Origin of the sequence: Bradyrhizobium sp. CCBAU 53421 (assembly GCF_015291625.1) — a bacterium.
Lineage (GTDB): Bacteria > Pseudomonadota > Alphaproteobacteria > Rhizobiales > Xanthobacteraceae > Bradyrhizobium.
On the sequence record NZ_CP030047.1, the window covers coordinates 8,125,793 to 8,183,463 of the forward strand.

At 60.2% G+C, this 57,671-nt stretch carries 51 protein-coding genes and 3 pseudogenes (2 of these 54 running past the window's edge); 6 read left to right on the plus strand and 48 right to left on the minus strand.

What is annotated here, in order from left to right:
* A protein-coding gene (locus tag XH92_RS37715; protein WP_168855142.1) for a hypothetical protein crosses the window boundary here: on the plus strand, positions 1-90 show its final stretch. The gene continues 501 nt to the left of window position 1, outside the view; only the last 90 of its 591 coding nucleotides appear in the window; its start codon lies off the left edge, out of view; the stop codon is at positions 88-90.
* A gap of 9 nt (positions 91-99) precedes the next feature.
* Here XH92_RS37715 and XH92_RS37720 read toward each other — a convergent pair.
* From XH92_RS37720 to XH92_RS43470, 41 genes and pseudogenes are all read right to left on the minus strand, one after another.
* Positions 100-481 (minus strand): annotated as a pseudogene (locus XH92_RS37720) (Rieske (2Fe-2S) protein).
* An 819-nt stretch (positions 482-1,300) separates the two neighbouring features.
* Positions 1,301-2,125 (minus strand): host specificity protein, encoded by an 825-nt coding sequence (locus tag XH92_RS37725; protein ID WP_246787986.1) that lies wholly within the window; start codon positions 2,123-2,125, stop codon positions 1,301-1,303.
* A gap of 398 nt (positions 2,126-2,523) precedes the next feature.
* Positions 2,524-3,466 (minus strand): IS630 family transposase gene (locus XH92_RS37730; RefSeq protein WP_194456571.1). Its coding sequence is split into 2 segments (ribosomal slippage): positions 2,524-3,129 and positions 3,131-3,466, totalling 942 coding nucleotides; the frame shifts between segments, so codons are not numbered across the junction.
* A gap of 411 nt (positions 3,467-3,877) precedes the next feature.
* Positions 3,878-5,059: an IS91 family transposase gene (locus tag XH92_RS37735; RefSeq protein ID WP_246788628.1), complete on the minus strand. Its 1,182-nt coding sequence runs from the start codon at positions 5,057-5,059 to the stop codon at positions 3,878-3,880.
* Positions 5,060-5,065: 6 nt separating this feature from the next.
* Positions 5,066-5,926, minus strand: coding sequence for a site-specific integrase (locus tag XH92_RS37740; RefSeq protein WP_194456573.1), 861 nt, complete (start codon positions 5,924-5,926; stop codon positions 5,066-5,068).
* A gap of 705 nt (positions 5,927-6,631) precedes the next feature.
* A complete protein-coding gene (gene fdxB, locus XH92_RS37745; RefSeq protein WP_194456574.1) occupies positions 6,632-6,925 on the minus strand; it encodes a ferredoxin III, nif-specific in 294 nt (97 codons plus the stop codon).
* Positions 6,926-6,938: 13 nt separating this feature from the next.
* On the minus strand, positions 6,939-7,139 hold the full coding sequence (locus XH92_RS37750) for a CCE_0567 family metalloprotein (protein WP_194456575.1): 201 nt from the start codon (positions 7,137-7,139) through the stop codon (positions 6,939-6,941).
* 8 nt (positions 7,140-7,147) lie between these two features.
* Positions 7,148-7,618 carry a NifX-associated nitrogen fixation protein gene (locus XH92_RS37755; RefSeq protein WP_194456576.1) on the minus strand — a complete coding sequence of 157 codons (471 nt, stop codon included), beginning with the start codon at positions 7,616-7,618 and terminating at the stop codon, positions 7,148-7,150.
* A gap of 6 nt (positions 7,619-7,624) precedes the next feature.
* Positions 7,625-8,020 (minus strand): nitrogen fixation protein NifX, encoded by a 396-nt coding sequence (gene nifX, locus XH92_RS37760; RefSeq protein ID WP_194456577.1) that lies wholly within the window; start codon positions 8,018-8,020, stop codon positions 7,625-7,627.
* Entirely contained in the window at positions 8,017-9,417 is a 1,401-nt protein-coding gene (nifN, locus tag XH92_RS37765; protein WP_194456578.1) for a nitrogenase iron-molybdenum cofactor biosynthesis protein NifN, read from the minus strand. The genes nifX and nifN overlap by 4 nt, the downstream gene beginning before the upstream one ends.
* 9 nt (positions 9,418-9,426) lie before the next feature.
* Positions 9,427-11,073: a nitrogenase iron-molybdenum cofactor biosynthesis protein NifE gene (gene nifE, locus XH92_RS37770; protein ID WP_194456579.1), complete on the minus strand. Its 1,647-nt coding sequence runs from the start codon at positions 11,071-11,073 to the stop codon at positions 9,427-9,429.
* Between the two features lie 96 nt (positions 11,074-11,169).
* Positions 11,170-12,726 carry a nitrogenase molybdenum-iron protein subunit beta gene (gene nifK / locus XH92_RS37775; protein WP_194456580.1) on the minus strand — a complete coding sequence of 519 codons (1,557 nt, stop codon included), beginning with the start codon at positions 12,724-12,726 and terminating at the stop codon, positions 11,170-11,172.
* 87 nt (positions 12,727-12,813) lie between these two features.
* Positions 12,814-14,316 carry a nitrogenase molybdenum-iron protein alpha chain gene (gene nifD / locus XH92_RS37780; RefSeq protein ID WP_139481299.1) on the minus strand — a complete coding sequence of 501 codons (1,503 nt, stop codon included), beginning with the start codon at positions 14,314-14,316 and terminating at the stop codon, positions 12,814-12,816.
* Positions 14,317-14,792: 476 nt separating this feature from the next.
* A complete protein-coding gene (locus tag XH92_RS37785; protein WP_194456581.1) occupies positions 14,793-16,040 on the minus strand; it encodes a cysteine desulfurase in 1,248 nt (415 codons plus the stop codon).
* Positions 16,037-17,359 (minus strand): Fe-S cluster assembly protein SufD, encoded by a 1,323-nt coding sequence (gene sufD, locus XH92_RS37790; RefSeq protein ID WP_194456582.1) that lies wholly within the window; start codon positions 17,357-17,359, stop codon positions 16,037-16,039. Before sufD ends, XH92_RS37785 begins: the two co-directional genes overlap by 4 nt.
* 19 nt (positions 17,360-17,378) lie before the next feature.
* On the minus strand, positions 17,379-18,131 hold the full coding sequence (gene sufC / locus XH92_RS37795; RefSeq protein ID WP_194456583.1) for a Fe-S cluster assembly ATPase SufC: 753 nt from the start codon (positions 18,129-18,131) through the stop codon (positions 17,379-17,381).
* 70 nt (positions 18,132-18,201) lie between these two features.
* Positions 18,202-19,698, minus strand: coding sequence for a Fe-S cluster assembly protein SufB (sufB, locus tag XH92_RS37800; RefSeq protein WP_194456584.1), 1,497 nt, complete (start codon positions 19,696-19,698; stop codon positions 18,202-18,204).
* A 225-nt stretch (positions 19,699-19,923) separates the two neighbouring features.
* Entirely contained in the window at positions 19,924-20,118 is a 195-nt protein-coding gene (locus XH92_RS37805; RefSeq protein ID WP_168855154.1) for a 4Fe-4S binding protein, read from the minus strand.
* Positions 20,119-20,670: 552 nt separating this feature from the next.
* Positions 20,671-21,783: an alanine dehydrogenase gene (gene ald, locus XH92_RS37810; RefSeq protein WP_194456585.1), complete on the minus strand. Its 1,113-nt coding sequence runs from the start codon at positions 21,781-21,783 to the stop codon at positions 20,671-20,673.
* 206 nt (positions 21,784-21,989) lie between these two features.
* On the minus strand, positions 21,990-23,036 hold the full coding sequence (hypE, locus tag XH92_RS37815; protein ID WP_194456586.1) for a hydrogenase expression/formation protein HypE: 1,047 nt from the start codon (positions 23,034-23,036) through the stop codon (positions 21,990-21,992).
* Positions 23,033-24,175: a hydrogenase formation protein HypD gene (gene hypD, locus XH92_RS37820; protein WP_194461625.1), complete on the minus strand. Its 1,143-nt coding sequence runs from the start codon at positions 24,173-24,175 to the stop codon at positions 23,033-23,035. Before hypD ends, hypE begins: the two co-directional genes overlap by 4 nt.
* Positions 24,175-24,408, minus strand: coding sequence for a HypC/HybG/HupF family hydrogenase formation chaperone (locus XH92_RS37825; RefSeq protein WP_194456587.1), 234 nt, complete (start codon positions 24,406-24,408; stop codon positions 24,175-24,177). The genes hypD and XH92_RS37825 overlap by 1 nt, the downstream gene beginning before the upstream one ends.
* Position 24,409: 1 nt before the next feature.
* Positions 24,410-26,668, minus strand: coding sequence for a carbamoyltransferase HypF (hypF, locus tag XH92_RS37830; RefSeq protein WP_194456588.1), 2,259 nt, complete (start codon positions 26,666-26,668; stop codon positions 24,410-24,412).
* Positions 26,665-27,618, minus strand: a complete 954-nt coding sequence (gene hypB / locus XH92_RS37835; protein ID WP_194456589.1) for a hydrogenase nickel incorporation protein HypB — start codon at positions 27,616-27,618, stop codon at positions 26,665-26,667. Before hypB ends, hypF begins: the two co-directional genes overlap by 4 nt.
* Positions 27,618-27,959: a hydrogenase maturation nickel metallochaperone HypA gene (gene hypA, locus XH92_RS37840; protein WP_194461626.1), complete on the minus strand. Its 342-nt coding sequence runs from the start codon at positions 27,957-27,959 to the stop codon at positions 27,618-27,620. The genes hypB and hypA overlap by 1 nt, the downstream gene beginning before the upstream one ends.
* Positions 27,952-29,043: a nickel-dependent hydrogenase large subunit gene (locus XH92_RS37845; RefSeq protein WP_194456590.1), complete on the minus strand. Its 1,092-nt coding sequence runs from the start codon at positions 29,041-29,043 to the stop codon at positions 27,952-27,954. The genes hypA and XH92_RS37845 overlap by 8 nt, the downstream gene beginning before the upstream one ends.
* Entirely contained in the window at positions 29,040-29,381 is a 342-nt protein-coding gene (hybE, locus tag XH92_RS44165; RefSeq protein WP_194456591.1) for a [NiFe]-hydrogenase assembly chaperone HybE, read from the minus strand. Before hybE ends, XH92_RS37845 begins: the two co-directional genes overlap by 4 nt.
* Before the next feature lie 376 nt (positions 29,382-29,757).
* On the minus strand, positions 29,758-30,621 hold the full coding sequence (locus XH92_RS37855; protein WP_194456592.1) for a hydrogenase expression/formation protein: 864 nt from the start codon (positions 30,619-30,621) through the stop codon (positions 29,758-29,760).
* Positions 30,618-31,064, minus strand: a complete 447-nt coding sequence (locus tag XH92_RS37860) for a hypothetical protein (RefSeq protein ID WP_194456593.1) — start codon at positions 31,062-31,064, stop codon at positions 30,618-30,620. The genes XH92_RS37855 and XH92_RS37860 overlap by 4 nt, the downstream gene beginning before the upstream one ends.
* Positions 31,065-31,264: 200 nt before the next feature.
* Positions 31,265-31,555 carry a HypC/HybG/HupF family hydrogenase formation chaperone gene (locus XH92_RS37865; RefSeq protein WP_194456594.1) on the minus strand — a complete coding sequence of 97 codons (291 nt, stop codon included), beginning with the start codon at positions 31,553-31,555 and terminating at the stop codon, positions 31,265-31,267.
* A 16-nt stretch (positions 31,556-31,571) separates the two neighbouring features.
* Positions 31,572-32,153 carry a HyaD/HybD family hydrogenase maturation endopeptidase gene (locus XH92_RS37870; RefSeq protein WP_194456595.1) on the minus strand — a complete coding sequence of 194 codons (582 nt, stop codon included), beginning with the start codon at positions 32,151-32,153 and terminating at the stop codon, positions 31,572-31,574.
* An 11-nt stretch (positions 32,154-32,164) separates the two neighbouring features.
* Complete coding sequence (cybH, locus tag XH92_RS37875; RefSeq protein WP_194456596.1) at positions 32,165-32,878, minus strand: Ni/Fe-hydrogenase, b-type cytochrome subunit; 714 nt, start codon at positions 32,876-32,878, stop codon at positions 32,165-32,167.
* 4 nt (positions 32,879-32,882) lie between these two features.
* Positions 32,883-34,673: a nickel-dependent hydrogenase large subunit gene (locus XH92_RS37880; protein WP_194456597.1), complete on the minus strand. Its 1,791-nt coding sequence runs from the start codon at positions 34,671-34,673 to the stop codon at positions 32,883-32,885.
* 11 nt (positions 34,674-34,684) lie between these two features.
* Positions 34,685-35,784: pseudogene (locus XH92_RS37885) on the minus strand (hydrogenase small subunit).
* 592 nt (positions 35,785-36,376) lie between these two features.
* Positions 36,377-36,601 carry a hypothetical protein gene (locus XH92_RS37890; RefSeq protein ID WP_194456598.1) on the minus strand — a complete coding sequence of 75 codons (225 nt, stop codon included), beginning with the start codon at positions 36,599-36,601 and terminating at the stop codon, positions 36,377-36,379.
* Between the two features lie 24 nt (positions 36,602-36,625).
* The gene (locus XH92_RS37895) at positions 36,626-37,888 is read right to left on the minus strand and encodes a serine hydrolase (protein WP_194456599.1); all 1,263 of its coding nucleotides are present in this window, start codon (positions 37,886-37,888) and stop codon (positions 36,626-36,628) included.
* 114 nt (positions 37,889-38,002) lie between these two features.
* Positions 38,003-38,689 carry a molybdenum ABC transporter permease gene (locus XH92_RS37900; RefSeq protein WP_194456600.1) on the minus strand — a complete coding sequence of 229 codons (687 nt, stop codon included), beginning with the start codon at positions 38,687-38,689 and terminating at the stop codon, positions 38,003-38,005.
* A gap of 653 nt (positions 38,690-39,342) precedes the next feature.
* On the minus strand, positions 39,343-40,323 hold the full coding sequence (locus XH92_RS37905) for a PDR/VanB family oxidoreductase (RefSeq protein ID WP_194456601.1): 981 nt from the start codon (positions 40,321-40,323) through the stop codon (positions 39,343-39,345).
* 11 nt (positions 40,324-40,334) lie between these two features.
* Positions 40,335-41,087, minus strand: coding sequence for a GntR family transcriptional regulator (locus tag XH92_RS37910; protein ID WP_194456602.1), 753 nt, complete (start codon positions 41,085-41,087; stop codon positions 40,335-40,337).
* A gap of 4 nt (positions 41,088-41,091) precedes the next feature.
* Positions 41,092-42,141, minus strand: a complete 1,050-nt coding sequence (locus XH92_RS37915; RefSeq protein ID WP_194456603.1) for an aromatic ring-hydroxylating dioxygenase subunit alpha — start codon at positions 42,139-42,141, stop codon at positions 41,092-41,094.
* A 236-nt stretch (positions 42,142-42,377) separates the two neighbouring features.
* Entirely contained in the window at positions 42,378-42,662 is a 285-nt protein-coding gene (locus tag XH92_RS43470) for an AlpA family transcriptional regulator (RefSeq protein WP_246787990.1), read from the minus strand.
* Positions 42,663-43,663: 1,001 nt separating this feature from the next.
* On the opposite strand from XH92_RS43470, the gene dctA reads away from it, so the two are divergent.
* The 4 genes from dctA (at position 43,664) to XH92_RS37935 (ending at position 49,587) form a co-directional block, all read left to right on the plus strand.
* On the plus strand, positions 43,664-44,980 hold the full coding sequence (gene dctA, locus XH92_RS37920; RefSeq protein ID WP_194456604.1) for a C4-dicarboxylate transporter DctA: 1,317 nt from the start codon (positions 43,664-43,666) through the stop codon (positions 44,978-44,980).
* Positions 44,981-45,759: 779 nt separating this feature from the next.
* Positions 45,760-48,432 (plus strand): PAS domain S-box protein, encoded by a 2,673-nt coding sequence (locus XH92_RS37925; protein WP_194456605.1) that lies wholly within the window; start codon positions 45,760-45,762, stop codon positions 48,430-48,432.
* Positions 48,429-49,106, plus strand: a complete 678-nt coding sequence (locus XH92_RS37930) for a response regulator transcription factor (protein WP_137482116.1) — start codon at positions 48,429-48,431, stop codon at positions 49,104-49,106. The genes XH92_RS37925 and XH92_RS37930 overlap by 4 nt, the downstream gene beginning before the upstream one ends.
* A gap of 46 nt (positions 49,107-49,152) precedes the next feature.
* Positions 49,153-49,587, plus strand: a complete 435-nt coding sequence (locus XH92_RS37935) for a response regulator transcription factor (RefSeq protein WP_194456606.1) — start codon at positions 49,153-49,155, stop codon at positions 49,585-49,587.
* Positions 49,588-49,949: 362 nt separating this feature from the next.
* Here the strand turns inward: XH92_RS37935 and XH92_RS37940 are convergent, their stop codons facing one another.
* From XH92_RS37940 to XH92_RS37960, 5 genes and pseudogenes are all read right to left on the minus strand, one after another.
* Positions 49,950-50,525: a UPF0149 family protein gene (locus tag XH92_RS37940; protein ID WP_246787992.1), complete on the minus strand. Its 576-nt coding sequence runs from the start codon at positions 50,523-50,525 to the stop codon at positions 49,950-49,952.
* Between the two features lie 53 nt (positions 50,526-50,578).
* Positions 50,579-52,138 carry an IS66 family transposase gene (locus tag XH92_RS37945; RefSeq protein ID WP_194456607.1) on the minus strand — a complete coding sequence of 520 codons (1,560 nt, stop codon included), beginning with the start codon at positions 52,136-52,138 and terminating at the stop codon, positions 50,579-50,581.
* A gap of 50 nt (positions 52,139-52,188) precedes the next feature.
* Positions 52,189-52,542 (minus strand): IS66 family insertion sequence element accessory protein TnpB, encoded by a 354-nt coding sequence (gene tnpB / locus XH92_RS37950; protein WP_194456608.1) that lies wholly within the window; start codon positions 52,540-52,542, stop codon positions 52,189-52,191.
* Entirely contained in the window at positions 52,539-53,012 is a 474-nt protein-coding gene (locus tag XH92_RS44170; protein ID WP_371817881.1) for a transposase, read from the minus strand. The genes tnpB and XH92_RS44170 overlap by 4 nt, the downstream gene beginning before the upstream one ends.
* A gap of 87 nt (positions 53,013-53,099) precedes the next feature.
* Positions 53,100-54,680 (minus strand): annotated as a pseudogene (locus tag XH92_RS37960) (hypothetical protein); the annotation flags it as partial.
* A gap of 21 nt (positions 54,681-54,701) precedes the next feature.
* On the opposite strand from XH92_RS37960, the gene XH92_RS37965 reads away from it, so the two are divergent.
* Entirely contained in the window at positions 54,702-55,007 is a 306-nt protein-coding gene (locus tag XH92_RS37965) for a hypothetical protein (RefSeq protein ID WP_246788654.1), read from the plus strand.
* A gap of 160 nt (positions 55,008-55,167) precedes the next feature.
* Here the strand turns inward: XH92_RS37965 and XH92_RS37970 are convergent, their stop codons facing one another.
* Both XH92_RS37970 and XH92_RS37975 read right to left on the minus strand, forming a co-directional pair.
* On the minus strand, positions 55,168-56,634 hold the full coding sequence (locus XH92_RS37970) for a glycerol-3-phosphate dehydrogenase (protein WP_194456609.1): 1,467 nt from the start codon (positions 56,632-56,634) through the stop codon (positions 55,168-55,170).
* 262 nt (positions 56,635-56,896) lie between these two features.
* A protein-coding gene (locus tag XH92_RS37975; RefSeq protein ID WP_194456610.1) for an ABC-F family ATP-binding cassette domain-containing protein crosses the window boundary here: on the minus strand, positions 56,897-57,671 show its 3' portion. The gene runs 749 nt beyond the window's last position; only the last 775 of its 1,524 coding nucleotides appear in the window; its start codon lies off the right edge, out of view; its stop codon occupies positions 56,897-56,899.

A 57,671-nucleotide genomic window follows, 5' to 3' on the forward strand; every position in this document is an offset into this window, starting at 1 on the left:
CTAAATCTGTCCTGTGACGAGATCTCGTACGAAGATGGACTGAAGAGGATGGAACCCGTGAAGAATCGGAACGAAAATCGGCCGGTCTGAGCGCAGGCTTCATTCATCGGAGGGAGCGTCGTCTTCGACAAGACGCACGCCGACGACGCAGATTTCGCCGTCCAGAACTGTCAACGCGATCGGCGTAAGCGCTCCCCCCTTACATGGACCTTCGACGCACCGCCCGGTGGCTCAGTTCAAAGGTCGCTCCGTGCTTGCCGCACATCAGTCGGACGCCATATGGATCGAAGAACTCGTTTCGCTCCACATCCAGTTTGACGCTGTTGTGCGGGCATTTGTTAACATAGCCAAGCACTTTCTTACCCCATCGGATCACAACGATGGACCACGGCCGTTGATTGCCCTCGTCATCGACGACCATAAGGTCAAATCCCCTCGCCCGTCGGCTTGGAATGTCGTCGAAGCCGCAAATCGCATAGATGGCATTGACTGCTCGTTGATTGCGAGGCGTGCCTCGTTATCGCTGTACGTCAATTAGGCAAGACCCGGTAGGAGCGCCCAACCGGCTCAGCTTTGTGGCACTCCAAGCGAGCAAGCTCGACAGCGAGCACAACTCATTGGCGCAGGTGCGGCCGGCCGCGTCGCTTTCGCTTTCGCCCATCAGCTTTTCCGATCACTTGATGGAAACCGCCAAGCTGTCGCTCACAGAGCGGCAATGCCGTTCTGGTCAGCCGAACAAACCAGACCTGCGGATTGGCGTGGCCGTCACTTTGGCGTGTCTTCGACGAGGGGCGGAACACCGTCTCTCTGTACCGTCGATCTTCGGATACACGGCGACGTTCCCGTGCATGCGCGGGCCGTAGCGGCTTGAACAGTGATGACAATGATGCGGTCCGATCAGAGCCGAACAGAATACAATGACTCCTGGATGCTCGCAGGCCGTCTCGCTGAGCGGCAGCTAATCGAGAGCGGCGATGCAAACGTTTGCGTTACGACTAGCGCTCGCCGGTCGCCACTTCGCCTCGACGAGCAGACTGGCCTCGGCGGCGACATCAGAATCGATGTGCCAATACCGAGCGCCTCGTTAATGAAGCCGATTTAATAGCTGGCAATGATTCACGCTTTGCAGTCGGGCGAGCTTGCCGATGGCGGCAACCCTATCACCGCCAAATCCGAGACAGGTTTTCCTTAGGGCGCACGCAGAAGGCGTGCGCCCTATCAAGCGAGAACCGTCGCTGCTGCGTGCACTCCGCGAATGCGGGCCGGCCACTTCTGGCCGGGTGGCATTATCGCGACTGCTTTACTCCATGCTCAGCCCGGCAAGAGCGCGCTCTAAGTAGAATGACGGATCATCGTCAGAAGAGTTCCACTCTTCAGTAGCAGTATCACCGTCATCTACCTTAGCAAGGTACTGTGTGGGCTTGCCTACTCGCTGCCACTCGTTGTTATCATTCTTCGTCCACACTTCGGGATGCTGATGAGGATCAAGCACCCAGTTATTTTCATCCCAGTGAACAAAACCCATTTCCGCCAAGCGGGGCTCCATGCCGGGCAAGGCCGGGTTTGACAAGATCAACGGATTAGCGCCATCCTGTCTCAATTGGTGTTCCAGGAGAATATCGCCCGCATTTTCGGCCAGGGGATGCGTCACCCGAAGGTCTACGACGGAAGTGATATCGTTGCGCCCGAACTGTTGCCGGAAATCCTCTCTATCGATGAGAACCGGACCTCCTGCTCTTAGGAGCCCAACAGTTTCGTTACCCAACTGATAGCTGTAAAATCGGGCGGGCCTGGTCGGATCGTAATGAGTGCTTCTATAGGCTCCAGCAACAATTGCCGCGCGCTCAGCCTTCTTGGATACGAAATCCGAGTACTCTTGTGGATTCCTGGCGATCTGCCTGATGTCGTCGCCCAAAAATCTCCGCAGCCCTGCATTGAAGGAAGATTCGGTGATGTCTTCTATTGGTGGATCCGAAGCCAGAAAGTATGACGCCGGCGACGACCCACCTGACCCGACGTCTGAAAGCGTTTCCGAAAAGCGCGAGCTATCTCCCGCCTCTTCCGATTCATCAGCTTGGCTGGCGTTTGGGGACTGGCTGGATGAGCCAACGATTCTGCCATACATCAGATCGCTCTCCTATCGGCACAATTGCACGCTGTAGAGCTCGTGCCGCGCAAGCTCTGACGACGAGGATACGCGGCTTAGCTGACCGTAAGCTGACCCACACGGCGCAGAACATCTGTCCGGCTTCCACGTAACGACCAGGCTATCAGCACGCGATTCGTGTAAACACGCGTTGCTCATCGAGCTGCAATCGATAGCCGCGCATTGCGTGATATTGCTGATGGTTGATTTTTCGCTGACCGGCCAGTTGTCGATACAGATCCGCGACCACCGCCACATCAGACCGCTGGGACGTCATAGGTTTGAGCATGACATTGACCAAATGCAACCGTCCGTCGAGGGCCGGCCCGCGCTTGCCCCCATCAGCCGTTCCATGCTTTTCTTAGAGCATGATTGGTTCATGTTGAAGCGTATCCGGCGTTTGCGATGTAGTTGGCGCATTCCTGGGGCGTGAAGCAGTCGAGTAGAGCGCCGATGCGCATCCAGGTTGCTTCGACGGTTCGCTCGGCAGCTTTTCGGAGCAAGGTCTTGAGCTTGGCGAAGACCTGCTCGATCGGATTGAGATCCGGGCTGTAGGGCGGCAAGAAGAACAACTTTGCGCCGGCGGCGCGGATGGCGCGACGGACGGTCTTGCCTTTGTGACTGCCGAGGTTGTCGATGATGACAATGTCGCCAGGCTTAAGTGTCGGAACCAGCATTTGCTCGACGTAAGCCAGGAAGCTCTCGCCATTGATCGGACCATCGATCACGCAGGGCGCCTCGATGCGATCATGGCGCAGGGCGGCCAGGAAGGTCAGCGTCCGCCAGCGGCCATGCGGGGCCTTGGCGATCAGTCGCTCGCCACGTGGCGCACGGCCGTGGGTGCGCGTCATGTTGGTTTTGGCCCAGGTTTCGTCGATGAAGACCAGCCGGGAAGGATCAAGCCGTCCTTGATATTTTCGCCATTGCGCCCGCCGCCGGGCGACGTCGGGGCGATCCTGCTCGCTGGCGTGCAGGCTTTTTTTTGAAGCTGATGCCTTCGTGCTCGAAGAAGTGCCACACCGCGTAATAGCTGACCTTGATCCCGCGCTCGGCCAGTTCCGCCCGCAGGGCGCGCAACGTCACGTCCGGCTGTTCGGCAAGCCGCTTGAGCAGCCAGTCGCGTTCGGAAGACAGCGCGTAGGGACGATTGCCGCCCATCTGCCGCGCCGCCGCGCTTCCGGTCGCGCGAAACCGCTGCGACCACTTCACCACGCTCGCAACGCTGACCTTGAAGGTGGCAGCCACCGACCGGCAGCTCTCTCCCGCCGCTACCGCGGCAACAACGCGCTCGCGCAAATCAAGAGAATAGGCCCGTCCCATCAGATGCTGGCCTCCTCCAGCCAGCATCTTGAATCAGAACTCCGCTGATTTGGGATTCTTGAGGGTTCTGTGAGGTCGCGTAGCAGGCGCGAGCCGCGCACGCGGTGGCGCGTGCGACCTCATAGAAGCCGGATTGAACGAAGCCGCGGAGTTGTGGGCGCTATGGGGATAGTGCAGCCGAAGCAACTGCGGAGAAGGCGCGCCTGTGGCGGCCGTGCGTCGGCGAGACATTGATCGGACGTGAGCGGGGCCATTGCTCGGTCCGAGAGCACGATGCCGCGAGCGATTTGCTGTGCTGGGATGCGCGGCCGCATGACTGACGGGGTGAGTGGTGACGAGCGCGGCCACGGCGACATCGGACGTTGCCACCGCGAAGGTGATCACGGAAGGGGTGGATGGTGCAGGCGCTGGTCATGACGTGTCACAACGAAACGGATGGTCGCGCGCGCAGGCTCGCGGGACGACGTCGATGCGCCGCATGGTGCCGCCGCAATGCGGGCAGACCGGGATCTCGCATTTGACGAGGGGATCGCCGCCGGCTTCTTGATCAGCCGGAGCGTTGCGGACGTCAAGGAGTTGACGGCAGAGGGCGATTTTATCGTTGCGTCCGCCATTGGCGAGAAAGCCATAGTGGCGGATGCGGTGAAAGCCGTCCGGCAGGGTGTGCAGGAGAAAGCGACGCATGAACTCATCGGCATCAAGCGCCATCACTTTGGCTTTGCGATTCTGCCGATAGTCCTTCCAGGAAAAGCTCACCTTCCCATCGGCGAGTGAGATCAGCCGGCTGTTGGCGATGGCGACGCGATGCGTATAGCGGCCGAGATAAGCCAGCACCTGTTCGGGCCCACCGAATGGCGGCTTGGCGTAGACGACCCAGTCGGTCCGTCGGAGCTGATCGAGCCGCTGGGTAAACGCGGCGGGATCGGCGAGACGGGCGAGATCACCAAAAAAGCCCAACTGGCCAGCCACGAAGGCAGCTTGCAGCTCTTGCAGAAACAGGCGGCGGAACAGCCGAGAGAGGACGCGCACCGGCAGGAAGAAGCCGGGCCGGCAAGCGACCCAGCGGATGCCGTCGGGCGAAGGTCCACCACCAGGCACGACACAGTGGAGATGCGGATGGTGTTGCAGGGTCTGGCCCCAGGTATGGAGGACGGCGGTCACGCCGAGCTGGGCGCCGAGGTGCTTGGGGTCGGCCGCGATGGTGGTGAGCGTCTCGGCCGCGCAGCGGAACAGGATGGCATAGATGACGGCCTTGTTCTGGAAGGCGATCTCCGCGGCGGAGGCCGGCATGGTGAAGACGACGTGGAAATACGGCACGGGAAGGAGCTCGGCTTGCCGCTCGGCAAGCCATTGCGCGCGCGCCGCGCCCTGGCACTTCGGACAGTGCCGATTGCGACAGGAGTTGTAGGCGATCCGTGTGGCGCCGCAGTCGTCGCACTGCTCGACGTGGCCGCCGAGCACAGCCGTCCGGCATGCCGTGATCGCGCCCATGACGCGCCGCTCGACGCGGCCCAAATGCTCGGCACGGGCTTGCCGAAACGCTTCGCCGTAGCGGCGGAAGATATCCGCCACCTCCAGAACCGGAGCCATCAGGTCCGCTCAGCCGGGCGGCACGACCTCTAGGCGGAGCCGGTCAAGTGGACTTGGCGTATTGCTGATGGTCTTTGTGGCGACTTGGGTATAGCGCGCCGTGCTGGCCAGACTGGCATGGCCGAGCAGCACCTGGATGATGCGCACGTCGGCCCCGTTCTCCAGGAGATGGGTCGCGAATGTGTGCCGCAGCGTATGCACGGTCACCGACTTGCTCAAGCCGGCCGCAGCACAGGCTGAACGGCAGGCGGCGTGCAGCACGTTCGGGACGAGCGGACGCTCGTCGTCGCGGCCGGGAAATAGCCATCGTTTTGGCCGAGTGAGCCGCCAATAAGTCCGCAGAATCCTCAAAAGCTGCGGCGAGAGCATAACGTAACGGTCCTTGCCGCCCTTGCCGTGCTCGACCCGGATCAACATCCGTTGGCTATCAATGTCGACAACCTTCAAGAGGACCACTTCCGATACGCGCAAGCCTGCGGCATAGACGGTGGTCAACGCGGTACGGCTCTTGAGGCTTGGGATTGCTTCCAGGAAGCGTACGACCTCGTCGGTGCTCAGCACGACCGGTAGTTTACGCGGTTTACGCGCATAGGCGATGCGCTCCGGAACGGTGTCATGACCAAGCGTCACACCGTAGAAGAACCGCAGTGCGCAGACGATCTGGTTCAGTGCCGGCCAGGACATCCCCGTCGCAACCAGATGTACCTGGAAGGCACGGATATCCTCGAGGTCGAGCCGGTCGGGAGAACGACCGAAATATCGGCTCAACTTCGCTACGGCGTTGAGGTAGGATTGCTGCGTCGCCGGTGACAGATTGCGGACCGTCATGTCCTCGATCATGCGGCGGCGAAGTGGGCTGATCTCAGCCATCGGAAAACCTCCTGTCTAAAGGGTTGGGCTTCGAAAACCCGCAATCCTCTCAGACAGGAGGCAATCCTTGCCATGCCTCCCTACATGCCGCGCCAGCGGCTTCGTTCAATCCCCAATCGATTCAGACCAAAACGATCACGCTCTAGTGCGCTACCGATCTCGACGATCCCGCATACGTTCTTGCACTGTCCCTCCGGTCCGGTGCAACGACACCCAAACCAAGACGGGTACGGAAGGAACAACTAACTGCTGCCGTCACCAGATTCCCCGTCAACGCGATCGGTCATGGATCTATCGTTGGCGGCACCGAGGCCAAGGTACGGCTCCCCTGTTCCTGAAGAGGACAAGCTACGGGACATAATCGGAACCATCTGGAGGAATGCGCCCTACTTCGGGGAGCTGGCATTCTCCGAACGATTACAATCTGGATCGCGCCTAGTTCACCCGATTCTGCGAGCCCGGATCGGTACAGGACGTCCTTCCACGAAAACATAGAGCTTGCGAAGGATCTTCTCCACAGGATTACGACTCAAATGTATGGCTTGCCTTCTGCGAGCCCAACCGCAATGTCTCCGCTCGCTCCGTCCAACAATCGAGGCTATCACCCACGCTGGCCCAGCCTCAGTTTGGGGCTACACGAGATCGGCTATGGGTCTCGTCCGTCGCGTCCATTGCGCCTGCCGCGGAGAACGATCCTGCCTTCGCTCACGCAGCTTCGGCCGCGGCTGAACCGTGGGTCTGGCAATTGGCCGGACAAACTCTGGCGCAGGCGCCGCAGCCGATGCAGGCGCCGTGATCATTCAAAACCATGATTTTCTTTTCAATTTCCTCGTCCTCGTCGAGGTCGACGAGCTCCCCCTCCTCGTTGATTCCTTTCAACATAATGACGTCTCGACCGCACACCTTGAAGCAGCGGCCACAGCCGATGCACTTGTTGGCATCTATCGAGATCAAATAGTCCGGCGTCCAGTCGCGGCCATCGCGCGTCGCAAATGACATGAATCGGACTCCTTTAGCTATTTTCCAGGGCCTCCAATTCATGGCTCTTGCGTTCGAGTTCAGCATAGGCATCATACGCCTTCTGCGCCACCACCATGATCGATGTCCAGTTGATGGGAAGTTCTTCCGAGAGGTCGTGCAGATCCATTTTGGCTTGTAGCGCTTTGGCCGAGAGTTTCTTTAACTCCGCCTTCAGTAGTTCACGATCGCTCATGAGTTCCCTCAATAGTTTGCCACGTCCGGAAATTTCCGGATCAAGTCGATTCCGGCCCTGACATATTTGTCACCCTCCTGCGCGAGCTTTGCGAGGTTGTCGAAGCCGAACCGATGCATATCGCGCAGCTGCTTGTTCACGGCGATCAGCCGACCCCCGATCAGCACCATGCGGCCAAAGCCTTCATGATGCATCTTCAGCATCGGCTGGATCATCACGCCGGTGGCCCTCTCGATCGAGAGTGCGACTGCGTTGAAGAACAGCTCCAGCCGCCACAGCGTGTCGGGATCAGGATCGCCGACAATCGGCAGTGCCCGCCGCTTTTCCTTGTCCAAGATATAGGGTTCAAGCAGCTCGAAATCGCTCTTGGCCTCCCAGGCTCCGTTGGTATCCTGAGCGCGCCATATTTTGACCAGCTCCTTGAGGAACGGGGAATCAAGGGCGTCGCCCTGCTGCGCCATCTCTGCGGCCTCGGTCATCTCACCTCATTCGTCGAACTCGAATGTGCGCCGTTGGTCCTTCGCCAAGGCCTTGCGCAGCCACGGCGGCGGCGTGCCCTTCAATACGCGCTCGAGCTTTTCGAGCAGCGCAAGGATGTTTTCTGGCTTGTTCACCTTGATAGGATGGATGTTGTTGGCCACGACCCGCGCAGCGCCGGCACCGCCGATGGCGGCAACGTACAGGATTGCACAATCCTTGATCGCCTCGATCTTCGGCGCCAGCTTGTCGTCGTCGCCGTCTGCCTTGAGATCTCCCTCGAACTCCACCGCTTTGAGAAACACGTGCCCGCTGGGCGCGACATCATAGATGGCGATATTCTTTGCCCAACCAAAATGGGCATCGACGCGTCTTAGGTCTTGCGTGGCGAATGCGACCTTCATGCAGTCGACCTCCCAGCTGCGCTGCGGTGGCCCGACGCTAGCGGCAGTGCCGCCGAAGGCCTCCATCTATCCGGCGTCGGCTGATGATTCTCCTCGCGGTCCGCGATCACAAGATTGGCGATATCAAAGATGAGATCGCGCGTGCCACGATAACCGATGGATAGTTGGTGCCCTGCGCCAAGCCGATCGAACATCGGAAAACCGGCTCGATAGAACGGGATTTTCAGCCGGGCCGCCGCCTGCCTGCCATGCGAATGCGTGATCAGCAGGTCGCAATGCTTTGTTCTGGCTAGCTCTTCCAGATCCTCAAGATCGCCGATCAGCACCTCCTCGGTCTTTACCCGCTCGATTACCGCCGACTGCGTGGTCGTCACGGCCGCGCTCACCTGCGCGCCCATCTCGTGCAACATACTGGACAGGTCGAACAGCAGGTCTGGCTCGGCCGCGATTGCAAGTTTGCGACCGCCAATATGGAAGTGAGCGTCCAGCATTGCGTCGGTGAGCTGGCCGCGCTGGCGCCGATATTTCGATGGCATGGGGCGGCCGCTGATCTCGCTCAGAAAAGTCATGAATTCGTCGTTCGGACCGAGACCGCATAACCGCTCGAACAGACGAAATGGCACGCCGGTCCTGGCCTGCATGACCGCTGCTGCTCGCCGCATCTGCCAGCCTATTGCGATAGTCCACCCTGCGCGACCCATGCTCGCGATTTCGTCCACGCCGATGCCGCCGATGGTCGTTGGGGTAAAGTCATCAGGGATATGCCCATCGAGCGACCCCGCCAGATCAGGCAGGAAGGACGGCCGCAACCCAAAATCCTCCAGGATGGCACGAAGTTCATCAAGATCACCCGGCGTGAGGTGGCATCCTGGAAGAACATTCACCCTCGATGGATCGCGCAGGCCATTGACGTTTGGCCCTTCCACCAGCAACTCCACAATGCTCGCCACGGCCTTCTCCCAGCCGTCCTGGAACGCCCCTTTGAAATCAGGCGTCGAAACATAGACCAGCGGTAATTTCGCAAGCTGCGGATGCTTGTCCCGGATCAGCTTGAGGTAGGCATCGACATCGTCTCCATTGGTCTCGGTGACACCGGTCGAGCAGATTCCGATGATCTTTGGCTTGGTACGATTGTAGATATTGAGTATCGCCTGCTCGAGATTCTCATAGCCGCCGAGCACGGTCGCGACCTCGCTCATCGCAGTGGTCTGCAGCGGTACAGCCTCCTTGAAATGCCGCACAAAGAGGGTGAGCCCGAAGGAGGTGCAACCTTGTGAGCCGTGCAAAAGCGGCATCGCCCCGCGTAGCCCCATGAACGCAAATGCGCCGCCGATCGGCTGGCTCATCTTCAACGGGTTAACCGCGCATGCTTTTGTCGGCAACGTCGCGATGGCCATGACACCTTCCTATTCGGCGGCCTGCAGCCCGGCGGGCGGCGCGGACGCCAGGACGTCCTCGATGCGTCGCTTGCAGCAGCCACCGACGGCATTGGTGTGATTTCTGACTGCCTCGACGCTCCTCAGGCCATGCGCGTAGATCGCATCTTCGATCGTGCCGAGATCGACTGTGTTGCAGGAGCAGATCTTTCTCGCGCGCCGCGCCGCTTCGGCGAGCGCCGGATCGTGCGCGATCGCCGCCACCGGCGATTGCATATGCACCATCGCCTTGGCCAAAGCCTCCCATGGCGCCGGTCGACGTAGCTGGTTCCACATCGGGTTAGAGAGCGACTTATCGATCTCCTCCACCAGCTTGACCATTCCGACATATCCCATATAGGCGTGGCAACGCTCCTGGTTGACATCGAGCCAGGGCATCGCCGCCTTCAGTGCAACGAACTGCGATTTGCCGCCCGAGAGCATGATGTCCGCCTTGGCGTCCTTCAGCATTCTGTACATTTCGCGCGGCGTCATATCCTCGATCATGTGGGCATCTTGCCCCATGAGCAGCTTGATGCGTTCCTTGTCCTCCCTCGTCGACTTCTTCACACTGGTTCCGACCATTTCGAGGCCGGCTTCCTGTAGCGCCGCAACGACCGACCATGACTTGACGCCGCCGGTAATCAATAAAGCCTTCTTGCCTTTGAATCGTGGCTTGTACGGTTCGATCGCAGCCCACGCTCTCGCCTCCTCGCGTGCGATCACCGCTTCGGTGCGCCCGAGCAGCTCTTGCGGCGCGCCACGTTCAACCAATAAGCGGGCGATCTGGCGCAGCGAATAGCTCGAATCCTGAATACCGTAGAACGACCCTTCGAAGAACGGGATCCCGTAGCGTTCCTCCATCTTGCGTGCGACGTTGACCATGGCCTTCGAGCACACCAGCATCGCTGCCCGTGCGCGATGGGATGAAGCGACTTCGCGATATTTGCCATCGCCCGAGATGCAAGACAGAATCCGAATGCCAAGCTCTTCGAACAACGGCTTTACCTGCCAGAGCTCTCCCGAGAGATTAAATTCTCCGATCAGGTTTACATCGTACGGTGTGGCGTAGTCCGGCTCCTGCGTTCCGATTACATAGTCGAGCAAGGCCTCGCCGGCGAGCTTGTTACCGAGGTTCTTGGAACCAACGAACCCCGGGGAATTGATCGGAATCACCGGCTTGCCGAACCTTTGAGACGCCGCCTTGCAGACCGCGTTGATATCGTCGCCGATCATGGCCGGGATGCAGGTCTGATAGACGAAGATTGCGGGCGGGTCGCGCTTGTCGATGATCTCTTTGATCGCTTTGCAGAGCCGCTTCTCGCCCCCAAATACGATATCGGTTTCGCTCATATCGGTTGTGAATGCCGTGCGCCACAGACTAGAGCCGGAGGACGCCGCGCCGCGATTGTCCCAAGAATTGCCTTCGCATGCGATCGGACCATGCACGAGGTGAGCGACGTCGGTAAAGGGCTGCAGCGCAATCTTGGCGCCGTCGAAGGCACACCCGCCCGCAGCGCCGCCCGGCTGCAGTTGCTTGGTGCAACCCTTCTTGCGCTCAGCCTCCGACTTATTGCCATTCTTGGCGCAGCCCGGCTCGCTGAAGATATCCTGGACCGTGGCCGCTAGCGAACTCATCAGCTTTTTCCTCTCTGCGAAAGCAACTCTCTGCCGACCATGTTGCACGCGCGCCATCGGCGAGTGTTCCGGCGATGGCACGCGCACTCTCCGCCATCAACGAATGATGTCGAAGCTATAGTCAGTCTTGCCAAGAACATTGGTCTTCTTGTCGATTTCATCGAAGATCTTGTCGAGGATCTTCACCAGTACATTCAGGCCGCCCTGATAGCCCCACACGGGGGAGCGGTGATGGTGATGCCGATCAAAAATTGGAAACCCGATGCGGATCAGTGGCGTTCCAGTGTCCCGTTCCAGGTACTTGCCGTGTGTATTGCCAATCAGAAAGTCAACCGGCTCCGTGAACAGGAGCGAGCGCATGTGCCAGAGGTCCCGCCCCGGATAGGCTTGGCAGCCCTGACCAAATGGCGAGCTTGCAAACAGCGCCTGCATTTTTTCCTGCCACGCCTTGTTGCCATTGGTGGACAGCACATGGGTCGGTTCGGCGCCGAGTTCGAGCAGAAAGGCAGCCAACCCATAGCAGAGATCCGGATCGCCATAGATCGCGAACTTCTTGCCATGGATATGCGCGCTGGAGTCCGCGATGGCATCAACCAAGCGGCCACGCTCTCGCGCGAGCTCCTCCGGAATCTCCTTGCCGCTGATGCGTGATAACGCCACGAGAAAATCATCCGTTGCGGACACACCGACCGGATAATTGAAAGACACGACGTCCTGGCCATGCTCGGACACGAACGGCAGCGTTTTTTCCGTACACCATTGCTGCATGGAGATTGTCGCCTTGGCGTGAATCGCGTTCGCCGCGTCTTCCAGCGTGGTGCCGCCGTCATACATCCGGAACTCGCCATCGGTCGGGGTATCGAAGACTTCAGAGTTATCGGCGAGAACCGTATGTTCGATGCCCATCAATGCCAAGATTCGCTTGATCTCGCGAAGGTTTCCAACGGTATTGCCATCAAAGCCGCCGATGATGTTGATTGCCTCATTTGGCTTGCGTTCCAGCTTCGGCGCCGTTCCGGCCTTGCCGTCCCAAAAATGCTCGAGAATGCCCTTGAGTGCGTTGTCGTAGCCCGTGACGTGGCTGCCGACGAACGCCGGCGTATGTGCGAAGGGCACGTCGAACTCTGCCGGAACCGAGCCTTTTTCCTTCGACGTCTTGATGAAGGCGTTGAGGTCATCGCCGATTACCTCAGCCATGCAGGTCGTCGAGACCGCAATCATCTTGGGTTTGTACATGTTGTAGCTGTTGGCGAGGCCGTCGATCATATTGTTCAGCCCCCCGAACACAGCGGCGTCTTCCGTCATCGACGAAGACACGCAGGAGCTCGGCTCCTTAAAGTGCCGCGACAGATGGCTGCGGTAATAGGCCACGCAGCCTTGCGAGCCATGGACGAAGGGCAGCGTGCCCTCAAAACCGACTGAGACGAAAACGGCGCCAAGCGGCTGGCAGGCTTTGGCCGGATTTACCGCAAGCGCCTCCCGCGCGAAATTCTTTTCGCGATATTCGGGGGTTTTCGTCCATTCCTTGATACGTTCGACCTCGGCAGGATCGCGGGGATTTTCGAACAACTTCTTGTCGGCCAGCATTTGTTGGTATTCTGGACCGCGGAACAGTTCGAGATGATCGAGCACATGTTCTGCACTCTGCGCCATGTTAGGATCCTTCACTATCGAAATTGATATCGCCCAACTCTCCGCAGAGAGCGGGATCGGTTGCTCTATTGTGGAACCAAGTGCTTGTTATTCTGCAGCCAAGAGCTTGGCTTTCGAGGCTTCCTTCCAAGGTGCCTTCATCTTCTTCCAGATCGGCGAGTTGACAGCCATGTCCATGTCGCGAGCAAAGATCGCAAAGCCGTCATAGCCGTGATATGGGCCCGAATAGTCCCAGGAATGCATCTGCCGGAACGGCACACCCATCTTTTGGAAAACGTACTTTTCCTTGATGCCCGAGCCGACCAGATCAGGCTGGAGCTTTTCGACGAAGCGCTCGAACTCATAGCCGTTGACGTCGTCGTAGATGAGCGTGCTGTCCTTTACATAATGCTGGGCGGTGCGCTGATAGTCGTCGTTATGACCGAACTCGTATCCGGTTCCCACGACTTCCATGCCGAGGTCCTCGTAGGCGCCAATCACATGACGCGGACGAAGCCCGCCGACGTACAGCATCACCGTCTTGCCCTGCAGGCGCGGGCGATATTTTGCGATCACGGCATTCACCAGCGGCTGGTACTTTTCGATCACCCGCTCGGCACCCTCCTTGATCTTGTCGTCGAAATAGCCGGCAATCTTGCGCAGCGATTCTGCAATCTTTGAAGGTCCGAAGAAGTTGTACTCGCACCAGGGGATACCGAACTTCTCCTCCATATGACGCGAGATGTAGTTCATCGAACGGTAGCAATGCAGAATGTTGAGCTTCGCCTTTGGCGTTGCTTCGAGCTCGGCGAGTGAACCGTCGCCGGACCACTGTGCAATCACCCGCAGGCCCATTTCCTCCAGCAGAATTCGCGATGACCAGGCATCGCCGCCGATATTGTAGTCTCCAATGATCGCAACATCGTAGGGCGTCGGCTCGAACTTTGGTTTGCCGTCGGGGTCGAGCTTGTCGAAAATCCAATCGCGCACCGCGTCGTTGGCGATGTGGTGGCCAAGCGACTGCGACACACCGCGAAAGCCCTCACAGCGGACCGGCACGATGGTCTTGCCGCCATATTCCTTGGATTTTGACCTTGACACGGCCTCGATGTCGTCCCCGATCAATCCGATCGGGCATTCCGATTGGATGGTGATGCCGTGGTTGAGCGGGAAAAGCTCCTGGATTTCGTCAAGGACTTTAACCAGCTTCTTGTCGCCTCCGAATACGATGTCCTTCTCCTGGAAATCGGAGGTGAATTGCAGGGTCACAAAACTATCGACGCCCGTTGTGCCAACGTAGTAGTTGCGACGCGAGCCCCACGAATACTGGCCGCAGCCAACCGGGCCATGGCTGATATGGACCATGTCCTTGATCGGCCCCCAGACCACTCCCTTGGATCCTGCATAGGCGCAGCCTCTGATTGTCATCACACCAGGTATGGATTTGATGTTGGACTTGACTCCGCAATCGGACTTCCCGGCCTGGTGAACGTTCAGATGCTTGGCACGCCGCTTCGCGGTCTTCTCTGGATAGACCTTCAGCACCTCGTCGATCAGCTGTTTGTTACGAGCCCTGATTTCTGCAATGCTCTGGGTCGTGGCGAGACTCATGCTGATGTCCTTCAAGGGTTAGCGGTTGGAAGAGCTTCTTGCTGACCAAGACTTTTGCAACGAGCATGCCAGTCCATCGGGAGCGCAAAAACCAGAACAAATAGACACAGTTAGCGCGGCTCGTGCGATGAGGCTGGTTGTTGTTGCGAACGCGACATCGCGCTTTGCGCGGAGACTTCTTCGTTTACCCTGTTCGAAATGGAACAAGTGCCGGCTATGCGCGAAGTTGCGCCGCGCAGTTCTCGAAGACGCGAAGTTGCCGCCGATTGCAAGATTTTGCGATCGCGCTCGGCGGGACGGCCGCTAACATGGACGAGCGGGTGGCTGGCGGCTCCGGCTTGCCAATACCATCTATGCTGCAGGGCACGACGGATGCTTACCTTCAGCGAAGACGATGATGGTCTTGTGTATGACGTCATCGCCCGCCGAGGTCGATGCAAGCTCCGTAGCCACTTAGACGTGGCACACTCGCCGTCTCACGAGAACAGCTGCCGTGCCTTGATGAGCGCACCGACGAGCGTATCAATCTCTTCACGTGTGTTGTAGAGGCCGAAGGACGCACGGCATGTCGCCAGAACACCGAACCGCTTGAGCAGCGGCATCGCGCAATGGGCCCCTGCCCGCACCGCCACACCTGCGCGGTCGATGACGGTGGCAATATCATGCGCATGCGCATTCTTCATATCAAAGGAGATGATCGGCCCCTTCTCGGCTGGTGTCCCGATCAAGCGCACGGAGTTGATGTCCGCCAGCTGCTGCTGAGCGTAAGCAAGCAGTGCGCTTTCGTGCTCGCGGATCTGCTTCTTGCCTATTGAATTGATGTAGTCCACAGCCGCCCCCAGACCGACCGCCTCGACGATCGGTGGCGTACCCGCTTCGAAGCGGTGCGGCGGATCACCATAGATGACGCCGGTACGTGAGACCTCACGGATCATTTCGCCCCCGCCATTGAAGGGTGGCATCAACGCCAGATGCTCAGATTTGCCGTAGAGCATGCCGATGCCGGTCGGACCATAGAGTTTGTGGCCCGTCATCACGTAGAAATCGCAATCGATGCCGCAGACGTCGGCGTTCAGATGGACGCATCCTTGCGAACCATCGATCAGCACCGGGATACCGCGAGCGTGCGCGATCCTCACCACCTCCTTTACCGGTAAGATGGTCCCCAGAGCATTCGACATTTGTGTGATCGCAACCATCTTGGTGCGCCGGGTCAGGAGCTGCTCAAAGGCATCCAGCAGGAAGTTGCCGTCATCATCCACTGGTGCCCATTTGATCACCGCACCGTGGCGCTCTCTGAGAAAATGCCACGGCACGATGTTGGAATGATGTTCCATCATCGAGAGAACGATCTCATCGCCCGGGGTGACGCGTTCACGGCCGAAGGTCTGGGCGACCAGATTGATTGCCTCGGTGGCGCTGCGGGTGAAGATGATCTCTTCGTTTAGACGGGCGTTCACAAATTGCGCCAGCTTGGCACGCGCGCCTTCATACGCCTCGGTCGCAGCGTTAGCGAGGTAGTGCAAACCGCGATGCACGTTGGCATATTCGCTTGAGTAGACCTGCATCATGCGGTCAAGTACCGCCTTCGGCTTCTGAGCCGAGGCGGCATTGTCGAGATAGACCAGCGGCCTGCCATAGACCGTCATGCTCAACGCAGGAAAGTCCGCACGCAGACGGTTGACCTCGTACCTGCCATTGCTCATCGCTGGATGCACGCTCATCTCCGCGCCTGCATCCAGTGTTCAGTTTGCGCGGTCACGAAATCGCGCAGGCTCTCGGGGGCGATTTCCTCAATCGCCTCGCCCAGGAATGCTCCAATCAGCAACGCCTGCGCGTCCTTCTCGGATAGACCACGAGCACGCAGATAAAATACGAGAGCACCGTCCAGCGCACCTGACGTCGATCCGTGGCCGCAACTCACGTCGTCGGCCAAGATTTCGAGTTCGGGCTTGTTGTCGGCCCGGGCCTCGTCGGACAGAAGCAGCGCTCGCGTCGTCAGGGTGGCGTCCGCCTTCTGCGCGCCAGGACGAACGACAATCTGGCCTTGGAGCACCGAACGGCCGCATTCGTCGATGACCGCACGGAACTTCTCCCGACTGGTGCAATGTGGCACGGCGTGATCGACCACCATTGTCGTGTCGACGTGCTGCTTGTGCCTGATGAGATTGACGGCGTTCGCCGAGAGCTTGGATCCCTCGCCAGTCAGCGTGACGAATCCCTGGTAGCGACTGACGGAGCCGCTGCAGGTCATGCTGAAGAGACCCAGCTTCGCCCTGGCGCCGACCGCGATGATGCTTGATGAGATATGCACCGCGTCAGCGGCGTCGGCCGCCAGTCGGATATGCGAAAGGCTCGCCTCGTCACCAACCAGGGCAATTGTCGCATCGTTGGTCTGATAGCCGCTCGCGCCTTCAACCGAGGCGAAACTCTCCACTAAGGCCGCATGCGCGCCTTGGCCGAGTTGCAGATAGGAACGCGTGAAGTTGGACACCAACGATCCGGTCGTGACGTGAACGATCTGAATCGGACGCTTCACCGCTTCGCCGTCAGAAATCGTAATCACCAAGCCATCGGTCGCCATAGCCGCATTGAGCGAGATCACCGCATCTGTCGTCGTCGACAGCACCAGGCCGGCCATCGCGCTGTCGGTCGTATCTTCCAGGACCTCCCGGAGCGACCGCACAGCGACCCCGTCTTCCAGACTGTCCAAATCGGAAAGGCTCGGTACGAATATACCATCCACCAGGACGAGTTTGACCGCCCGATCGACTGCTGTTTGCTTAACCGACGCCGCTGCGCGCACCAGCGCAGTCGCATCGGGTCGCGGAGCGAGTGGCAGGACCGCGCCAATCAGGGTGCGCAGATCGGTGTATTTCCAGGCCTCGATGCGCCGATGCGGGAGGCCGGCACGCTCGTAGGCTTCGAACGCCCTCGCACGGATATGAGCGACGAGCCCGGAGCCAGGCAACCGTCCATGCGCCGCGGCAAAGACATTGTCCGTTGCGCGCCCGGCGGCGGTTTTGGTCACAACCTGCTTCATCGGGAAATCTCGTGCGCGGTCACGCCGCGTCTTCGAATTGTGCGTAGCCACAAGCCTCAAGCTCCAGCGCGAGTTCTTTTCCGCCGCTCTTTCTTATCTGCCCTTTCGACATCACGTGGACAACGTCCGGCACGATGTAGTCGAGAAGCCGCCGATAGTGGCTGATTACAATCATCGCGCGCTCCGACGAACGCAGAGAGTTGATGCCACCCGCGACAATCCGCAGCGCGTCAATGTCGAGGCCGGAATCTATCTCGTCCAGGATGCACAGACTCGGTTCGAGCAGCGCCATCTGCAAAATCTCGTTGCGTTTCTTCTCGCCGCCGGAAAATCCGACATTGAGGCCGCGCTTGAGCATGCCTTGCGGTATATTGAGCGAATTAGCAACCTCGCGAACGCGTTTTATAAAATCGGGGGTGGAGAATTCCGTTTGTGCTCGCGCCTTGCGCTGGGCGTTCAGCGCCGCGCGCAGGAAGTTCATGGTGGTCGCCCCGGGAATTTCCACCGGATATTGGAAGGCAAGAAATACGCCCCTAGTGGCGCGCTCGTTTGCTTCCATCGCGAGCAGGTCCTCACCGTTGAATAAGATTTGGCCGGCGCTCACTTGATAGCCGGGCTTGCCGGAGATAACGTGACTGAGTGTGGACTTGCCGGAGCCGTTCGGCCCCATGATCGCATGCACCTCACCCGCATTGACCGTAAGATCGAGGCCGCGAAGAATTTCGCAGCCCTCGATACCAACATGCAAATCTCGGACTTCGAGTAGCGCCATTTTAACCTGCCCCTGAAATGCGTTATCCAGAACGCAAGCCGCAATCACAAGGGCTCGCGGAAACGTTTAGTTACCCGACGGATCCCTCGAGCGAGATAGAGATCAACTTCTGCGCTTCCACCGCGAACTCCATCGGCAACTTTTGCAGCACGTCTTTCGCGAAACCGTTGACGACGAGGCCAGTGGCCTGTTGCTCGCTCAAGCCTCTCTGCACGCAGTAGAACAGCACGTCCTCGGAAATCTTCGACGTCGTCGCTTCATGCTCGAACGTCGCCGAGGAATTCTTGGCCTCGACATAGGGCACGGTGTGCGCGCCACATTTGTCGCCGATCAGGAGCGAGTCGCAGGCGGTGTAGTTGCGCGCGCCGGTGGCCTTGCGATGAGCGCTGACCAGGCCGCGATAGGTGGTCTGCGAGTTGCCGGCGGCGATGCCCTTCGAAATGATCCGGCTCGACGTGTTCTTGCCGAGGTGAATCATCTTGGTGCCGCTATCGACCTGCTGGAAACCGTTCGAGATCGCGATCGAGTAGAACTCGCCGCTCGAATTGTCGCCGCGCAGGATGCAGCTCGGATATTTCCAGGTGATCGCCGAGCCGGTCTCGACCTGGGTCCAGGAGATCTTGGAGTTCCTGCCGCGGCAGTCGCCACGCTTGGTGACAAAATTGTAGATACCGCCCTTGCCTTCCGAATTGCCCGGGTACCAGTTCTGCACCGTCGAATACTTGATCTCGGCATCATCGAGCGTGACGAGCTCGACCACGGCGGCGTGCAGCTGGTTCTCGTCGCGCTGCGGCGCGGTGCAGCCTTCGAGATAGGAGACGTAGGAGCCCTTGTCGGCGATGATCAGCGTGCGCTCGAACTGGCCGGTGTTGCGCTCGTTGATGCGGAAATAGGTCGACAGCTCCATCGGGCAGCGCACGCCCGGCGGCACGTAGACGAACGAGCCGTCGGAGAAGACCGCCGAATTCAATGTCGCGAAGTAATTGTCGGAGGTCGGCACCACGGTGCCGAGATATTTCTGCACCAGCTCGGGATGCTCGCGGATCGCCTCCGAGATCGGCATGAAGATCACGCCGGCCGCCTTCAACTCCTTCTGGAAGGTGGTCGCCACCGAGACCGAGTCGAACACGGCGTCGACCGCGATCTTGCGGTTCGGCGTCTGCTCACCGCCGGGCGGCGGCTCGACGCCCTCGAGGATCGCGACCTCGCGCAACGGGATGCCGAGCTTCTCGTAGGTCTTGAGGATTTCCGGATCGATCTCGTCGATCGAGGACAGCATCTTCTTCGGCTTCGGCGCCGCGTAGTAGTAGATGTCCTGGTAGTCGATCTTCGGATAGTCGACGCGCGCCCAGGTCGGCTCTGTCATGGTCAGCCAGCGGCGATACGCCTCCAGGCGCCATTCCAGCATCCAGGCCGGTTCATTCTTCTTTGCGGAGATGAAGCGGACGGTGTCTTCCGACAGCCCCTTCGGGGCCTTGTCGGACTCGATCTGCGTCTCAAACCCATATCGATACTGGTCGACGTCGATGCGCCGGACGCGCTCGACCGTCTCTGGCACAGCTACCATTGTCTACTCCGCTCCCCCACGGAACACTCCAGCCAACGATGATTGGCCCACGCCCCCTCCAAGCTGATCGTGCAAGTCATGGCCAACGCGGGATCAGCGGGTGAGAGAATCAGGCCCCCGATCCAGCCAACTGTTCGGGAGACACGCAGCGCGCAACGCACGCCGAATGCTGTCGCTAGAGTCTTCATCCTGCTTTGTGCCGGAGTCCCCCTCATGAGCTAACCCCTATGCCGGTACGCAGGTGTCGGGCACTGGGCAAACGACAGCGCATTGCGGCGCGTCAAAATGACCTTCACATTGAGTGCACTGGGCCGGATTGATCACATATATGTCGTTTTTCAGGCTAATCGCCGCGTTCGGACATTCGAACTCACACGCGCCACAGACGGTGCACTGGGACGCGATTATCTTGTAGGCCATTACTGCGATTCCATAAGCAAAGTGCGGACCGCTTCTTGCTTTCAAGTCTTATGCCAAAGAGCCTGGGCTTGATTTTTCTCGGCTATTTTCCAAGGCATGTCGCCGCCTCAACGGTTGTCGCAAATGCTACAATTGGCCTCACGGCAGCTTAATCTCGACGCGTAGTTGGAGCGCAGGGTCGATCCGGCGGTGGTCGGCCGATGAGGCGAGGTTCGTCAGTCCAGCTCGCCTCTCCACAGCACAGCCAGAAAACGTCGTGCCCGATCGCGCAGATAAAGGTCGCTTCGATGATCGCGGTCCTTCTGGCGAGCCGCGGCAGGCAATGTTCAATCCCCGCGGATTACCGGCAATCTGCTTTCCCTGTAGAGGACGGAACTACTTGGGCTCGCATCACGGGGACGACCGAAAGCCAAGCGCGATCGTCTGTTGCCCCCTCGGCTTCGGTCCGCACTCCGAAGAGACGCCAGCGGGGCTCGGCAGATCGAAAGTGCCAAAAAAAAGCCAAAGGGTGGCCCAAGTCAGGGAGGAAACGCCCGTGTGGGCCTCTGGGAATCAGGCCGCAGCCTGTTCGATCGGAGAGAAGGGGAGCCCGAGACTGTCGGCAACCGCCTTGTAAGTCAGCCGGCCCCGATGGACATTGAGGCCCGCGCGCAGGTGCGGATTCTCAAGCACGGCGGCAAAGCCCTTGTTGGCCAGAGCCAAACCAAACGGCAGTGTGGCGTTGTTCAGCGCCTGGCTCGAGGTTAGCGGCACAGCGCCGGGCATATTCGCGACGCAGTAGTGAATGATGCCATCCACTTCGTAAGTTGGATCAGCGTGAGTGGTTGGGTGCGATGTCTCAAAGCAGCCGCCTTGATCGATAGCGACATCCACGATGACCGCCCTTTTGCGCATTGAGCTCAGCATGCTCCGGCGGACCAGCTTCGGCGCGCTCGCTCCTGGAACGAGCACCGCACCAATCACCACATCGGCCACAAATACCTCCTCCTCCACGGATTCGATGGTGGAAAATCTGGTACGAACGCGCCCTTCGAATAGCTCGTCCAACTCGCGGAGCCGGGGTATCGAACGGTCGATAATGGTGACCTCCGCGCCCAAACCGACCGCCATGCGTGCGGCGTGCGTGCCGACGACGCCGCCTCCGATCACCACGATCCGAGCCGGCTGAACACCGGGCACTCCACCGATCAACAGCCCTCGTCCGCCTGCACTGCGCTTCAGCGCACTACCCGCAGCTTCGATCGCAAGCCTACCCGCGACCTCGCTCATCGGCGCCAGCAGCGGAAGACCACCATGGGCATCAGTTACGGTCTCATAAGCGATCGCGGTGCACCCAGATTTCAGGAGCCCCTTGGCCTGCTCCGGGTCTGGCGCCAGATGCAGGTAAGTGAAGAGGATCTGGCTCTCCCGCAGTTGGCTCCATTCGGACGGCTGAGGCTCCTTAACCTTTACGATCATCTCGCTCGACGCGAATATTTCGCCTGCGGAATCGAGAATCGTTGCGCCGGCGGCGCGATAATCGTCATCGGTTGCACCAATGCCGGCGCCGGCATTGGTCTCGATCATCACGCGGTGGCCCGCTGCCACGTATTCGCGGACGGCTCCAGGGGTAAGGCCCACGCGATATTCGTGCGCCTTGATTTCCTTGGGGACTCCGACCTTCATTTGAAAACTCCCTGCCTGGAGGGGCTTTTTAATCGCAAGAGCGCAGCGATATTGCGAGGCAGGTGCATAAATGGCGCAGGAATTCGGCGATCTTTAATCAGCTGCGCAGGATTTCAAACAAACAGGTACGAAGCGGATTGAGACGACCATGCTCGCTCAGTTTAACCATCGTTCCCTCATGTTCTCCGCAAATGGGTGTGGCGTGTTCAGCAGATCCGAGGCAATTGTTCGCCTGATAACCAATCGACAATTCGTCCGCCGCCAAAACTGGTCGCCATTTGCACAAATTTGCGATCGTCAGCTACGGCCTCGCCAATATCGGCTGCATCGCACCCGAGCGGATGCGCCTTCATGGCTGCAAGCACGGCATCAGCGACATCAGGCGCGACGATCGCAACGAGCTTGCCCTCATTGGCGACATGGATCGGATCAAGCCCAAGGAGTTCGCAGGTGGCCGCAACCGCGGGCTTTACCGGAATGGCCGCTTCCTGCAGACGGAACCCGAGGCCAGATTGATGAGCAATCTCGTTGAGAGTGGCGGCAAGACCGCCGCGCGTGGGGTCACGCATCACGCGGATGCCGCCCCCGCCGGCCGCCATCATGACGGCCACCAAGTCATGCAGCGATGCGGAATCCGAGACGATCTCAACTTGAAGAGCGGTGTTCTGGCGGGTTGACATGATCGCCACCCCATGATCGCCAAGGCTGCCCGACACCAGCACACGGTCCCCGATCACTGCTTTGTCGGCGGACAAATCGAGCCCATCGGCCAGAACCCCGATCCCGGTCGTAGAGATGAACAACCCATCCGCCTTGCCGCGCTCGACGACCTTGGTATCCCCAGTGATGATGTTAACGCCGGCACCGCGCGCCGCCGCGCCCATCGACTGCGCAATCGTCCTTAGATCCGAAAGCCGGAAACCCTCCTCGATGATGAAGCTAGCCGACAGATAGAGCGGACACGCGCCGGCCATCACGACATCATTGATCGTGCCGTGCACCGCCAACGACCCGATATTGCCGCCGGGAAAGAACAGTGGCGAAATCACGTAGCCGTCGGTCGTCATCACCATTCTGCCTGCCGCAACCTCAAACGCCGACTGATCATTGCAGCGGGCGAGCCATTCATTACCGAAGGCTTGGTGAAAAAGGCCGGAGATCAGTTGTGCCATGGCGCGCCCCCCGGATCCGTGGGAAAGATCAACGCGTCCGTTCTCGACGTCGAGCTTGCCATGATAATCCTTGAGGCTCATGACAACCGTCTCACTTGATCATCGCGAACTCGGCCGTAGGTCCAATACGCGGCACAAGCGCCTTCCGAGGAAACCATGCAGGACCCGATGGGTGTTTCCGGCGTGCAGACGGTTCCAAACAGCTTGCAGTCAACCGGCCGCTTGGCGCCGCGCAGGATCGCGCAGCACTCGCATGCCGGATTGTCGGCGACACGCAGCTCGTGCATCGCAAAACGCGCCTCGGCATCAAATCCCGCGTAAACCCGCTTGAGCATCAGTCCGCTGTTGGAGACGAGCCCAAGCCCCCGCCATTCGAACTGCTCACGCAGTTCGAATACCTGCGAGACCTCGTCCTTGGCGCGTCGATTGCCTTGGCGCGTCACTGCACGGCTGTATTGGTTCTCCACCTCGTAGCGGCCTTCGTTCACCTGCCGCACCAGCATCAGGATCGCCTGCATCACGTCGAGCGGTTCAAATCCCGCGATGACGATCGGCTTACCGAATTGTTCCACCAGGGGCTCGTAAGGCTGCGTACCGATGATCGTACTGACATGTGCAGGACCGACGAAGCCATCGATTGCGACCCCACCGATGTTGCGCATCTTCGGGTTCTCGAGAATGCTGTGCATCGCAGAGGGCGTAAGCACGTGGTTGCAGAACACGCTGAGGCCCCTCAGCCGCTTCTTTTCAGCAATCCGGACCATCACCGCCGTCGGGGGCGTCGTGGTCTCAAATCCGATAGCAAAGAAGACCACCTCCCGGTTTGGTGCCTGTTCGGCGAGCCGGATAGCGTCGAGCGTCGAATAGACCATCCGAATGTCTGCGCCGAGCGCTTTGGCGCGCATGAGGGACTGCCCCTGCGAGCCGGGCGCGCGCATCAGGTCGCCATACACGCACAGAGTGACCTCCGGCCGCTCGACGAGCCGGATCGCCATGTCGATCCGGCTGGCGGGCAGAACGCAGACCGGACAACCGGGCCCGTGGATCATGCGAACGTTCGCGGGCAGCAAATCCTCGAGGCCGTAGCGGGAGATCGCATGAGTGTGTCCGCCGCAGAATTCCATGAACCGGTAAGCCCGTCGCGCACCAGCTTCGGCGCCAATCGCCCGCGCGAGCCCCTGTGCGATGGTCTTGTCACGAAATTCATCGGCATATTTCATCATCGGAGTTCCTGCCCTGCACTGCCCAGCTCCTGCAAGAGCTCCAACGTGCGCTTGGCTTCTGTCGGGTTAATCTTGGATAGCGCGTAGCCGACATGGACAAGAACGCTGTCGCCGACATCGAGCTCCTCGATGAGAGCGATCGATATTTCCAAGCTGACCCCATCGATGGACACGATCGCCATATCGTCGGGAAGAATTTTCGAAATCTTTGCCGGGACCGAAAGACACATGTCAGGTTGCTCCTTCCAGGGCTGACGACTGTTCGGCAGTCTGCAGAGCGGCAATCCAGGCCTGCCCAAGGCTCAAGCCGCCATCGTTGGGCGGCAGCTGCCGTGGCACCAGCGGAGTGAGGCCTGCGCTGCGGCAACCGCGCTCAATTTCATCCACCAGCACCGCGTTCAGAAAACAGCCGCCGCTTAAAACGATGGTATTGACGCCGGTTCTCCGCGCAGCGCGCCTGACCCAGTCAATGCAGGCGGCGGCGAAGGTGCCATGAAACAGCCCGGCTCCGTCCGCGGCGTCGATGTTGTCTGCAATCAACCGCGAAAATAGCGGACGAAGCGACAGCACGCCGCGGTCGACGGTCCAGCCCGCTTCGAATATCTCAGTCCGCCGCACCAGCGCCTCGAGCTTCATCGCGGCCTCGCCCTCATAGCTCTGCAAACTTACAACCCCCAGCAGCGCTGCCGCGGCATCAAATAACCGGCCCGCGCTGGTCGTGGTGGCCCCGCCTGCTTGATCGAGCAATGCTGACACACGCCCGGCCTGCCGCTGCGCAGCAAAGCGAGGCCCGATTTCATGACCCCGGCCGAGCGCCTGTAATATTGCGCTTGCCATACGCCACGGCTCGCGGGCTGCGCGATCGCCGCCAGGCATTTGCAGGGGCGCGAGATGCCCGATGCGTCGAAACCTCGTTCCTTCGCACAACAATAGCTCGCCACCCCAGTTACCACCGTCGGAACCGAAGCCATGGCCGTCGAGCACCAAGGCAAGCGCAGGCCCGGCATGGCCATGCTCAGCGATGACGGCGGCAGCGTGGGCGTGGTGATGCTGCACGGCGACAAGCGCCCGGCCGCTTGCTTGCGCAAACCGGGTCGACGCCATATCGGGATGCAGATCATGGGCAATGACGACAGGCTCCACATCAAGGATCGATGTGAGGTGGTGGATCGTCTGCTCGAACACACAGATCCCTTCGGCCGTATCAAGATCGCCAATATGCTGGGAGACGAAGGCTTCGTTGCCCCGCGTGATGGTAACGGTTGACTTCAGCGCGCCGCCGACGGCGAGCACGACTGGCACAGACCTCGCAAGCCGGATCGGTTCGGGAACATAGCCACGTGCCCGGCGAACGAACCGAGGCCGGCTGGCCACCACCGACAGCACGGTGTCATCGGCACGCGTCAGGATATCTCGATCATGGGTCACGACAAGATCGGCAATCCCCTTGAGCCGCCGCAGCGCCTGCGCGTTGTCGATCACGAGCGGTTCGCCGCAAGAATTGGCGCTGGTTGCGACGATGACCGGGGCTGCCCCCGCAAGCCATGCTCCTGTCGAGTGAAACGCATGAAAGATGAGGTGATGCAGTGGCGCTACCGGCAGCATGACACCTACGCGCGATAAGCCAGGAGCCGTCGCGGGCGCCAAATCATTGCGCGAAGCTAAAAGGACGATGGGACGTGCTACGGATTCGAGCAGCGCAAGCTCTGCCGCGTTCGCTTCCGCGATTTCATTGACACGCTCTATGGAACCGACCATGACCGCGAACGGCTTCTGGGGGCGCTGCTTTCTGCTGCGCAAACGCTGCACGGCGTCCTGGTTGCGCGCATCGCAAAGCAGCTGATAGCCGCCGAGCCCCTTTATCGCCACGATTTGGCCGCCGGCAATCGCCGCAACAATGGCGTTGACCCCATGGCTAAGCCGAGGACCGCATATCGGACACGCGATCGCCTCCGCGTGAAACCTGCGGCTCGCTGGATCGGCATATTCGGCCGCGCAGGCGGCACACAGCCTGAAAGCCTTCATGACCGTGTTGCGGCGATCGTACGGAAGCTGTTCGGCGATCGTGTAGCGCGGGCCGCAATGGGAGCAGCTGACGAAGGGATAAAGGTAATGGCGATTTTCTGGATCGAATAGCTCACCTAGGCATTGCGGGCAGGTCGCGGCATCGGCAACCATCCGAGTTGACAACCTGCCGCCTTCGCTCGCGCGAATCGAAAAGTCTTGTGCCGCGAGGGCCCCGGTCCGCTGAACGCAAATGTGGTCGATACGTGCCAGTGGAGGCGGCTCGAGCGGCAAAGCGGCGACAAACTCGGGCGCCCGATTACCCTCGACTTCGATTGTGACGCCCTCGGGGCCATTGACGACAAACCCCGCCAATCCGTATCGCGTGGCGAGGCCAAAGACGTAGGGGCGAAAGCCGACCCCTTGCACGGCCCCGCTCACGCGCACGCGCAGCCGTGTTCGCTCGCAGATGGCGGCGGCGCTCATCGCCTGGTGTCCTTCAAGGCGCGCCTTTGATGCGCTGCCTGCTTATCGATCCAAGCGTAGAATGCGCCAAAACCCTCGCCGGTCCGCGCCGAGACCGTGAGGACTTCGATCTTGGAATTGACGCGTCTTGCGTATTCAACGGTCCTGCCCAAATCGAACTCAAGCAGCGATGCCAGATCAATCTTGTTGATCAGCATGAGCGAGCAAGCGGCAAACATATCCGGATATTTGAGCGGCTTGTCTTCGCCTTCGCTGGTCGACAACACCACGATCTTGCAGGCCTCGCCTAGATCGAAGGCAGCGGGACAGACCAAATTACCGACGTTCTCGATGAAGAGAATACCGCGCGTGAGGGGCGGTAAGCGGCGATACGCCTCACCAATCATGGCAGCATCGAGATGGCAACACTTTCCGGTATTGACTTGAATAGCTGGCACGCCGGCCGAGCGAATGCGTTCGGCATCGTTCGAGGTCTGCTGATCGCCCTCGATGACGCCGATCGTGCAGCTGCGCTTGAGCTCGGACACGGCGCGGACCAGCAGCGAGGTCTTGCCTGCACCAGGACTGGACATAAAATTAAATACGAGCAGCTCGTCGGCCATGAAGAGGGCGCGGTTTTCCGCCGCAATCCTGCTATTCTTGCCAAGGATGTCGCGCCCGACCTGAATGACGCCCTGACAGCTCATGCCCGCGACCTTCAAGGCAGCCGGGTCGGCGTCGCGGCTCACAAGCGCCTGCCCACCATGCGCCTGAGGACCGCCAGGATGATGAGGGTGGTCATGGCCGGCTTGGTGTGAATGCTGCAGGCCCTGGTCGCCATGCAGATGCGCCTCATGGCGATCGCAATTGTCCTGCACATGGGGACGGTCGCGAGCGCTGCCTTGCGCATCATGCGCTTCGGCGCGTTCGGTTGAAGACACCTGTCCGCTGCAGCCGCATACGCTACACATCAATCGATCTCCAGCTCTTTCCTTCGCATCTCTTCGCCTGCTGTTACCTGCAAGTGATAGCTGCCGCAGTGTGGACAGCACTCATCGCGTCGTGCAATCTTGACGCTCTTCGAACAGATCATGCACCAGGCCACGCCGGGACATTCGATGATTTTAAGGGCCGCGCCCTCGGCAATGGTCCGCGTTGCAACGACAGCAAAGCAGAACCTGATCGCTTCAGGCGCAACATGGCTCAACGCCCCGATCTCCAGACAGACGCTCCGCACCTGGGAAAACGATCGGCGACGCGCCTCCTCCTCGACGATTTCGACGATGCTTTGACAAAGCGCCATTTCATGCATCGTCAACTTTGCGAAACTTCAGTGTGAACCCGACGCAGGGATCAAGCGATTCAATCACCGCACGAACCGCTTTCTGATGTCGTCTCGCCGTCAGCACCGCGCCCTGCAGATTCCGGACAAGCGGTCCGCGCCAATGGAAATTCCATTCCGTCGGCGCAAGACATTCGAAGCGGGATATCTGGCCCTGAGGATCAAGCTCGACCGCGTGATAGAGGCGGCCCCTGGCGCATTCGACCGCGGCCGCGCCTCGTCCAGGACCTAGCTTGTAGCGTTCGATGATCCCAGGCTCGGCCGATTCGATATGAGCACCGGCCTTGAGCCAATCGCATAGCTGCCCGATTTCTGCAATTCTGGCCTTCAGCCGCGCGACCGCACCCGACCGACCCAGCCAGAGCCGATCACGCGTCATTTGGCGCGCCCATGGACCCGTCTCGGGCGCATGCCCACCAAGATCGGGACAATGGCAAAATGTCGGGTCATCGCCGAGCAGCCGTTGAGTGATGTTGCGGTCGTCGGCAACGGACAGGAACGAGTGCGCGATCGAGATGGACTTCAAGTCGACTTCGTCAAGCGCTGCAATGCAAAGCGCGAACGGGCTACCGGGCCTCGGCGCGCCATCTTCATCCGGCATGCCGAGTGCCGCGAGCGCCGCCACAATCTGCGCTATAGCCTCGCGCCGAGCAGAGCCGCGTGCTGGCCGTGCGGTGCCCACAAGCATTGATAGTCCCCGTATGAGGGACCGGACCGCCGCCGCACTAACGTTCGGCGTAGGAAGCCCGACCAAGAGGCCCCGCAGCAATTCTGAGATGCGCTCGGCAACGACAAGGATCATACGACGCTGTGTCGTCGCGAGGATGATCTTTTCGTCACGTGCCGCCTCGATTGCGGACAGCAATGCGGTTTGTTGCGCAGCGGCACATACTGTGAAGAGATGCGGCAGCGCCTTGAGCAACGCCGAGGCCGGTTTGCCGCCGAACAGCCGTGCCAGTGGCGGCCGGACTCGCGGCAGGATCTCGACCGCGGCGATGACGTCGGCAGCAAGCGATATGGTGACATCGATTTTGTTGCGAGCGACGAGGCTCATGCGCACCGCTCCGTCATCATCTCGCGCAAGAAACGTCGGCGGTCGAACAGACAGAGACGTGGCGCATCGGTGTGATTTAGCGCTCGGCGGTTGGGCGGCCACGTTGTGGCAAGGACCGCTGCTCCGGCGCGGGCGCCACCCATGTCGTTGCGTGCGGAGATCGCCGAAAGCAGGGAGCAACAGGCAATCGAGCCCAATGATGCGATTTCGTTGACACCAAGCTCAATATTGCGGGATCGAACTCGCAAGCGCAGGTTCGATTTCCGCCCAGCATGCCGTTGGCAGGCGCTGTTATGCAGGAAGACTACCACCTTCATGGCCCAAGGCGCGCCCATCATGCTAACGGCCCAGCCCTCTGCACGTGCGAAACCCCGATCGCTTGGACCCTGAATACGGATCGTTCAAGGTCGGTCGCGTACGCACGGTTCGACCGGCGATATCCCAGTCGGCTGCTACGAGCATCTCCTCAGGTGCCGACACATCGGCGTGCTTGCTCCTGCGAGGGTCCTGTTCGCAGTCAAGCATCATTTTCAACCGACGCGAAGCCGACCTTCGAGATGCGAAAGCCGAAGACGCTTTCAATTTTCGGGACGCAACGCAGTCGCGCAGCAGTCTGTGTCACCATCGCTCTCTGGTCGATTGTGCACGATCCAGCCAATGCTACGTTGGACGCGGGCGTCGTCCGGAAGAGCCAAGCGAATGCCAGATATTCTTTCACGTGACGTAAGCCTTCATGATTTCCTGCAGGCGTTCGGCGGAATCCTCGAAATCCTCGTCCGCAGCCACCGCAACTATCGGCACGCCGCCGATCTCAAGCGTATCCAGGATGATGTTGTCGATAGAATTGAAGAACTGCACCGACCACACATTCCGTGTCGCGGTCGCCTGCACTCGGCATGCGCCGTAGCCGCGAAAGATGAGCTGGACCGGACCATTGCCCACGCTTTGCTGGAGAAACGCCAGGTCGATGTCGTTCATCGGCAAAAGCGTGAGATTGATGACATGCGTGCGCATGCCAGGCCGCCAGGCGCGGACCCGCTCGCGTGTTTCGGCGAGCACCGGCAGCACGTTCATCGCCCCATCTGGCGCGGTGCCGATCGCCAGATCGGTCGACGTCAGATCCGTTGCGGCGCGCCACACAATCTGCGGGATCGCCCCGACCTCAACATATTCGTGTGCCGGATCCGTCCCGATGCGCACGCGCCAGATTCCCGCAAGTACGGACTCCTGTATTTCCGCCTGAGAGCCATCTGGCAGCGCAACGACGCCGGCGACCTCGCCTTCTCCAAGCACTTCGGCAATCAGGTTGCGCTCGAGATCATTGAGATTCGAAAGCCTGTACAGTTGCGTGCGTGCGCTACTCTTCTGGCCACGAGCGGCGGCAGCGGCGTTCGATAGCAGCGTGATGGCATTCGGACAGCTTTTTACAAGCTCGTCGGCATCGCGCCAGGCGCGCTTGGCCAGCGCCGCCACGGCCGTGGTCCCGCTATGGACGATGTCGCGACTATCCGCATCCACGGGAAACCCGCGAACCGCTGCAGCGGCGCCTTCGTGTCCGATACGCGCCGCCGTTTTCATGATGCGACGTTCCGTGGGGCTTGCCAAGAGGCAATGCTATCGGCGGTGCAGTCGCCACCGGCGTGTGGTCCGACGATCGGTGCCGAGATGCGGTCGATCTTGACCAAACGAATCTGGCTCTTGCCGACCCGGCGGAGTGTGCCGAGCTGATGGCACTCGATTTGCGTCGGCGAGCCACGCAGGCCGAGCCGCCCACCCAGCTCGTTACCGGCGCTGCGCGCGGTTGCGCCCCCTTGCATGGGCCGCCGATGCGCCTTGATCCGTTGAGAAAGCGCGACTGCGACGTGGTTGGCCCAGAGCCAATTTACGGGACCCGCTGCCGACGGCAGCTCCACGCCCCACCTCCCGGGATCCTGCGCGGCCAGATGTGCACCGGCGTTCGCTCTCTCTACCTCGGACAGAGCGGGCCGCGCCAGATCATGCTGCGCCGGCTGCAATTTCATCAGACGCCTTTCTGATAGTCTTCGGGTTCTGCTCGGCGAGCTATTAGCAAGGCACATGCCAATCCAGCGTCTCGCTGCAATCGCGTTCGCGCCCGGATCAGTGGCTGTGAGCGCTTGACATCTGCTGTGTATAGGTTGCCTACGATGCAGATTCGATTTGCGAGCAAGGCGCGGTAGCGCGATGTCTGTGCGCGGCGCCGCTAGCGCAGGTGGTCGGGCAATTTCGGCTCATGACCGATCAAGTCCGCAAAGAAGCGATCGCAGTCCTCGCCATTGAGGCCGGCCTCGAGCCCGTCGAGTGCTTCCGAGATCCGCCTTGCGTCGTCCTCCTCCAACAGCCGCACCGCTGTGTCGATATGGACGAGGACCTTGGCGCCGACCGACGCGCCAGAGAGCAGCATGACTGAGACACGCCGCTGTTCATCGCCATGCTCGCATAGCGCCGTGATGCCGTCGGTCTCAACAATCGTCATTGGTAAGCCAAGGCACATGAATAGCCGCTCGCCGCTAGATCAGCTGCGCCCTTTCATAATTGACATGGTCGATATTGTTCCCCAACAGGCCTTCTGATGTAGGCAGCGGCGAGGCCCGCAGTTTCGCCGGCGAGCCCCACTGCGCTAGCAGTTTGCAAGCCAGTTCGATCGCAGGCGCGATCTGAAAGCGCACCGGAGCCGTCAGCGGACCGCCCCAACGCTCCAGGTCCAGCGGCTGACAGCCGATCAGAGCGAGCTCTCGCGGGCAGCGGTCAAGCAGGTCGGCTGCACTCAAGACCTCTTGAAAGCCGGTCTGATGCAGACTCAGCTTCTTGGCAGCGGTAAATTTCGGCACCTCGTCATTCCGCACAAGCATCAACTTCCCGGGCGAAAGTCCATAGTCGATGGCATCGAACACGATCAGGCAATCGGCCTGCTCAAGGAAGCTGACAAGGTAGAGCCCCTGCGTGCCACCATCGAGGATGGAGACGTTGTCATCGATGGTGTAGCGACGATGAAACTCCTCTACCACTCGCACGCCGAATCCCTCGTCGGCCCATAGGATATTGCCGATGCCGAGCACCAGGATCCTTTTCTTGCTCTCCGGAGTCAGCATCCGCTTCCCAGTCAATCGCGAAACTGACGCTGCCCCGAAATCATCGAGGAGATGCTCCGCCCCGACATGATGTCTTCCCGGATCACCGCGTAGACGTGGACCAGCGCAAAGGTCACGACGACCCACAGCCCGAGACGATGCCAGGTATGGACGTCCTGACTGTTAGGCCAGATCGCAAATACCCAGCCGAACAGCTTGTACTGCCAGCTGTCACGGCCCGCGCCCTGTCCATAAAGTGCAAAGCCTGTGACGATCATGAACGTGATCGTCTGCGTGAACATAAAGAACATCGCAAGTTGAGCCAGCCGATTGTGCCCGACGCGCCTGTCGGGCTCAACTGCGAGGAACGCGTACCAGCGCATCTCATCATACACTTCGCGCCAAAAGCAACTGCGCCAGAGCGGCACGCGAAAGATCTCCATGGCATGCGGGTTTCCCATCAGGGCCCAGTAGATCCGCAGCAGAAAGCCGACGCCGAGCACATATCCCGCAGAGAAATGCGCAAAGCGGATATAGCCGAATAGGAAATTGCCGCTAGCCTCTCCCGGCATCGCCGGTGTCCCGGTTCCAATGAGGTAGCCGGTTACGCCCAGCACCAGAATGGCCGCCGCATTGACCCAATGCCACAGCCGCACCGGCGCTTCATAGACGTAAGCGGCGCCACCGCCGCTTACAGTCGGTGGCGCATCAACGGCGGTAGGGTTTTGCGGAGCCTTGTCGGCCATGTCCCTACCGAACATTGACTGAAGCCATTTCTTGGCCGTCAGGACTGATCACATGGGTTGAGCAGGCCAAGCACGGATCAAAGGAATGGATCGTACGCAAGATCTCCAGGGGCCGCTGCGGGTCCGCGATCGGGGTACCGATCAGGGATGCTTCAAAGGCGCCAATATTGCCCTTGGAATCGCGAGGAGACCCGTTCCACGTGGTCGGCACGACACATTGGTAATTGTCGATCTTGGTGTCCTTGATCTTGATCCAGTGCCCGAGCGCGCCGCGCGGCGCCTCGGCGAAACCGTAGCCCTTGGCCTCGTTAGGCCAGCTTTCCGGCTTCCACTTGCTGACGTTGGCGGTTGCGCTATTGCCTGCCTTGATGTGGACGACCAGCTTGTCCTGGAAATAACGCATCTGATGTGCCGCCCACTGGCACTCGAGTGCCCGCGTCGCAGTACGGCCAAATGTCGAAAACAGCGCGCTCAGGGGAAGACTGAGCCCCTTGAGCAGTCTGTTGGCCGGCTCCTTGAATTCGGCTTTGCCCTGCGCATATCCGATGATGTATCGCGCCAACGGCCCGACCTCGACGGCGTGGCCGCGCCAGCGCGGCGCTTTGATCCAGGAATACCTGCCGCCTTCGTCGAGCTCCTTGATATCTGTTCTGCTGCCTTTGACCTTTGCCCCTAGCTCAAAGTTCGGCTCGGTGATGCCCTCCCAGGGATGCAGTCCGCTGAACTCGCTAGGGTATTTATACCATGAATGCGCGACGAATTCCTGGATCTGCTCGGGATCGCCATGGTCGATCGGCAAAATCTCCTCAAGATTGCCGCCAAGAATGACGCCGCGCGGCAGCTTGAGACTTTTCGCGGAACAGTCGTTAGCGTTTTCGGGGATGTCGCCATAGGACATCACGCTTTTGCTGGAAAGTCCGCCGCCATGCAGCCAGTCTTTATAGAACGAGCCGATCGCCGCAATGTCGGGCAGATAGACTTGCTCGACAAACTCGATTGAACGGTCGATGACCGAGGACACCAGGTTAAGACGCTCCATATTGATCGCACCGGCCGCACCAGTTCCATCGATATTGATCGCGCAGGCCACGCCGCCGACCAGCCAGTTCGGATGCGGGTTCTTGCCGCCATAGACTGCTTGGATCTTGACGATCTCCTTCTGGAAGTCGAGCGCCTCCAGATAATGCGCCACGGCCATCAAGTTCACTTCAGGTGGCAGCTTGTATGCCGGATGACCCCAATAGCCGTTCTTGAACGGACCGGGCTGCCCTGATCCGAAGAATTTGGTGAGCCTGATCTGCAGATCCTTGAAATAACCAGGGGACGACAGCGGCCAGGGCGAGATAGACTGCGCCAGCGCCGAGGTGGACTTGGGATCGGCCTTGAGCGCAGAGATGACGTCGACCCAATCCAGCGCGTGCAGGTGATAAAAATGCACGAGATGATCATGCACAAGCAGGCAAAGCTGCATGACGTTGCGGATCGAGTTCGCATTTTCCGGAATGGTGATCCCTAGCGCGTTTTCAACGGCACGCACCGAGGTGAGCGCATGGGTGCCGGTGCACACACCGCAAATCCGCTCGGTGAACGCCCAGGCGTCGCGCGGATCCCGCCCGCGCAGAATGACTTCGATTCCACGCCACATCGTGCCGCTCGAGACTGCATTGCGGACCACGTTGTCCGCATCGAGGTTGGCTTCGACGCGCAGGTGGCCCTCGATCCGGGTCAGCGGATCGATCACAATTCGCTTGCCGGAACGATCGAGGTTGAACCCATTCGGTGTCTGGACCACCACCGTCGCCCCCTTTAAGTCGGCTTATCTTTGGGAACTGCGCGATCCGGCTTGTGAGTCAATCGCTTCACGGCCGTGATCGCCGCATGTGCGGCGACGGCCAGCCCAACCGCGCCGGCAGCGGCCATGCCGATCTGATCGGCGTTCTTCTCGATGCCGAACTGCTGGATGGTCGTGAGCCGGTCGTAAAACGAACCTTTATCCCAAAAGCCGTCTTCGGAGCAGCCCAAGCAGCCGTAGCCTGATTGAATGGGGAATGAAACGCCGCCGTTCCAGCGAAGGGCAGAACAGGCATTGTAGGTGGTCGGCCCTTTGCACCCCATCTTGTACAGGCAGTAGCCCTTGCGGGCGTACTCATCGTCCCATGCCTCGACAAATTGGCCGGCATCGAAATGCGAACGTCGATAGCACTTGTCGTGGATGCGCTCGGAATAAAACATCTTTGGGCGTCCTTGGCGATCGAGCTCAGGAAGCCTTCCGAACGTGGTGATGAAGGTCACGAGGCCGGTCATGACCTCTGCGATGGGGGGACACCCGGGAACCTTGACGATCGGCTTGTCGGTGATCACCTTATCGATCGGTACAGCGCCGGTCGGATTGGGCTTGGCGGCTTGCACGCAGCCCCAGGATGCGCAGGTCCCCCAGGCAATGACCGCCATGGATGATTCCGCCATCCACCTGAGCCTCTCGACGAACGGCTTGCCGCGTCAATGCAGAACATGCCCCCGTCATTCAGCGGCGGGTTGCCTTCGACGGCAAGCACATATCTGCCTTTGTACCTGAGACGGGCTTCCTCGAGGATGGCTTCAGCCTGGTGACCTGCCGCAGCCATGATCATATCGTCGTAGTCGAGCGAAATCATCGACAACAGTACGTCTTTGATTAACGGATGGGCCGAGCGGCTAAAGCTTTCCGAGCAGCAGGTACACTCGAGCCCGTGCAGCCAGATGACGGGCATACGCGGTTTGGTCTCCAGGGCGTTGGCAATCCTGCTTGCGGCGAGCGGGCCGAGTCCGAAGCTCGAGGCCGTCAGACTGCAAAACTTGTGGAAACTGCGACGCGTGATACCTTGGCGTCTGATCACGCTGTAGAACGTTTCCGTTGCCCCACTCATGAACCCCTTCCAAGTTTCTCGTCGGCCCTGACGAATTGCTCACATTCAGCAGCAAAAAACGGGCCACCGATCGGCAAACATCTGACAGTTTCCAAGCCGCCACTCCGTGATTTGCAGTGGGATCGGCGAGCTAGGCGCAAGCTGCGCAACTGAGTGGCTCGTCGTGCTAATGGTGTCCGGTTTTGATCGTCGACGTGAGAACTCCAACAATGCAGCATAATAGCTCGTTCCTCGCGGCCAATGCGTTTTACTCGCTCTTTTAAGCACGGCACGATACCGGCCGGCACGACGATTGCCGCAGTTCACGCGGCACCGCACGGATCGGCGATTTCAATGGGACTCGTTCACCATTCTCAGATGCATTGGAGGCCGCGATCGTCGCAACAGCGCAACGACACCAAAGTGGCAGTCACCACCAACAACCCGAACCGGCGACTAAGAAAGGCGCGGTAGCGAGCCCTCCGCGCCGCAGTACACCGCCTCCACCTGTCAGGGCGGATCGATCCGATCCGCCTTGGGTCAATGACACTCGGTACCAAGCCTGCCAGGATTACGGGCGCAAGGCGCATTTGAGAGCTTTCACCAGAAGCGTTCATCGTTCATCGCGCGGGCCAAACGCTAGCGAGGCGATGGCTTGGCGCATCAGGAAACCACACCTTTCTGCGGTTAGCCTCGCAGCAATGGCAGAGGCGATCTCGCCGTTTCTATGCACTAGGTCCGATTCGCCCGACGCGGATAGCAGACGACGGTGTGGTATTTTTAGTTTGATGTCGATCCGCAGCAGCAAGCACCACTTGCCAATCACCAATCTGTTCATCGAGCTTTTCCGGCGGCAAGCGAGCTAGCGAACTATGCCGGCATAGACGATATTCTGGACTTGCTCGCGGTAGTACCTGCGGATCTCTCCGGGCGCAGCCGTTCCAAGCACCACCACCAGACGCTCCTTTGGATCACAGAAAAATTGTGTTCCGTAAGCGCCGGTCCAGGTGAACTCACCTGGATTGCCTGGAACGGCCGAGAAACCCTCGCTTATGCGTACAGCCACTCCGAGCCCGAACCCAAAGCCGGCACGGTGCGGCTCCACATTAGCGACCTTGTTTTTGATCTCTGGCCCAAGGTGGTTGGAGATCATGTGATGCACCGTTTTGGGACCGAGAATGCGCTGCCCATCGAGCTCCCCACCGTTTAGTAGCATTTGCCCAAAGCGCACGTAATCACCAACCGTCGCGAATGCACAGGCTCCCCCGCAGTCAAACTTGGTCGGACTTTCGAGGAGCTCGATGCCCTGTGGCTTTCCCGTCAGTGGGTCGCCTTTGAATGGGCGCGCGAGCCGCTCGCGTTGCGATCCCGACAAATGGAAAGTGGCATCCAGCATTCCGATCGGCTTCCACAGGTTGCTGGAAAGATACTCGCCTAATGACTGCTCGCTAACCTGTTCCACGACAGCGCCAAGCACGTCGGTCGAGAAGCCGTATTCGAATTCCGTTCCCGGTTGGTGCGCCAACGGCAGCTTGGTAATGCCTTCGATGAAAGCCTGCTTATCGCCTTTGACCGGTGGCGCTGCGAAATCCGGAGAGAGACGCGCCACTTGGTCTGAGCTGTCCGGCGGCGTGCCATAGGTGAGACCCGATGTGTGGCGATAAAGGTCGTGGACGTAGATCGGGGAACTCTGCGCTTCGAATTTTAACGAACCGTCAGGCTGCGGTACTCCCACTTTCATGTTTGCAAATTCGGGATAGTAATCCGTAAGTCTTGCCCGCAGTGGCAGGCGACCTTGTTCCATGAGGGTGAGCCCAGCAACCGCCACCATCGGTTTGGTCATTGACGCGAGCGCGAAGATCGCATCGAGCCTCATGGAGGTTCCTTTTTGAGGATCGAGTTGCCCGTACGCCCTGTAGTGAATGAGCTTGCCGTCTCTGGCGATTGCAACCACTGCGCCCGGCACGCGCTTGGCTGCGATCTCGCCAGCAAAGAACTCGTCCAGTTTGGCAAGGCGCTGCTTGGAAACTCCGACGTCATCGGCCCTCGCCTCGGGCAAAGGCGCGGAGTGTGCTGAATTGAAGCTGATACCAGCGGCCGCCGCGGCTGCAACGAGCTTATTCATTGTGTCCTCGTCAAGAATGGACGGATCTGACTTGCAATACTGCTGCTCGGTTATGACCGGCCAGCTTGGCCAGTACACCGAAGATGCTTCGATCCGGCTTGGGGCGCCTGCCCCTCACGTGCCTCTCCTGGCACATCGTTTGTCGATGAGGGTCAAAGTGAACATGACCGCAAAGGCGAACATTACCATACCGCCGGCAACCCAAGCTGCCTCGCGCCAGCGCGATGCTTGGACGTAGTCAATGACATAGGCTGACAACACTTTGGTGCGCCCAGGAATGTTGCCTCCGATCATCATCACGACACCGAATGTGCCGATCGTATGAGCAAAGCCAACCAGACCAGCCTTGAGGAACTCCAGCCGTGCCAGCGGCAGGCCGACGGTAATGAAGGCGAACAACGCAGAAACGCGCTGACTCGCCACAACTTCCTGCGGGTGGTTGCCCATCGCAACAAAGGCGCTGCGGATAGGCTGCACCACCAAAGGGAGCGCCGAGAGGACCGATCCGACCACGATTCCCGCAAAGGTAAAGGCGAGCGTGTGCTCGCCGCAGAAAGAGGCGAGAAGCCCCCCTGGTCCGTTCGGGCCGAGCAGGACGAGTACGCAGAAACCGAGCGCCGTGGGTGGCAGCACAAGCGGCAGCGCGACCATTGTCGCCACCGCCTCGCTCAACACCGTTTTTGACCGTGCCAACCACCACGCGAGCGGCGCGCCAATCACCAGCAAGATCATTGTCGTCACGCTGGCGAGCTCGACCGTTAGCGCAACGGATTGCCAGATTTCTGGCGAAAGGGCATCCATGTGCGTCAGCCCACCTGCGAGAGCACGTCGCCATACCGGCGCAGCGATCGCGTCGTTTCTGCGAGCAAATGCAGAATCGCAAGGCTCATCGGAAACTCCTGTGACAGGGCAGCTTCGAGCGGCCTGACGGCGGCCGCTCCTCAGCCCGCCATCCAGCAATCCCCGTGCCGCTTGCGAAATGTGGCGGGTTCTGTGCCCAGCGTGAGAAAAACGCGCCGCATAACTGCCAGAGCTACTGCGGGGTGAACCTAACGCGCTGTCAAGTTTCCGGCATCTTTGTTCCCAAGCAGACAGCGACGGCAGAATGAGACGGCAGAGTGGCCGCCCGAGATGCGCATCCGCAATGTCTCGATGCAAATCCTGACGTGGATGCTGCTTCGACATGTTGGTTGTTTGTTGGTGTCGCTCAAAGGCCGGCGTGTATAAGCGCAGAGCCCCCGTCACAGCCCCATTGCGAGAATGGACGAGACCGGCTCTCGGAGTTCATTCCGCACTCGACTTTCGCCTTATCGAGGAGAAGACAAGGCCGAGGACCGCCATCCGGCGATCATGCGCGCACTGTTTTATGATAACGTAGCAAACCATAGGCATTGCGTTAGTTGCCGAGTTCTGAGGCAACAATCTGCTACCTAAAACAAGGAGTCGCAGTGAACCTATAGCGCGTCCGGTCGGTGCAGTATATCGACGGTGATCGTGCCGCGGGCGCGAGAAACGCATGCACAGATCTTTTCGTTCGCGTGCTTTTGCTGCTCGCTGAAGAAAACGTCGCGGTGGTCAAGCTCACCGTCGATTTTGACGAGATCGATGGCGCAGACGCCGCACTCGCCGCGCCGGCAATCCGAAATCACCTCGTAACCGGCCCCATTGAGCACGTCCAGCAACGAGCGATCGCGCGGAATCTCGATCTCAATGGCCTGATCTGCAAGGCGCACCCGAAACCCCTCGGTCGGCAGCGAGCCGCTCGAGCCGAAGGTCTCGTAACGTAGGTCGGATAGTGCGCGTCCTGCACCAGTCCAGGCCCGGCGCGCGGCATCGAGCATCCGGATCGGGCCGCACAAGAGGGTCAAGGCGTCGGGCGGCAGCGAAGCAAACAAATCATCCAAATCGAGCCTGCGCCCTTCGTTGCCTGCATGGACAATAAGCCGCTCATTCAGCAAGGGAGCGAGAACATCCAAATAGACGGCTTGCTCACGAGAAGTCACGGCATAATGCAGAGTGAAGTCGGCATCGCGGCGCGCCAACGCCTGAGCTGCCCCGATCAGTGGCGTAATGCCGATGCCGCCCGCGATTAGGCAGTAGTGCCGGCGCGCCCAGTCAATCGGCAGCAACGAGGCCGGCAATGTTATGGTCAATCGGGCGCCCGGCGCGAGCGACCACATGTACTGCGAGCCGCCGCGGGAGTCCTCCGCACGCCGCACGGCGATACGATAGCCGGTTCGGTCGGCTTCGCCGATCAAGGAATAGGACCGCGTATCCGGGCGCCCATCGATAGTGACGGCGATATTGATATGGCTCCCGACCGGATAAGCCGCGCCATCAAAGTTTTCCGGTTTGATCAGGAACTCGCGGATCGAAGGTGTCAGATCGCGCGTCGCGAGGAGCGTTGCGGGTGTCCAGCTTTCAATGAACCGCATGGAGATTTCCTTTAATCGCCTGCCATCCTGATGAGCGCCAGTCCTGGCAGCAGGTCAGAATGCGTCTTGTTCCTGAGCACCAGGCGCAGATTGCGCGCCGCCACTCGGGCGTGCTCGCGCATGATTGCTTCGGCCCGTGCGCCTTCGCGATTTTCGATTGCATCGATCACGACGCGATGTTGATCTTGCGCAATCAAGAGTGTGTAGCGCGCATCCGGCAGTGTCGATTGGGTCATCACAAAGCCGCTGGGCGAGGCGAATGGGAGCGCCGACGCGCGATCGACCTGCCGGATCAAGGGAGGACTGCGCGACAATTCGGTCAATAGCGCGTGAAAACGCGCATTGAGCGCGACGTAGGAGGAGAAAGCCTCGACGGAGATTGGATCCTGCCGCACCAGGCCGTCGATCTCGTCAAGACATTCTTTTAGAGGCTCAAGATCGCGCGACGAAACGCCGCGCTCGGCGGCAAAGCGCGCGGCCAGCCCCTCCACCGTACCACGCAGTTCGATTGAATCCAGGACATCTCTCTCGGAGAATGCCTTCACCATGAAGCCGCCAGAAGGGATCGCTTCCAGAAGTCCTTCCTCCTCCAGCCGAACCAACGCCATTCGCACCGGGGTGCGCGATGCGCCGGTCGTCTCCACAGCCTGCAACTCGGAGATCCGCTCGCCTGGCCGCAAGTCACCCGAAAGGATCAGGTCGCGCAAGCTGAGCTGGGCGCGTACTGTTTGCGAGACTGAACGATCACTGTCGCGCTCGACCATGCCCCTACTCCGCGGCCTGCCGACCTTGCGAAGGATTCTCGGCCTCGATCATGCGATCTATCAAGCGGCGAGCCCACATCGCGCCCGCATCGATGTTGAGATTATAGAAGACCCGGTCTGGATTTTCGTCGATTGCGCGCTGCTGCGCCTCGAGAATGGCCTCGTCCTCGCGGAAGATGCCAGAAACGCCTTGGCGGAGTTCGGTGGTCAGGCGCTGTTCGTTCAGGCGATAATTGCGCACGAAGGCCCAGAAATAATGGCAGCTCGTTTCCGTTTCAGGCGTAATGGTGTTGAGGACAATACCATTGACGCCGGCCGATCGGTTGCCTTCCGGCGCGCCTGTTCCAGCGGGCGCCACTCCGACGTCGATATTGATGGTGCACGGCGCCTCGAAACGAATGATTTGCCAGCGGTCCACCGGACCAGGTTTTTGCAATTGCTTGGCCCAGAACGGCGGGGCGGTAATCCCCTTCATCCAGCGCGTTACGGTAGCGGTCTTCTCACCATGGGCGACGTCAAACGGCGCTTCCGCGATGGCGTCATTGCCGATGCTGGCGCCGTGCACAAAAGTTTCATGCGTCAGGTCCATGAGGTTGTCGACAACCAGACGATAATCGCATTTCAGGTGAATGGTGTCACCATCACCGGCCCAAGCGGAATCATCGTTCCAGTGCATATCCGGCACCAAGCGCGGGTCGGCCAGCGCCGGATCACCCATCCACAGCCAGACGAAGCGATCGCGCTCGACCACAGGATAGGCACGCACACAGGCGGAGGGGTTGATCGTCTCTTGCGAGGGCATGAAGGTGCAGCGGCCCTGCGCGTTGAATTTCAGCCCATGATAGCCGCAGACGACGCTGTCGCCCTCAAGACGCCCTTTTGAGAGCGGCACCAACCGATGCCAACAGGCATCCTCCAGTGCCGCCACCTCCCCGTTGGCGCGCCGATACATCACAACGTGCTTGCCGCAGATCGTGCGCGGCAACAGCGCCTGCTTCACCTCTGCATCCCAAGCGGCCGCGTACCAGACATTCGTCGGAAAGCAATGGCTCATGTGCCAATTCCTTGCTTAGGGACACTGACTGTATACATAAAGTCGAAACCAGCCGAAAAAGTGACGAAGTTACGGACTAATAATGGAATTTCTGTATACAGAAATAGTCCAAGATGCCCAATCGTGCTCCGCTCGGTGAAGATTTTTGCGGGGCACCAAAACAGCTACCGGATGAATCCAAGCTCGCCCTGGTTCACACCCCGCTGCATGTCGTCCCTGCACTGTCGCAGCCTCGGCTATCGGCGAGGTTCCTGGCCTGCGTAGGGACGCCGCATTGGGCGCTTCTTGGCCGGCAGCACACTCCCCTTGCCGGAATCAGACGTCGACGTCTTGGTGCCGAGATCGGCCCATGCTCTCAAATCATCCAATGCGTAGATGACGCGACCGCCGATCTTTCGATACGCTGGCCCCGTGCCATATGTGCGGTGCTTTTCGAGCGTGCGGCCGGATAGGCTAAGATAACGCGCAGCCTCCGGCGTACGCAGGAACCGCGTGGATAGATCTGACATCGAATCGGGCATTTGAGAGCGCCAGGTGAGGGCCTGGCCGCGAACGGCGGCACTTTCGCGCCATCATCATGGAGAAGCGCGCTCTCTGGAGGGATACCGAATATCGAGGAAGCAACTTTCGATACCCCAAGTTGAAAGCACTATTCGTCCGATGCGCTTGGCGGCAAAGCTCACCCTATCTAGCGACCGACCAGCGTACGACCTTGATCAATCACCACTCGCGGCTGCAAAGACGCACCCTGCACGGATGGACATGGCAAATTGATCGGGCGCCTTCACAATACGGATGATGCGCAGAAATTCTGCAGAACCATCGATTTTACCGGACCATACTGGAGCACGTCCAGCGCCATCCGATTGGCGCAACTCGATTCGAACTCGCCAGTACATCCGCAGCAAGAATAAGTCACATTGGTCTCGTCCCGCCTGGCAAGGGTTCAGCAAAAAAGTTCAAAGCTGCCAGAGCGGAATGATCGAGTTGAGAACTCCATCGTAACGCCGAGACGCCTAACGGCTCGGCGAGCGCATGGGGATACGACCTCGCATCGACCAGCCCGCTAGATGTCGCACGCTTCCATTGCCTGGATGCCTACGATCCAAACAATCAATTTTACCAATGTAACGTACTGTTGCATCAAGTCCCGCACTTGAAGAGTACTGATCACTCTAGGATTTCCATGCCAAGACGTGCCTCGGGACATTTGCCAGCAAAATGCGGCATGACGCTGAGCAACGCCTTCGCGATCGACCTCACAAATGCCGTTCGAAAATTCAAAGACCTCGTCAGAAGACAGGTGCTTATCCGATAGCGACTCGATCGACTGGAGGTTGGCTCTGGTGCGGATCTTGCTTGACGAAAAAGATAACGTAACTGAACGTCTGCCTTTGGAATGACGCGCCGGCTCCCGGACTCGTCTTCAATCGGACACGGCTAAAATGACAGCCTCGTATGATGCCGTCGTCTCTCAACGACGCAACGGCTCGCATTCGAGTGTATTCGGGAAGGAAGCGTCATGACCACCATGGCAACTGCGGCGCCCGCGCGCGCGTCGCAGACTTGGTATAGAATTCTCTACGTTCAGGTGCTGATCGCGATCGTGATTGGCGCCATCGTCGGCTGGCTATGGCCATCGGTCGCGACTAACGACTGGGTCAAGGCGCTCGGTGACGGCTTCATCAAGCTGATCAAGATGGCGATCGCACCGATCATCTTCTGCACCGTCGCATCCGGGATCGCACATATCCAGGATGCAAAGAAAGTCGGGCGCGTCGGCGTTAAAGCGCTGGTCTATTTCGAGATCGTATCGAGCTTTGCGTTGGTGTTGGGCCTTGTCATGGGCAATCTGGTCCAAATCGGCCATGGTCTTACGGTCAAACCGGACGCTGCGGCGGTGGCCAACTACGTCAAGCAGGCGGAAGCCTCGAAGACCGTCGATTTTTTTCTCAATATCATTCCCGATACTGTGGTCGGCGCCCTCGCCCGCGGCGATGTTCTGCAAGTGCTTCTGTTCGCGATCCTGTTTGGCTTCTCGTTGATGGCGCTGGGGGAGCGCGGAGAACGACTGCGCGGCATGATTGACGACGCCGCGCACGCAGTGTTCGGCGTGATCGCCATCATCATGAAAGCCGCTCCGATCGGCGCGTTCGGCGCGATGGCCTTCACGATCGGCAAGTTCGGGCCGGCGGCGCTCGGTAATCTGATCGGACTGATTGTACTATTCTATGTGACGGCCGCAATATTTGTGGTCGTCGTGCTCGGCCTGATCGCGCGGATCGTCGGCTTTTCGATCTTCAAGTTCATTATCTATATCAAGGACGAGCTTCTGATCGTGCTTGGCACCTCGTCCTCGGAAAGCGCGCTGCCGCAATTGATGGAGAAGCTCGAGCGGCTGGGCTGCTCAAAGCCCGTGGTCGGCCTCGTGGTGCCAACCGGCTACTCCTTCAACCTCGACGGCACCAACATTTATATGACGCTTGCGACATTGTTCATTGCCCAGGCACTCGGGGTCGATCTGACCTTTGGCCAGCAGCTCACGATCTTGCTCGTGGCAATGCTGACGTCGAAGGGAGCAAGCGGCGTCACCGGCGCGGGCTTCATTACACTCGCCGCGACATTGTCGGTGGTCAACCCGGCATTGGTGCCGGGCATGGCGATCGTATTTTCGATCGACAAGTTCATGAGCGAGGTGCGAGCTCTTACCAACATCACTGGCAATGGCATCGCCGCTGTGTTCGTGTCCTGGTGGGAAGGCGAGCTCGACGACGCGACGCTACACGCCCGGCTCAAGCAACCCACCGCCGGTGCCGATACACGAAGTTCAAGGATATAGGCTCCAGGTCCTGTCCGTGATTTCAAGGCACGCTCGAATTGAGCGTAGCCAACTCCGGATTTTTTCGCAGTTCAAATCGGCACAGCCGACTGAACTGCGAGCCGGAGTTCTTCTCGCGGAATCTGCGGTTCGTACCACGACTAGGTGTCGCGCCCCAACGCGATCTAGACGGCCCAAGGTTGGCCGGGCAGACAATACGATTCCGACCGAACCTGGCCGGCCTGGCCGGCAAAGGTACTGGATCTACCCATGAAATGGCTTGGTGCGTGGCCAGCGAACTGGCCTCGTCCACCGATGCTGCGGCAGTGATGACTCGTGAACCAGATTGGCACCTTCACCAGGTGAGATGGATTGCATAGAGCAAACGTCACGGTGCTCCACTGCTTGTGGGCGCTTTAGAGATTTAACGACGGGCGTCTCATTGTTCAGCGTCAGCGTCTTGGCGGCCCGACGGTAGCAGCAGCCCCGTCGTCGGACGTGCCTCGGCGGCATCAGTTGTGCTCGGCCGCGCCCCCCACAGCCGGGCCCCTTCCAACGGGCTATCGCAGTGAAGGAAAGCAGACATCTGAGTCTCGATTGTACGCACGTCAGAGCGCCATATGGAAAGGTTTAGACCGACTATACCTACGTTTGTAATGCGCCTTTCTTCGGCACGTGCTGAGTTCAGCCTGTAAGCAATTCACCCGGAACCGCTCTCGAGCGCGGAGCCGAAAGGATTGCCCCATTTTTGCCTAAAATGTTATAACGCTCCCGCCGGAGAAAGGCCGGACGGTCCAAAAATGTATAACCAGATCAATAACTTCAAACGCTCCGCCACGCAGTTTACTTTCGGCAGCATAACGCTGGCGGTGGTGACGCTAGCTTCCTTGTATCTTCAAACACATTTCGCGGCGACGGCGTTCGGCTATTTGCTGGTTATATTGCTGTTTTCATTGATCGGCAGCTTTATCGCGTCATCCGCGCTTTCGGTCTTAGCTATTGCTGCTTTGGCGTACTACTTTGCGCCGCCGGCGTTCAGTCTGCGGATCGACGACCCTCAAGTTCTTCTGGTGGTTGTCGCATTCTTTACCGTCTCGATTGTCGGAACGCACCTGATTGGAAAGATCCGCCAGGAAAGAGAGGCTGCGCATGAGACTGCGGCCGAACTCCTGCGCAGCGCGGCCGATTTGAAGGACCGTGAAAAGCGGTGGCGCGCAATCTTTGAGCACAATCCGGCCATGTACGTCATGGTCGACGAAGCCGGTACCGTCCTCAACGTCAATACGTTCGGCGCGACACACCTCGGCTATGCGCGCTCCGAACTGATCGGTCAATCCGTTCTGAGGCTCTTTCTGGAGGAGGATCGCGAGTTCGCTCGCACATGCATTCGCAGATGCCTTGAAGATATCGGTCAATCGCAAACCTGGGACGCCCAAAAAATTAGAAAAGACGGCGCGGTCCTGTGGGTGCGAGAAAATGCCAAAGCCATGCTTTGGGCCGATGACAAGCCTGTTGTCCTGATATCCTGCGAAGATATCACCGAAAAACGGCGGACGGAGCTTGCCCTCCAGCGCAGCGAAGCCCATTTGGCTCAAGCGCAGGAGTTGAGCCACACAGGCAGCTTCGGCTGGAACGTCGCTACTGGCGAGGTTTTTTGGTCAAAAGAGCTTTTTCGAATTTTCCAGTTGGATCCGAAGACGATACCGAGCCCGCAACTCGTCGTCGAGCGCACTCATCCGGAAGACAGAGCTTCCGTCCAGCAGACCATCGATCGAACGATGCAAGACCCGCAGGAGTTCGAGCATGAATACCGATTGCTGCTACCGGACGGCTCGGTGAAGCACATCCGCGCGCGGGCGCGAGCCACGACAACCGCCTCTGGCGAAATCGAGTTTGTCGGGGCAGCGACGGATATCACAGTTACAAAGCAAGTAGAGCAGCAGCTACGCCGCAGCGAGGCCTATCTGGCCGAAGCCCAGCATCTTAGTCATACTGGCAGTTGGTCATGGGACGTCCACGGGCTCGATTTTGTGTATCGCTCCGCCGAAGTGAATCGTCTCTTCGGCTTCGACCCGCAAGAGACCGTGTCCATAGAGACAATTCGTTCGCGGATCCATCCGGACGACCTGCCGCGCCTTCAGGAAGTGCAGCGACTTGCGAGAGACGGCAAGCAAAACCGCTTCGAATATGATTTTCGAATCCTGCTCCCGGATGGCTCGATGAGGCACATACATTCTGTGGCCCATGTCGTGGTTGGCAGCGATGGCAATATCGGCGAGCTCATCGGGACACATATGGACGTCACTGAGCAATACTCAGCCAGAGAACGTTTGGAAAGCACACTTGCTGCACTGCGCGAAAGCGAGCAGCGCTTTCGCGACTACGCTGAAACGGCTTCCGACTGGCTCTGGGAGACCGGGCCAGACCATAAAGTCACTCACTTGTCGGAACATACCAGCGCTGCGGGAATCCTGGCCACAGGCCTCCTGGGTCTGCCGCGTTGGGACATTGCTTGCGACTTGGAAGACGAACCTGAGAAATGGCGGCAACATCGTGCAAGGCTAGAGGCACATCTGCCATTTCGTGATTTGGTCTATCGCTCCGTCAACCGGATGGGATGTCCGATCTACGTCCGGACGAGCGGCAAGCCATTTTTTGACGTAAACGGTAATTTTCTTGGCTACCGTGGCGTCAGCACCGACATCACCGCTATTATCCGCGCAGATCAGGCTGAACAAGAGCTGCGGAAGGCACAGGCTGAGCTCGCGCATGTGACGCGCGTGACGACGTTAGGAGAGCTGACCACCTCCATCGCCCACGAAATCAACCAGCCACTCGCCGCGATTATCAGCAACGCCGACGCGTGCCTCGGTTGGATGGGCCGCAAAACTCCTGATCTTTCCGCCGCGCGCTCATCCGTTGAATGGATAATCGAAGACGCAATCCGGGCAAGCGAGGTGATCCGTCGCGTTCGCGCCCTTGCGAAAAAGGGCGAGATCGAAATGCTGCCGCTCGACATCAATGACGTCGTTAAGGACGTCGTTGCGCTGGTGAATCGTGAGCTGGTTAGCCACCAAGTGACACTGAAAACCGAGCTGACGGCAACGCTGCCCGCGGTCCTCGGAGACCGGATTCAGCTGCAGCAGGTGATTATCAATCTGGTGATGAACGGGATCGAAGCTATGGACTCAGTTACGGACCGGACGCGCGAACTGGTGATCCAGTCATCTAGAGACGATATGGAACACGTGCGGCTTGTGGTGACTGATAGTGGCGTCGGCATCGCGGAGAATGACGCCGATCGGGTGTTAGACCCCTTCTTCACGACAAAATCGAGCGGCCTTGGCATGGGCCTTTCGATCTGCCGCTCGATCGTGGAAGCTCACGGAGGGCGTCTTTCAATCGTCCACAAGCAGGGGCCGGGAGCGAGCTTTCGGTTTGACCTGCCGTTGCACAAGGAGGTGGTGTCGTGAACGAACGCTCAAACTCCCAGCGCGAAGGCAGTAGGGCCGAGGCATCGGCAAATGCGATTGTCTTCATTGTCGAAGATGACGTCTCGATGCGTCGGTCGCTTACAAACCTTTTTCAATCCGTCGGCCTGGACGTCGTTGCATTCGGATCGGCCCGAGAAATGTTGCAGAGCAAGCTTCCGGACGTTGTTAGCTGCCTGGTTCTTGACGTCCGGCTGCCTGGCTTGAGCGGCCTTGAGTTCCAGACTGAGCTAGCCAAGTCGAACATTCATATTCCCATTATCTTCATTACAGGCCATGGCGACATTCCCATGAGCGTCAGGGCCATGAAAGGTGGAGCGGTCGATTTTCTCACCAAACCGTTTCGCGATCAGGAACTGCTGGACGCCGTGATCGCGGCGACCGAACGCGATCGCAAAAGACGGGAAGCCGAGCAGACCGTCGCGAACCTTAAGTCCCTATTTGAGACCCTGAGTCCGCGCGAGCAGGCGGTCATGAAACTGGTCGCTACTGGCTTGATGAACAAGCAAATAGCTGCCGAGCTGGGGCTCGCCGAGATTACGGTCAAGATCTACCGGGGACACGTGATGAAAAAGATGCGCGCCCGATCGCTGGCGGATTTGATCAGAATGACTGAGACGCTGGGACTCCGTGCTAACCGTCCCGAACAAACCTAAGTATGATTTTACAATTTAACCACTCAAGCCCACTTTTCGCCCAGGGATGGCTAATGCCTCGGCAGTCGCTAGTCCCGCGCCAGGAGGGCCTGTCTTGTCCACGCCTTTGATTTCTGTCGTTGATGACGACGCATCGGTCCGTGCGGCGACAGAGAACCTTTTGAAATCGCGTGGCTACGTCGTTCAAACGTTTGTGTCGGCCGAGGAGTTCTTGAGGTCGCCGCGGTTGAACGAAACCTCTTGTGTAATTACGGATGTGCAGATGCCGATTATGAGCGGCTTGGACTTGCTCGCGGAAATGCGGACCCGTGGCTACGGTGTGCCATTCATTTTCATTACTGCCTTCCCCAATGACCGCGTGCGCGCCTCTGCTCTGAGCGCGGGAGCGGCTGGCTTCTTGGCCAAGCCCTTCGCCGGACATACGCTGATCGAGTACCTCGATGCCGCACTGGAGGAGAACGGCGGCGGCGGAAACACTTGAAGCGATCAACCGGCCGCCAATCTTATGTCTGATCTGAGCGCTTCGCGCGAGACACGATCCCGATCAACTTCTTGGAAGCTAAGCCCGCTGCCCTGTCGTTAAGTTCCATGAAGTCGGGTTGGCGCTTTCCAATAGGGTTCATTGGACCCGTCACGTCGCCAACGACGAAGCCCACAGCGTCAGCGTATCTTCAACCGACGTGCCACCAATCATCAGATCCCGAATCATGGTCGCCATGGATTCAGAGTTCTCAGGAACATGCAACTGTAATGCTAACCTAGATGAGCCAGAGCCTCTCTTCGCGAAAAGCCTAATCAGTCTCAAATTATCGTAACCGGTATGAGCATCCACGTCGGCGGTGATCAGCGCGCGCGAGCGTAGCGTGTCGGCATCCAATACTGGCGCATGGCCTCGACGACGGCTGGGATGTCGGCGTGGGCGTTGCGCAGGAACTCCTCGGTCTCGCGGCCTTTCCTTGGCGGTCCAAGCAGTGGACGGCCTTGATCGTCGACGCAATGCAGCAGGATGGGCAGGAGCAAGCCGTGGTTTATGTTGCGGATGTCGAGCAGCGGGGCCCAGGCCGATAGTCTCAGCCGCATGGCGGCATGGAATCCCAGGCACCACGGCCGCGCATCAACGTCGCCATTCGGCTTGCGGGCATGTGTCGGTGCGAATCGATGTGGAGCGGTGGAAAGAACGTTGCTGATGTCGTTGTGGCGCAGCGCGACGGCCGAAATCGCGGCGAACTCCGGCGTGCCGCCGTGGTTGAATGCGTCGGCGTCGATGGCGAGTAGCGGGCAGATCCAGTCCGGCGGGCCGATCGACACCGGTCCGGCCACGATCGCGGCGACGTAGCCGTCGAGCACGGCAAGACTCGTAGCGACGGGATACTGCTCGGCGCGAGCCTGTAACCAATGCTCGAGTTCGTCGAGCGGCATCGCGGCTGCCGCCATCGATGGTGAAGAGGACGAAGACGAACGGCGCCGCCGGCTCATGCAGCGGCCCGTGCGCTGAGCTCGCGGGCCGCCTTCCAGTTCCAGGCGAGAAGTTCGTGCAACTGGTGGCTCCTGGTCTGACCGGAGACGATGCGCTCCAGCACATCGACCAGATAGGTCTGCGGATCGACTTCGTGGAGCTTTGCCGTATTGACCAGGGATGAAAGAATTGCCCAGCTCTCGGCGCCGCCTTCGCTGCCGCTGAACAATGAGTTCCGCCTTCCCATTGCAATCGGGCGCATCGAACGCTCGACGGTGTTGCTGTCGACCTCGACGCGGCCGTCGCGAAGAAACAGCGTCAGTCCGTTCCAATGATTGAGCGTATAGTTGATGGCCTCCGTCAGCTTCGACTGGGAGAACAGCTGGTCGAGCATCGAGGCCAGCCGCGCCTTCAGCTCCTCCATCAACGGAGCGGTCCTGGTGCGGCGGACGGCAAGCCGCTGTTCGGCACTCGAGCCGCGGATCTCGGCCTCGATGGCGTAGACCACCTGCAGGCGCTCGATCACCTCGCGGGCGAACGGCGACTGCATTGTCTTGTACACCTCGACGAATTTGCGTCGGGCATGGGCGAGACAAAAAGCCAGCTGGATCACGCCGCCATGACCGCGGGCAAGCGCCTTGTAGGCGGCATAGCCATCCACCTGCAGGATGCCCGAGAAGCCGGTCAGCTGCCCGGCGATCTCTTTGGTGCCGCGGCCATCGGCAAATACGTAGGCAACCGCCGGCGGGGATGGGCCGCCCCATGGGCGATCATCCATCGCATGCGCCCAGAACTGGCAGATACGGGTGCGATGTCGTCCGGGATCGAGCACCGGCATCGGCGTCTCATCGCAGAACAGCCGCGGCGAAGCCTGGATCGTCCGCAGTTGGAGCTCATAAAGGCTTTTGAGCCACCATGCTGCACGCTTCACCCAGCCCGCGAGCGTCGCGCGGTCGAGATGAATGCCCTGGCCGGCCACGATCTGCACCTGGCGGTACAGCGGCAGATACCAGGCGAACTTCGAGACCACCACGTGCGCCACGAGTGCCGTCGATGCCATGCCGCCCTCGATCAGGCGTGGCAGCGCCTTGGCCTGGACCACGCCGTCGGTGCAGCCGCGGCAGGCGTATTTGGGGCGGATCGTGCGCAGTACCCGCAGGATCGCCGGGATGACGTCCAGCACTTCGCTGACGTCTTCGCCGATCCGGTGCAGAACGCCCTGGGAGCACGGGCACGCCGTCGCGTCCGGCTCGAGCACCTGCTCGCAGCGCGGCAAATGCCTAGGCAGCGCGCCGATGTTGCGCCTTGCCTTCTTGCGCGGCTTCCCAGCCGGCTTCGTCGCAGGCACATGGTCGTTGGCCGGCGCAGGCGGTGTGACGCCGGTCGCGAGATCATCCAGTTCGAGCGCGAGCTGTTCGTCCACGATCGCCGCCAGCCGCTCCGAGCGCTTGCCGAAGATCATCTCCTTCAGCGTCTGCATCGCCACACGCAGCTTCTCGTTCTCGGCATCAAGCGCGAGCACCATCTCGGTCAGAGCCGCTGCGTCGGTCGGAAGAGCTTCGGAGCGAATCGCCATGATCGAACGATACATCCACGCATCATAGGCTCCAGCAAAATCTTCGCTTCTCAGCCGACAACGGTCGGCCGCTTCACAGGCTCAGGTGAAACACGCGTCCACTGAAGGCCGTCGAGCAGCATCGCGAGTTGTGTGGCACTCAGATACACGACGCCGTCGCGGACCGGCGGCCAGGTAAAGTGTCCCTGGTGCAACCACTTCGTCACCAGCACCATGCCGCTGCCGTCCCACGCCAAAAGCTTCACTCGGTCCGCGCGTTTGCTGCGGAACACGAAGACGTCGCCGCAATATGGGTTTGCGCGCAATGCTTCGCTTACCAGCGCCGACAGCGTGTGCACCGACTTGCGAAAGTCGACCGGCTGTGCTGCCAGCGCCACCTTGAGGTCGGACCGCAAAGCGATCAACGAACGCTCCAAAGCGCCGATAACACCGTCGAAAGCGTCGCCAGCTCCACTCCGGGCTCGACCCGGATGCGTGCCCCTCTCACCTCGATCTCGATCATCCCGCCAGGCTTGCCTGGGGGCGGCGTCATCTGCGGCGGCACTTCATGCGCAGACGCCAGCCGGTCCGGCTCGTCTGCCGTCGCCGGACCGCTCTCGGAAGTGATCCGGACCGGCACGAAGCCTGGCGCCCGAAAGCTCGCTGCCGTCGCGAACTTGCGCCGCCACACCGTCAGCAGCCCACGGACAACGCCATGGCGCCGGGCGACCTCGGAAATATTGACCCCTTCCTCGAAGCTCTCCGCCACGATCCGAGCCTTCTCCTCCGCCGTCCACTGCCGTCGCCGACGCTGCCCCGTGATCACCTCGATCCGACGATAGGAGCCGCCTTCCTGCCTGGCATCAAGCATGGCTTCATGCATGGCATCTGCCATAGCCCACCTCCAAAAAACAGTTCATGCCAGGATCTATCGCAGCTCAGTCGCGCGATGCCCAGGTGGCGGGCTCATGCCGGTTACAAATTATCTGACGTCGGACAGGCCGCCAACTGCGTTGTTCAACAAGGACCTACAGAATGCAGGCGTGAGCTTGCCGCGGTGGATCACGACGTTTTCGTACCCCATCGCGGCTCGCGCGCTCTGCCAGTGCCGATTGTAGCCGCGCTGTTCATTGGATTTCACATGGCAAGCGGCGAAGTCGGCGTCAGCTGCCGTCGCCAACTGCCACGCATGTACCGGCCGCTTCGTATGGATGTGCACCCACATCGGATTCGCCGCCGCACCGTTGCGCAGTGCCTTGGGCCGCAGCTTAGTCTCGAACAGCGTCCCCGGATCGCCGCTCAACGCGCGCGGTGGATCCGGAGGCTCCAACTCCCCGGCCGCCCGCAACCGTTCAAGGTATTTCTGCGAGGGAAAGCCGTAGCTCTTCATGCAATCGATCATGATCGCGGCTCTTTGCCTCTTCAATGAGTTTGCCTGTCCCTGCACCTCGGAATACGTCGCCTTGAGCCGGACTATTTTGTCGTGCACTTCGGGCACTTGCGCAGGCGTGAGCAAGCCACTTCGACGAGGCTCCTCCACCGCGGCTAGACAGGCTTCGATCTCGGTGGCCTGTCTGTGGAGGCGCTCGACGACGATATTTAGGACGTGGTCGGCGTCCTCGGGTTTCATCTGACGCGCTTGTGAGACGGCGCTTTGCTGAGCGGGCAGATCGAACTGCAAAAGTTCGTCCAATCGCTTGAGCAGTCCCGTCAGCGCTTCTCTGGAGGGCGGAGCCTGCCACATCGTCAGGTTTCCGCTCGCGGACGATGACGCCTGCGCGCGGGCCTCCTCCGCGCTCGTGAGTTTCTTTGTACCCAGATCCGAGAGTACGATAACCTTGCGTGTTGGGCCCGTGCCAGCGTCGGACCCGGCGAGCTGCGGCTCAGCGCTCCCAGCTGTCGAACTCCCCTCGCCTGCGGCCGCTGCGCGCCTGCCTTTGCCCTTCCTGCACGCTGCAGTGCCTTCGCCCACCCCGGCAGTATGTTCCGGCAGCGCAGCCCAAGCCGGCGGTTCAATCGTGGTCGGCGTCTTTGGCTGAACTGCCAGCAGCCGCGTGACTTCGTCCGCTGTAAGCCACGCACATTCCACGATCTGGTCCAGCAATTTTAACGGCAGATCGGCTCCCGCTCCGGCGTCCGTCAGGCTGGAAACCATGCCGCTCACTCCTGATGCAAATTCCGAAAGCCGCGCCATGACTCCTTCCAGAACGTCGCGGTGCTCAGCGTCAAGCGCCGCTCCGTTGCTGTTCATCACGGCCTCGGCCGTCGAGTCGAATGCCGGAACAACATCCTCGATGAAGGTCCCGAGCAGACGCACCCGCCCGTTTCCATCGATGAGGGCGTCTCGCACGGCTGGTCCCAACCTGCTCGCTAGGGAGAGCTGCGCGAGAGTGATCTGCGATTCCAGATACTTGCACTTCGTATTGAGTGCATAGCCGGTATGCAGCCGTAGCGCGGCCTCTTCGGACTTCCGCATCTCGGGCGTGCTGCTTGGTAGGCCGGCAGTAGCCGCGCAGACGGACTGCATCCGCTCCGAGCGCAATGCCCTCTTTCTCCACCACTCCTCGAGGCGCGGCTGGCCGAGATGGCAGCACGCGACGCCGACGGCAAGCTGGCACCCGGCCCTGCCGCAATCGGGCTCGGCCGCGGGATCGCGGCCTTCGCCGCCGGCGACCATGAGCGCGCCGTGCGCATCCTGGCGCCCCTGATGCCCGAGCTGGTGCGGATCGGCGGCAGCCATGCGCAACGCGAATTGTGGGAGGATACCTTCATCGTCGCGTGCCTGCGCGCCGGTCAGGGCCGCCAGGCAACGAACCTGATCTCGGAGCGGCTGCATCGCCGTCCATCCAAGCGCGACCTCGCCTGGTCGCAGGAAGCGGCACGGCAATAGAAGCTGTTGGAGCTCTTCTCCTTCCCCCTGAAAGGGGGAAGGTCGGGATGGGGGGTCAAGCCGCCAACGCCGCTGCGAACCGAGAGAGCAGATCCCCACCCGCCTTGCTCTGGCGAGCAAGGCGACCTCCCCTTTGCAAGGGGAGGTCTAAGAATTGCGCTCAATCCGCCTTGGCCATGAACGCCGCGAGCACATCCCGATCGGCTTGCGGCATGGTCAGGCCGAGCTTGGAGCGGCGCCACAGCACGTCGTCGGGAAAGCGCGCCCATTCCCTGCGCATGAGGTAGCGCACCTCCGCGCCGGTCAGATCAGCACCGAAGGTGGGGCCGAGATCGGCCTTCTCCCTGGCATCTCCCAGGACATCCCTGACGTTCAGCCCGTAGGCGGCCACCAGGCGCCGCGCGTGCGCCTCGCCGAGGAAGCGCCAGCGGTCGCGGGCGATGTCGACCTCGGTCTCGAAGCGCTGCCAAGCGAACTCGCCGCCCGGCAACGGCACCGTTGCGGTCCAGCGCGGCGTCATCGGATAGAACCGCGTGAACTCCGACACCGCCCGCTCGGCGCGGTGGCGGGACGTGGTGACATCGCCGCCGAAGATCGTGAGCAGCGGCGCCTTGCCGCGCCTGACATCGAGCAGTGCTGCGCCATCGCGCATGTGCCGGCGCGCGGGCGCGATGACGGAATTGGCGCCGGAGATCGTTCGCAGCACATCGGCCGGGGTGATCTGCTCGCGAAAATAGCGATTGGCTGCGTCGCAGAGATAGGCCACCTCGCGCACATCCATCGCGACAATCGCGGGATCACCCTTGAAGGCATGACTGACGCTGCCGATCAGGGTGAAGTCGCGCTCATACGGACTGGCGAAGATCAATCGTCCGTCGGGGTTCTGGAACACGTAGACATTGTCGCAATCGAACAGGCGGCGCACCACGATCTGGCTGATCTGCACGGTCGCGAGCCGTGGCGCCGGTACGCGCAACACGGTATCGGCGACGGAGGCGGTCCACGCGCCGGTCGCGTTGACCAGCGACCGCGCCGTGATCACCCGGCGATAGCCGCGGTCGATCGCGACCAGCCGCCAGGTCTGGCCGCGCTCGGCCCGGGTCACGCGCGCGCCGGTGCGGATATCGGCGCCGCGCGCCGCGGCATCGACGGCGTTGAGCACGACGAGCCGGGAATCGTCGACGACGCAGTCGGAATATTCGAACGCGGTTCCGAACGGGCGCTTCAGCGCATTGCCGACCGGATGGTGGGTGACATCCAGCGTCGCCGACCGCGGCAGGCCGCTGCGCGAGGCCAACCGCTCGTAGAGCAGCAGCAACGACCGCAATTGCCAGGGCGGCCGCCCCTCGGCATGAACAGGGATCGCGAAGCGCACCGGCCGCACCAGATGCGGCGCAATGCGCAGCAGCACATCGCGTTCCCTCAGCGCCCTGCGGACGCGGAAGAATTCGCGCCGCTCCAGCCCGGCCAGGTCGCCGTGGACCAGCCGCGGCGAGGCCTGCGACGCGCCGGAGCCGAGATCACCCTGCTCCAGCAGGATCACGCGCAGGCCGCGGCCGGCCGCGTCACGCGCGATGCTCGTGCCGTTCAGCCCACCGCCGATGATCGCGAGATCGTAATCCGTCATGCGCAACGCCTATCGCATTTCAATGCGAACGAAATACGTGTTCGCGCGAAAAATGCGTCAAGGCGCGGCGCTTGACGGCATGATGCCTGGTGAAGCGGTCTCACGGCGCACTCCACTCCCGCTAGCGGGGGCGAGCGTACGCTTGCACGATTTCGGAATATTAGAACAGTGCCCCTGAGTTGCCCGACGTGTCAAGTAGCCTGCCCGAACGCCGGCCGCACCGGCTACTTTGCATGGGGTTGTTTTCGATATTTTGGCAGCGCTAGTCCGCACCGGCCGCGGCGAAGAAGCCTTCGGGGCTATCGACCTCGATCAGCTTCCTGCCTTCGATCACCCAGAACCGGTTGGCGACCGTGCGCACGAACTGGCGGTCGTGCGACACCAGCAGGCAGCTGGCCTGCTGCTCCATCAGTTCCTCCTCCAGCGTCTCCTGGCCCTCGATGTCGAGGTGGTTGGTCGGCTCGTCGAGCAGATAGAAGTTCGGCTGGGTGAGCCGCAGCACCAGCATGCCGAGACGGGCCTTCTGCCCGCCCGACAGCCGCCCGATCGGACGGCCCTGCATCTCGATCGAGAGCCCCGCGCCGGCGAGCAGGCCGCGCGCCCGTTGGTCGCCGACCGGAAAGCGCCGCGTCAGCATGTGCATCGGCGTGTCGCTATCGGTGAGATCGGCCAGCGCCTGGTCGCAATAGCCAAGCACCAATGACTCGGTGGCCCGGATCTCGGCGGCTGCCGCCTCCGCGTCCTCGATCGCAAGCCGCAGCGCCGCGACGAACCGGGTCTTGCCGGCGCCGTTCGGCCCGAGCAACGCGATCCGGTCGCCCTTGCAGATGAACTGCTGGCCGGTCCTGAACAACGGCCTGCCGTCCGGCGTGGCGATCACGGCGTTGTCCAGCCTGATCAGGACCTTGGCATGGGTGTCGCGGTTGGCGAGCCGGATCGCGCCGGCCGAGCGTTCGACATGGGCCGCCCTCGCCGTCTCCTCCAGCCTCTCGGCGCGCTGCTTCAACTGCCTGGTCTTCGACAGCAGAAGGTCGCTG

Excerpts from the sequence above, each read along its gene's own strand:
- XH92_RS37725 (WP_246787986.1), bottom strand. The coding sequence starts at position 2,125 with ATGTATGGCAGAATCGTTGGCTCATCCAGCCAGTCCCCAAACGCCAGC.
- XH92_RS37740 (WP_194456573.1), bottom strand. The coding sequence starts at position 5,926 with ATGGCTGAGATCAGCCCACTTCGCCGCCGCATGATCGAGGACATGACG.
- fdxB (WP_194456574.1), bottom strand. The coding sequence starts at position 6,925 with ATGTCATTTGCGACGCGCGATGGCCGCGACTGGACGCCGGACTATTTG.
- XH92_RS37750 (WP_194456575.1), bottom strand. The coding sequence starts at position 7,139 with ATGAGCGATCGTGAACTACTGAAGGCGGAGTTAAAGAAACTCTCGGCC.
- XH92_RS37755 (WP_194456576.1), bottom strand. The coding sequence starts at position 7,618 with ATGACCGAGGCCGCAGAGATGGCGCAGCAGGGCGACGCCCTTGATTCC.
- nifX (WP_194456577.1), bottom strand. The coding sequence starts at position 8,020 with ATGAAGGTCGCATTCGCCACGCAAGACCTAAGACGCGTCGATGCCCAT.
- nifN (WP_194456578.1), bottom strand. The coding sequence starts at position 9,417 with ATGGCCATCGCGACGTTGCCGACAAAAGCATGCGCGGTTAACCCGTTG.
- nifE (WP_194456579.1), bottom strand. The coding sequence starts at position 11,073 with ATGAGTTCGCTAGCGGCCACGGTCCAGGATATCTTCAGCGAGCCGGGC.
- nifK (WP_194456580.1), bottom strand. The coding sequence starts at position 12,726 with ATGGCGCAGAGTGCAGAACATGTGCTCGATCATCTCGAACTGTTCCGC.
- nifD (WP_139481299.1), bottom strand. The coding sequence starts at position 14,316 with ATGAGTCTCGCCACGACCCAGAGCATTGCAGAAATCAGGGCTCGTAAC.
- XH92_RS37785 (WP_194456581.1), bottom strand. The coding sequence starts at position 16,040 with ATGAGCGTGCATCCAGCGATGAGCAATGGCAGGTACGAGGTCAACCGT.
- sufD (WP_194456582.1), bottom strand. The coding sequence starts at position 17,359 with ATGAAGCAGGTTGTGACCAAAACCGCCGCCGGGCGCGCAACGGACAAT.
- sufC (WP_194456583.1), bottom strand. The coding sequence starts at position 18,131 with ATGGCGCTACTCGAAGTCCGAGATTTGCATGTTGGTATCGAGGGCTGC.
- sufB (WP_194456584.1), bottom strand. The coding sequence starts at position 19,698 with ATGGTAGCTGTGCCAGAGACGGTCGAGCGCGTCCGGCGCATCGACGTC.
- XH92_RS37805 (WP_168855154.1), bottom strand. The coding sequence starts at position 20,118 with ATGGCCTACAAGATAATCGCGTCCCAGTGCACCGTCTGTGGCGCGTGT.
- ald (WP_194456585.1), bottom strand. The coding sequence starts at position 21,783 with ATGAAGGTCGGAGTCCCCAAGGAAATCAAGGCGCACGAATATCGCGTG.
- hypE (WP_194456586.1), bottom strand. The coding sequence starts at position 23,036 with ATGAGCCTCAAGGATTATCATGGCAAGCTCGACGTCGAGAACGGACGC.
- hypD (WP_194461625.1), bottom strand. The coding sequence starts at position 24,175 with ATGAAATATGCCGATGAATTTCGTGACAAGACCATCGCACAGGGGCTC.
- XH92_RS37825 (WP_194456587.1), bottom strand. The coding sequence starts at position 24,408 with ATGTGTCTTTCGGTCCCGGCAAAGATTTCGAAAATTCTTCCCGACGAT.
- hypF (WP_194456588.1), bottom strand. The coding sequence starts at position 26,668 with ATGAGCGCCGCCGCCATCTGCGAGCGAACACGGCTGCGCGTGCGCGTG.
- hypB (WP_194456589.1), bottom strand. The coding sequence starts at position 27,618 with ATGTGTAGCGTATGCGGCTGCAGCGGACAGGTGTCTTCAACCGAACGC.
- hypA (WP_194461626.1), bottom strand. The coding sequence starts at position 27,959 with ATGCATGAAATGGCGCTTTGTCAAAGCATCGTCGAAATCGTCGAGGAG.
- XH92_RS37845 (WP_194456590.1), bottom strand. The coding sequence starts at position 29,043 with ATGAGCCTCGTCGCTCGCAACAAAATCGATGTCACCATATCGCTTGCT.
- hybE (WP_194456591.1), bottom strand. The coding sequence starts at position 29,381 with ATGATGGGCGCGCCTTGGGCCATGAAGGTGGTAGTCTTCCTGCATAAC.
- XH92_RS37855 (WP_194456592.1), bottom strand. The coding sequence starts at position 30,621 with ATGAAAACGGCGGCGCGTATCGGACACGAAGGCGCCGCTGCAGCGGTT.
- XH92_RS37860 (WP_194456593.1), bottom strand. The coding sequence starts at position 31,064 with ATGAAATTGCAGCCGGCGCAGCATGATCTGGCGCGGCCCGCTCTGTCC.
- XH92_RS37865 (WP_194456594.1), bottom strand. The coding sequence starts at position 31,555 with ATGTGCCTTGGCTTACCAATGACGATTGTTGAGACCGACGGCATCACG.
- XH92_RS37870 (WP_194456595.1), bottom strand. The coding sequence starts at position 32,153 with ATGCTGACTCCGGAGAGCAAGAAAAGGATCCTGGTGCTCGGCATCGGC.
- cybH (WP_194456596.1), bottom strand. The coding sequence starts at position 32,878 with ATGGCCGACAAGGCTCCGCAAAACCCTACCGCCGTTGATGCGCCACCG.
- XH92_RS37890 (WP_194456598.1), bottom strand. The coding sequence starts at position 36,601 with ATGAACAGATTGGTGATTGGCAAGTGGTGCTTGCTGCTGCGGATCGAC.
- XH92_RS37895 (WP_194456599.1), bottom strand. The coding sequence starts at position 37,888 with ATGAATAAGCTCGTTGCAGCCGCGGCGGCCGCTGGTATCAGCTTCAAT.
- XH92_RS37900 (WP_194456600.1), bottom strand. The coding sequence starts at position 38,689 with ATGGATGCCCTTTCGCCAGAAATCTGGCAATCCGTTGCGCTAACGGTC.
- XH92_RS37905 (WP_194456601.1), bottom strand. The coding sequence starts at position 40,323 with ATGCGGTTCATTGAAAGCTGGACACCCGCAACGCTCCTCGCGACGCGC.
- XH92_RS37910 (WP_194456602.1), bottom strand. The coding sequence starts at position 41,087 with ATGGTCGAGCGCGACAGTGATCGTTCAGTCTCGCAAACAGTACGCGCC.
- XH92_RS37915 (WP_194456603.1), bottom strand. The coding sequence starts at position 42,141 with ATGAGCCATTGCTTTCCGACGAATGTCTGGTACGCGGCCGCTTGGGAT.
- XH92_RS43470 (WP_246787990.1), bottom strand. The coding sequence starts at position 42,662 with ATGCCCGATTCGATGTCAGATCTATCCACGCGGTTCCTGCGTACGCCG.
- dctA (WP_194456604.1), top strand. The coding sequence starts at position 43,664 with ATGACCACCATGGCAACTGCGGCGCCCGCGCGCGCGTCGCAGACTTGG.
- XH92_RS37925 (WP_194456605.1), top strand. The coding sequence starts at position 45,760 with ATGTATAACCAGATCAATAACTTCAAACGCTCCGCCACGCAGTTTACT.
- XH92_RS37935 (WP_194456606.1), top strand. The coding sequence starts at position 49,153 with ATGGCTAATGCCTCGGCAGTCGCTAGTCCCGCGCCAGGAGGGCCTGTC.
- XH92_RS37940 (WP_246787992.1), bottom strand. The coding sequence starts at position 50,525 with ATGCCGCTCGACGAACTCGAGCATTGGTTACAGGCTCGCGCCGAGCAG.
- XH92_RS37945 (WP_194456607.1), bottom strand. The coding sequence starts at position 52,138 with ATGGCGATTCGCTCCGAAGCTCTTCCGACCGACGCAGCGGCTCTGACC.
- XH92_RS44170 (WP_371817881.1), bottom strand. The coding sequence starts at position 53,012 with ATGGCAGATGCCATGCATGAAGCCATGCTTGATGCCAGGCAGGAAGGC.
- XH92_RS37965 (WP_246788654.1), top strand. The coding sequence starts at position 54,702 with ATGGCAGCACGCGACGCCGACGGCAAGCTGGCACCCGGCCCTGCCGCA.
- XH92_RS37970 (WP_194456609.1), bottom strand. The coding sequence starts at position 56,634 with ATGACGGATTACGATCTCGCGATCATCGGCGGTGGGCTGAACGGCACG.